The sequence below is a fragment of the Acinetobacter sp. I-MWF genome (assembly GCF_025433935.1).
Taxonomy (GTDB): domain Bacteria; phylum Pseudomonadota; class Gammaproteobacteria; order Pseudomonadales; family Moraxellaceae; genus Acinetobacter; species Acinetobacter guillouiae.
On the sequence record NZ_JAMBAR010000001.1, the window covers coordinates 3,485,761 to 3,543,431 of the forward strand.

Consider the following 57,671-nt stretch of genomic DNA (forward strand, 5'->3'; position numbering starts at 1 on the left):
TCGAGAGTTTCTACGGTGTTTCCAAAGTGCTGTTGGGTCTTCTACAGTCAAACGATAGATGGTAAGAGAACCATCAGATGCGCCAATATCGGCTTGGGTCACAATCCCTGAAATACGGGTTAACTCAGATTTATCTGTGACAATATCGATTGCAGCTTGAGTTCCAATAAAGCTTTTTAAAGGGATAGTTGCTGACGTTGCAAGACAGATGAGTTGAAGTCGAACACCCTCATTGATTTGATGTGTTCCATCAATGCGTTGTAGGAACACTTGCTGGCTCAACGCCGAATTAGAAAATTGTACGTGAATCGCACGTTTTTGTGCTGATAAGCCAAGCTGCTCCAAAGCAGCGTAAATATTGTTAGACATGCATTATTATTTAATTTTAAATTGTGATGTATTCTACTAAAAAGTTAGGCGGACTGTCTATACAGACCTGTCTATTTATTACTGGTTATTTACACAACACTGACTAGGTTTTGAATATGCCCGTTTTAATTCAATATCATTATTGATAATGATCATTTGCGCTGATTAAAAACTTGAAAGTGTGCTTAGAGTTTTTCATCAAACATAAGTGATCAACAGCTCAAGATAAAAAGCTAAAATATCAAACGTATATAATATTAATATTGGATTCTTATTCACGCTCTAAAATACGGGGACCAGATCCTTCGTATCTCAATACATCTTCTGGATTACGTAAAGGACATTGTTTTAGAGATAAACAACCACAACCGATACACCAATCCATTTCATCTCTTAAACGTGTTAGTTTTTGAATACGCTCATCTAAATCCTTACGCCAATGCGATGATAACACTGACCATTGTTCTGCGGTTAATTTGCTTCCCATAGGATAAACACTTAATGCATTTTTAATTTCCTCCAGAGAAATTCCTACTTTTTGTGCAACCTTAATAATTCCAATATAACGTAAGACAATTGATGGAAAACGACGCTGATTTCCATTTGTTCTAATACTTTTAATTAGCCCTTTCGACTCATAAAAATGCAAGGTTGAAACGGCTACACCACTCCGTTTAGCCACCTCTCCTACCGTCATCATTCGATTAAAATCAATTTTTTCTTCTGCCTGCATTTTGATATTTCTCAACATTACTTGAGGTTTTATAATTCAGCAAAGCACATTTGTCAATTGATCTTAGCTGCCATGGCTTTTCATCATTACAACTCAAAATACAAAAAAAGCTATCGCCAATTTAAGCCATTGTAAAAATCTTATCTCTCCACAAATTTTCTGATCAAAGCCCATTGACCTAAATATAACTTGAGGTTTTAGACTGCTTGCCACAGCTGTTATGAATAACAACAAGCTATTCATTTTAAAGGTTTTAATTATCCAGTCTTATTTCTTCAGGAAATATTCTCATGCCATATTTCATTAAATTAAGTTTAGAAAGCCAATGGCTGTGGGCCATCAGCAGATGTTGTCTTGCGCTTCTATTTCTAAGTTCAGGACTTAGTAAAATTCTTGCTGTTGAAACAGGATTTTTGGAAATGCAGGCTGCTGGTCTAGAGCCTGCCTGGTTATTTAATTATGCTTCTGCGTTGATTCTGCTTGTGGGTGCCTATTGTATTTTATTTGAGCGGCATATGTGGTTCGGCACACTGATTCTTTCCGTATTTTTAGCACTGACAATTGCGATTGTGCATCACTTTTGGAACATGACTGGTATTCAAGCCAATATCGCCTTTTACTTTGCACTTGAACATATTTCAGTGATTGGTGGTCTTTTAACGCTGACCATTGCCAGTCATTTGCGACAACAACTCCGCAACCTTGGAGTTGTCGCATGAAAAACAACAAATGGCTTTTTCTAATCGCGATCACTTTAATTCTCGTGGGTGTCGCAATCTATTTTTATTTAAATTCTCGTTCAAGTGAAACGCATCAATCTGGCGCTTACCCTCCAGTCAAAGTGGCCTTGAGTACAGTGGTCGAACAAAATATTCCACAAGTGCTTTCCAGTATTGGTGAGTTGGAAGCAATCCGACAAGTCAAAGTGTCAACAGAAACAACAGGTATGATCAAACAGATTTATTTCCAATCTGGACAAGCGGTTCAACAAGGTCAAATACTGGTTCAACTCAATACCGATGTTGAACAAGCTCAATTAGGTCGCTTGCAAGCCAAATTGAAACAAGCCGAAATGGCCTATCACCGCAGCAAACTTCTGATTGATAGTCATGCAATTTCACGGGCAGAAATGGATACCGCATTGGCTGATCGAGATATGACGCGTGCAGAAATCCAACAGCTACAAGCCAGCATAAAACAGAAAGCGATTCGTGCCCCCTTTTCTGGTGTCATGGGAATACGCCAAGTACATCAAGGGCAATATTTAGAGGCAGGCACTGGTATTGCTAATCTGGTCGACTTTCGACAAATTCTTGCTAATTTCACATTGGATGAACAATTGGCATCAAGATTAAAAATCGGACAATCTGTACAACTCAAAATTGATGCATTTCCTGAAAAGTCCTTTACAGCTGTGGTAAGTGCAATCGAACCGCTGATCACAACATCGCGAACTGTGCAGGGGCAAGCAATTTTAAATAACCATGATCAACAGTTAAAACCGGGCATGTATGCCAAATTAGACATCCAAGAATCTGAACGCCCAAGCTTGGTCGTTCCTGAAACTGCAATTACCTATACGGCTTATGGCAATACTGTCTTCCTTGCAAAACAAGACCATAACAAGCTGATTGTGCAACGTGTGGCGGTAGTGCTCGGTGAGCGCTATCAAGCCAAAGTTGTAGTCAAATCTGGGCTCAAAGCAGGTGATCAAGTTGTTGTATCAGGACAACTTAAATTAAGTGATGGTATGCAAGTTGAGCCGACCGTAAATACACTTGAGCATCCCCAATCTTCCTCGATCAAGCCCAAAGTCTAGGGAGATAAGCGAATGAAATTTACTGACCTTTTTGTAAAACGCCCAGTATTGGCCTTGGTCGTCAGCACCTTGATCTTGCTGGCGGGCTTGTTTTCCCTGAATAAACTGCCTATCCGACAGTATCCTTTACTTGAAACCTCAACGATAAGTATCAATACAGAATATCCCGGTGCATCTGCTGAACTTATGCAAGGTTTTGTCACCCAACCCATTGCTCAAGCAGTGTCTTCGGTAGAAGGCATCGACTATCTCAGTTCTTCTACTGTACAAGGTCGCAGTGCTGTAACGTTACGCATGCAATTAAATCGAGACTCAACCCAAGCGTTAACAGAGGTGATGGCAAAGGTTAATCAAGTCCGTTACAAACTACCAGAACAGGCATTTGATCCAGTCATTGAACGTTCTTCAGGTGAATCTACCGATGTTGCCTATATTGGATTTTCCAGCGAACAACTGTCCTTGGCTGAATTAACCGATTATTTGTCTAGGGTGGTAGAGCCCATGCTGTCTACAATTGATGGGGTTGCCAAGGTACAGACCTATGGTAGTCAGCGTTTGGCTATGCGGATTTGGTTGGATGCCGATCGTTTGGCCAGTCGTGGGGTAACTGCCGCCGATGTCGCCAATGCGATCCGTCAAAATAACTACCAAGCCGCACCGGGGCAGGTCAAAGGCGAATTGGTGGTTTCAAATGTCAATGTTTCCACAGATCTCACCAGTATTCAGGACTTTAAAAATCTGGTGATACGCAATGATGCTCAAAATCTAATTCGTCTACAAGATGTGGCAACAGTTGAACTTGGCGCTGCTTCGACAGAAACAAGTGCCTCTATGGATGGTAAACCTGCAATTTTTGTCGGTCTACAAGCGACGCCTACAGGCAACCCCTTGGTGATCGTACAGGGAATTAAAGATAAATTGCCTGAGATCCAAAAAACCTTACCGCCGGGGGTTACAGTCAATCTTGCCTATGAAACAGCCCGTTTTATTGATGCCTCTATTGATGAAGTTTTACATACTTTTATCGAAGCGCTGATTATTGTTATTGCGGTGATCTATTTGTGTTTAGGTTCTTTACGTAGTGTCTTGATTCCTGTAGTGACAATTCCATTGTCAATGTTAGGTGCCTTGGGTTTAATGCTGTTATGTGGCTTTAGCATCAATTTACTCACGCTTTTAGCCATGGTACTCGCCATCGGCTTGGTTGTAGATGATGCAATCGTGGTGGTTGAAAATGTCCATCGGCATATTGAAGAAGGAGCATCCCCAGTTGCAGCAGCTCTGATCGGGGCACGAGAAGTCGCAGGCCCTGTAATTGCAATGACCATTACACTGGCCGCAGTGTATGCTCCGATTGGTTTAATGGGTGGATTAACTGGTTCCTTATTCAAAGAATTTGCTTTTACTTTAGCCGGCGCAGTTTTGGTTTCAGGGATTATTGCCTTAACCCTGTCTCCTGTTATGAGTTCATTTCTACTTCAATCCAAACAGCAAGAAGGTAAAATGGCAAAAGCAGCCGAATGGTTCTTTGAACATTTGACCCAGCTTTACAGTAAATTGCTCAATTTTTCCCTGCATCATCGTTGGATCACAGTGGTTTTTGCGATCGCTATTTTTATTAGCCTTCCATTGCTTTACCAACTCCCTCAAAAAGAATTGGCGCCCAATGAAGATCAAGCCAGTGTATTGGCAGCCATCAAAGCACCACAACATGCCAATCTCAATTATGCTGAGCACTTTAATCAAAAACTCGATGAAATCTTCTGGACTTTCCCCGAAACCAGTACCACGTGGATTATTAATGGTACAGATGGGCCTGCATCAAGTTTTGGTGGAACAACCCTTTCGACATGGTCTGAGCGAGTGCATTCTGCGGATGAAATTCAACAGCAACTTCAAGCCAAAGTTGGTGATGTAGAAGGCAGCAGTATTTTTGTATTCCAAAATCCTGCGCTTCCCGGTTCAACAGGTGGATTACCCGTACAAATGGTGTTGCGTAGTGCACAAGACTATTCAACCATTTATCAGGCGATGCAGAACATCAAACAAAAAGCCCGTGAAAGTGGACTTTTTGTGGTGGTCGACAGTGATCTTGACTTTAATAACCCCGTGATTCGAGTCGAGGTTGATCAGGCCAAAGCCAATAGTCTGGGTATTCGTATGCAAGATATCGGTGAAGCCTTAGCGACATTGGTTGGTGAGAATTATATCAATCGTTTTAGTATGCAAGGTCGTGCCTATGATGTGATTCCTCAAAGCATCAATACACAACGTTTGACAGCTCAAGCACTGACACGACAGTTTATTCGTACCGACCAAGACACACTAATTCCCTTATCGACTGTGGTCAGTCTAAGTGAACAGGTAGAACCCAATAAACTCACTCAATTTAATCAACAAAATGCTGCAACTTTTCAAGCAATCCCTGCCGCTGGGGTTTCCTTAGGTCAAGCTTTAAGTTTTCTGAAACAGGCTGCATCTGAATTACCGGCTGGATTTAGTTATGACTGGCAAGCCGATGCACGTCAGTATGTACAGGAAGGTAACGCTTTGATGTTTGCATTTTTAGCCGCGCTGATTGTGATTTATCTGGTTTTAGCCGCTCAATATGAAAGCCTAATGGATCCATTTATTATTTTAATTACGGTTCCACTGTCGATCTGTGGCGCATTAATCCCCTTGGCTTTTGGACTTGCCACAGTCAATATCTATACTCAGATTGGTTTAGTCACACTGATTGGACTGATTAGTAAGCATGGTATTTTAATGGTTGAGTTTGCCAATGAATTGCAAGTTCATGAAGGTTTAGATCGGCGAGCGGCCATTCTAAAAGCTGCTCAAATTCGTTTACGTCCAATTCTGATGACCACAGCGGCAATGGTGTTTGGGCTGATTCCACTCCTTTTTGCCACAGGCGCTGGTGCACATAGTCGCTTTGGTCTAGGGCTTGTGATTGTCTGCGGTATGTTGATCGGGACCTTCTTTACGCTTTTTGTCTTACCTACCATTTATAGTCTGTTGGCTCGTCAACACAATCAAGACCTTCACTCTAGCCGTTTACGAGAGCTACAACAGATTGACCAACAGGCGCAAAAATCATGACGTTGAGTGGGCTGAACAACCAGCATGCTGCTGTCTAAGCTTCTGTGTATGATCAGATCGCTTGAATATATTTTTTTGATGATAAAGTTCTATATCTATAGAACTTTATCAATTTTTTAATGCGTGATTCTAACCACTAATTTAGAGCGACTGATTTAGAGCGACTGATTTTTCACTACTTTGTTCACTCATATTTTTACAGTTGGGTTTTGCCAATTTGATTGTTTTATGATTCTAGAATCTCATTTCGAACCCAGCTTTGATGGTACGGCCGGGAATCGGCATACCGATCACTGTACCAGGATCAAAGTTATAACGATTGGTTAAGTTATCAACATTAAACGAGAGATTTAGATTTGGATTCAGTTTATAGCTCGCAAAAATATCAACTAAGGTTTCCGAAGAAATTTCAGTCACCGCACGCCCACTCACCCCTGTACCCTGTAACCAACCTTTAGGATTTTTCTTTTCAGAATGATATCTGGCACGTACCCCCACATTGAGTTTATTTTCAAACAAACTCTTGCCTAAGCTAATATTAAAAAGTTTACGTGGTGGCAAGCGTGTTGAAATCAGACTCCAAGAATCTCCGACCTCATTACAATCATCTTTCGTTGCTGGGCATACTTTCGGTGCTTGATATAAAGTTCCGTTCATGTTTACAAAGAAACTTGGATGCTGGTAAGCAAGATTAAACTCTAAACCTTTCAATACAACTTGCTCATAATTTAGAAAAGTATATGAGGTGGTATAAGGCAAAATAAAATCAGGCGTAATCTCATTAACAATCTCTTTACGTTGTACTCCTTGGGTAAGGAAATTTTGGGTTTGATTACGGAAATAATTGATATTGAATTTTAACTGATCTGCTTCAGTGAATACGTTATCGTTGTGCCCAATAAAGCCAAACTCTACAAGACGAGAATTCTCTGATTTAATCGGCAAATCTGGATCATAACTAAAGGTTTGTTTGGAAACTGTCGATTCAAACAAACTTGGACTGCGGTACATATTGGAAAGTTTTGCATAGACATCAATACCATTCAGCAACTGATAATTCAGCTGCGCCATCCAGTCGATCTTTCCATCATAATCTCGAAGCGCATAGCCTTTGTCATTTAAATCGGAATTGGCGACCGGTCTCATTGCGACATACTGGTCTCCATAATCCTTAACTTTTGCCTTATGCCATTTACTGCCTAAACTCAGGCTAAAATCTTTAAAGATATAATCGCCATTGAGAAATAGAGAGGACTCTTGACGTAATCCATCACGTGCGATTTCAGTATCAATAAGATTTTGTGGCTTCATCCGTTGCTCGTCATATGTCAGACCATAATTCAAAGTTAAAGCATCAATTTTACTGGTGTTTTCTAAATTAATCCCACTACGATAGTCCTGAAAACTTCCCCAGTATTGGTCGCCATAATGAGAATTGGCGATGCCAAGCATGCCATTGTGCTGGCGATATTTGGCATTGGTATGCCAAACCCCTAACTCTAAATCAAACCACTGATTATTCTTGGGCTTATAGGTATAGTTAGCACTGAATGCATTAATCGCTGCGGTTCCAAGGGACCATTGTGGCATGGTATATGCGCCCTCTATATATTTGGGTAGAACATAATCACCATCGATGTATCCCCAAGGTGGAGAGTTGGGATCAATCACTTGCGATCTATTCCAATAAAAAGCCATGACCTCACCCGCTTTTTGCATATGGCGGCGCATATTCACTTCAACACGATGTTCATCTGTGATATTCATGCCTGCTTTGATGATGCCTGAATCACTTTTATAACTGGTATTTACCACCTCTTGACCAGGTCCAACATCAACAATATCTCGCGCTTCATAATAATCAATGCCATGTTTTCCAGCATAGTAATTACCGACTTCACGTTTACTATAAGCAGCGACCAGATCGAATACATCATTCCGATAAGCAGCAGCGATTGTGCCAGCGCCATTTTGAAAATTATTCGAGGACAGTTTATTACGAAGCAGATAAGACATCTGTTCACGCTCATTATCTGAGGTCTGTGGTGCTTTGTTATTATTATAAAAACTGCCTTTTAGCATGACACCTGATTGACGATTAGGCAGCAAAATATCGTTTGCACTGAGTGTACGCATTTTCACGATTCCGCCAATACCGCCCACACTAAATTTCGCTCGCGATGCGCCTTTTTCGACTTCAATCTGACTAATCAAATCCATATCGATATAAGTTCGGTCACTCTCTCCTTGATAGCCTCGAAAGGTATGGCTGGATTGTAGGCTACCATCAATAATTACAGGAACACGGCCCTCACCTTGTACTCCACGGATACCAATATCAATTGCACCCGCTTCGTTACGCAGGCTATTGACTTGTACACCAGCGATATCAGAAAACACATCACCATTCCCCGTGCCTCTAAATCGGCTAATGTGTTCACGATTCAGCTGTGTTGTATTGACCTTTTGTTTTTGTTGTACAGCATTGACTTTAATCTGAGGAAGCGTAACAACATCACTGTCCGTATTATTGAAAAGCGAAGGGTTATTTAACGGAGTGCTTTTATTTCCAATCGCAGTGTTTTTCTCTGTATTCGGTTTAGCTGAGCCAGATTTAGCAATTAAGACATAAGTTGAACCTTGCTGCTCTACCCGAAAAGGGTGATCTGTAAGCAAATAATCGAAGCCTTGCTTTACACTATAATGCCCGGTAATTCCTTTACTTTTCAGCCCTTTTAAAATATTTGCATCATAACTTAAGGCAATACCCGACTGTGCTGCAAAACTTGATAACACATAGCCCAATTGGTTCTCTGAAATTTGATAATATTTTTCTGGCGCTTTTTTCGCTGCCATTGAAACATTGGGAGTAATTTGTGCATAAACACCACTGATACAAAAGCACTGTATTAACATGGCCAGAGTTTGTTTTTTAAACTTCATAGGAACGCCCACACTTGTGAATGATTTTCATTTTCAATAATCATTACCCAGTGAATTGTTAAAACATGACATGAAAATTTATATTTTTTCTGGTCTGGTCCAAATCCAGATCAACCCAATCAGCAAAATGACCAACAGGCTAAGTTTTAAGTGCAGATGCAGTGAAGACATGATTAATACTGTCGTACCGAATAAAATACTCAATGTCATCATCCATTTACGTGAACGCGAAATCTGTTTAAAACCGCCACGATATTGTGCGAGCAACATTGCAATATAACGATTTTGATGTAACCAACGATGCAAGCGTGCTGAACCTTTTGAGGCAAAAATCGTTGCTAAAAAGAGGAAATCAAAAGTTGGGATCCCCGGCAATACAATGCCCACCACCGCGAGAACAAGACACAAAATTGCCAAGATGATGCAGATCACACGCACCACTGAGGATGAATGTAAATTTGCGGATGGCGATACCGGCAAAGACGCTAACAGCGTTAAGTCTTTGCCTTGTGTGTGATTGCTGACAGAAGACGCTTTTTTCATGTTGAATGAATGTCTTTTAATAATGCGCCAAAATAATCAAAGGCTTGTTGAGCAGCGTAAATGACACGATCTTGCTCATCTTGAGTAAAGTCAGCCTGATCAAGTTCCTCAATAAAGTGTTTCCAGACTTTGGCCCGCCCTTCTGGATAAGCAGCCAAATTTCTCGCAGCAAAATCTGCGGAAAACCCCAAACTTTGCTGGGCTTGTTTAAATAAGAATGCTGCACCCAGCGTAGAACCTTCTGATACATAGATCCAACCCAGCGCTTCAGGAAAGCCGATCTTTTCAGTAACCAAGGCCAACGATTCTGGTTCGATCTGAAGGTCTTGTAGGTCTAAGTAAGCTGCTTGCGAACGTCCACGAATATCTAAATCAGAAATCAAGGCTGCAACCTTGGGATGTTGAAATAAATATTCGACATTTTTTTGAAAATAATACTGTGACAAAGTAAATTTTGCATAATGTGCGACATCTTTAAATACTTGGGCTTTTTCCATTAATTGATGCATATATTCATGTTGACCGGCTGTCTCTGTTTTTAAACGAGATGCAAGGCGGTTGAGTGTGAATGAGGTGCTCATCAATTTTCTCCAGTTTGTTTGGTTTAACTGTATTACCCGCCTTGTCTGTAAAAACTGACATCATTTCTTAATTATTTTTACTTTTCTGATTTCCAGCTTTCGGCTGAATGCTCAACACACGATCCCCAAAATAACGTTCTACTTTGATTGGATAGCTGAATTGCAATGCTGTTTGTAAGGTGCCAAAGTCATTGACTGGATATGAACCTGAAACTTTTAACGACTTCAATTGAGGGTCAATGTCGATATATTGGTGTTGATAGCGCCCAATTTCTTGAAGCAATTTTTCCAACGGCATTTCAAAAGCCATGACCATGTGGTTTTTCCATGCCAATACATTCGGATCTAAACTTTGTAATGCTTTAAAATTGCGATCATCAAAGCAGAGCTGCTCACCAGCATGGACAATTTTAGTGTGTTTGGACTGGTTCAAGCTGACTTTCACTGCGCTTTCTATGACGCCTAGACAGGTTTGATTTTCACTGTTATTTAAATACTGAACATTAAATACAGTGCCAAGCGCTTGAAGATTTGCCGATTCAGTTTCGACCAAGAATGGGCGATAAGCATGATTTTTTTCTTTGGCCGTGCGTATTTGTATTTCACCATAATGTAATTTTACAATACGTTGTTGCGCTGTATAACGCACGTTCAAAGCCGTATGGGTATTTAATTGAAGTTGTGTCCCATCTTCCAGTTCAAGCTGTTTCTGCTGCCCCACCGCAGTACGATAATCCGATAACCATCTATAGCGATAATCCGAGTTCCATAGCATGACACTGCCAAAACACAGTAAACAGGCAAGCAACAATTGTTTGTTTAAATTAAATTGGGCATTTTTCTTGCCTTGCTGAATCAGCTGCTGCCCATCTTCGGGAAATTCCTCAAGGCTATACAATAAGCGTTCGGCTTTAGACCATGCAGCTTGGTGTTGGGAACTTTGCTGTTTCCATTGTTCAAATTCAAGCTGTTCAGTTTCATTCAATGGTGCGTGTTGGATTTTAATGATCCATTGCGCTGTTTCTTGATAAATTTGATCATGCAACATGCAGGCATTAATCCATAACAGCTAAACATTGACTCAACACTGAGACCAGATCACGCATCACGGTTCGGGTAGAAATATTTAAGCGTGTTGCAATTTCCTGTTGGGTCAACCCTTCTAATTGTGACCAAATAAAGACCTGTTGCTGGCGCTCAGGCAATTGATTGAGTAATTGATTAATCAAACATAAAGATTCAATTGCTGATATTTTTTGCTCAGGTGTAATTTCATCATATTCAGGTCTGCTTGAAAGCGCCTCTAAATAGGCTTTTTCAATCGATTTACGTTGATACCAATTAATCAAAATTCCCTTGGCAACTGTGGTCAAAATTGCACGCGGCTGATCAAAATACAATTCATCTTTACGCTTTAAGATACGCAGAAAAGTATCATGGGCTAAATCAGCGGCATCTTCACTATGATTGAGGCGACGTTTTAACCATTGATATAACCAAGAATGGTGATGACGATATAGTGTGCTAATAGGATCAGACATACTTAAAGAGAATGAGAATTATTAACAATATCTTAGCAAAAAAATAAAGAAAATGAGAGCTCAGTTTGCCCTTTTAATTGAATTTTTTAATGTATCCAACTCATTTATAAGACTACACAACATACCCAAATGGGATATATGGTAAATCTTAAACAAAATTTAATTAAAAATTATTATAATTTTATCAAAAGCTTATCGCTTTTAAATAAAAAATTTCTCGATCATCCTCAAGATGACCGAGAAACTGCTTATCACGTATTGGCGATAATTTATTGACTGATCGCTTGATCCATATTTTTAGCAAATTGTTGAATATCACTGGCTTGAATTGTTGTTTTACCTTTGCCAATCACTTGAAATTGTTGTGCTGCCGTTTCCTGCATTTTGACTTTACCTGTTGCGATATTGGCATCAAAACGTTGCATAAACTCATCCACATATTCCTTCTCAGTGACAATATGATCACCATTCGCATCGGTTGCAAAATATTGTTTGTCACGCGCTGTGAGGTAATCTCCAAGCGTTACATAGTTTTTCCCTTGACCATATTGGCTAATAAATTCGTTGATGTTACTTGGCATGGGCATTGAAATTGGTAGTTTCACGCGGAATCCATCATGCGTTGCATTACTATTGCCCGCTAATTTGGCATCTTCTGCATTTACTAAACCATCCAAGTTTTTATCAAACTCATTAAAGGTTTTTAAACCTGTCTCCTGAAATTCCTTTAGGGTCAGTTTCTGGTCTTTATTATTATCGAGAATGCCATAACGTACATGCGCCTGTTTTTCTGACATTTCACGGCGCTGTTTAAGTAATGGCTCTAAACGTGCTTGCTCGTATTGAACAAACTGCGCTTGATTAACTTTTTTATTCGCCTTAAACAATTCGGCATAGTCCTGAGTATATTGCTTAATTAAAGTGCTACTGTTCTGCTCTTTATTATTAGGATGATAAAGCACATATAATGCATATGCCTGTTGATAAGCATTGGATTGATCGACTGTAGCAGCAATCGCTGATCCAGCAGTTGCCATTGCAGTTAAACTGGTCATCCATAGCGCCAATTTTTTCATGTTCGTTTCCTTGGAGGTGAATATTTGTTGAATTAAAAAATTCTTTCCATTTTGCTGTTTAAAAAATCAATATTTAAATGCGATACTTGTTATATCGATTACCCTCATCATACCCCTATTCATATAGCTCAACAGGGTTTAAATTGATGAGGGAGAAACCTTATTCAATGATATTAATCATCATTAAATGTGTATATTTCAGGTCATCCAGTATCTTCAAATTAGAAGCAAAAATATGGATTACAAATATACACACACAATCAACAAATGAGAATAATAATCAATTACAATTTTATTTACAATAACAATGTGGCTAGATCTGCTTTTCAACCTTCAATAAAATCCACCAAAGTATTGAAAAATAATAAATATTTATAATTAAACTTCACTTTTGTATAAAAATTTGAACATGACTTTTGAGGGAGAATCTGTATTTTTGGATGATCTTACTGACTTAAAATTCGTATATTTTGTTGTTGTTTATATTTTACAATGTCATTTTCAGTTTAGCTTTTCCATCTCAATCATCCTATTGTTAATATAAAAACTTATTACATCTTTCTTTTTATTTCTATTTAATTTCTCATTATATTTAGGTTTGTTTATTTTTTATTTTGATTGGCGTTATTAAAATATAAACACTCAAATATTAATCATAATAATCAAGTATTATAAAAGCTCTAAAAGCAAAAAATATTAATTTTTACGTTTTAGCATAAAATTGATTTCGTGATTTTTTATTCAAGGCTTGCTCGGCTTTTTCTAGGGTTGAGGATTTTTCATTGATGCCCTATTTCTGAGTTTGCTCGTGCTTTTATCCAGTCACTAAATGCTTTAACTTTAGGTAATTCGTTATTTTTCAATGATGTAATATAGTAATGCTGATCACATTTTAAATACATGTTTTTAAATGGCATTACTAGCTCACCACTTTCTAAGTCTTTTTCTACTAGTTTTTTACGTCCCATGGTAATACCCAAGTGATTTTTAGCAGCAATCAAAGCCAGATCAGATCGGTCAAAACTCATCTCTGAAGAATGATCCATATTTACATTAAAATGCTGCGTCCAACTGTTCCATTCATCTGCGCCTGTGCCGTTACTCCATGCTTGGCAGTCATGCAGCAATGTGCAGTTTTTTAAGTTGTCTAGATGATCGTAGAGGTTAAATTTTTCTGCATATGTAGGACTACATACAGGGATAATATATTCGTCCATTAAATGCTGATAATTCAATTGAAAAGACGGTTGATTGTCAAAATAAAGCGCAATATCAATTCCGCTACGTTGAAAATTTACATCCTCATTACCCGTTAAAACTGAGAGTTGGATCAATGGATAGCGTTGAATGAAATCAGGTAATTGAGGCACTAACCAACACTGAGCAATCGATGGTCTTGCATAAATCGTGAGTGAGCCGACAAGTTGCTGATTTTGCAATGCCTTAATTTCAACGTTTAACGAGTCTAATGAAAATTGTAAAGCAGCTAAAATCCGCTGTCCCTCAGTGGTTAACTTTACTTTACGATGCAAACGTAAAAACAGTTTGATATTAAGTTCTTTTTCTAACAAATTAATTTGGTGACTTACCGCACTTGGGGTTAAAGACAGTTCTTCAGCGGCGAGTGCAAAAGACTCATGTCTAGCCGCAACTTCAAATGTATACAGTTTTGAGAGCTGAAAACCGGTTAGATTTTTATGTGCGTTGGTCATGCCTTTTTCCTTTTTGCTGAAACAAAATGATTGATCACATGCTTCTTGCTGTCCTATGCCCATATAAATAACGTATAAATCATTTAAAAATCAAAATTTATTTAGGATTTATTTTTCAAGTGAATTATTTTAACCCGTAGATCAAATATGATCGTTTGACGGATTTCTCTGGTTTAACTTCAATAGACAAAGAACAACTTTTGTCACAGAGATATATGGTATGGAAACCAATTTCGTGGATGTCGGTATATTATTAACCAGTATCGGGTTAATAATTTTCACTATTTTAAAATTTAAACTGCATCCCTTTTTAGCTTTGCTTCTGGCAAGCTCCTTTGTCGGTGTAGCAATGAAAATGCCATTACTGGATATGGTCAATGCAATTGAAAATGGGATTGGAAGCACCTTGGGTTTCCTTGCCACAGTCATTGCACTAGGTACCATTCTCGGCAAAATGATGGAAATCTCTGGCGCTGCTGAACGTATAGCCCTGTCTTTACAGCGATGTCACTGGATATCCAGTGATGTGGTCATGGTGCTGATTGGGCTATTTTGTGGCATCACTTTATTTGTAGAAGTTGGCGTGGTGTTATTAATTCCCTTGGCTTTTTCTATAGCACAGCATACCAAAACCTCTTTGTTTAAATTGGCGATTCCATTATGCACCGCATTAATGGCTGTACACTGTGTAGTACCGCCTCACCCAGCGGCGCTTTATGTCACCAATAAACTAGGGGCTGATGTCGGTATCGTGATTATTTTCGGCTTAATGGTGGGTTTAGCCGCCGCACTGGTTGGTGGCCCACTGTTTTTAAAATTGGTTGGTCAACGTTTACCGTTTAAAGCAGTACCTGTCGAATTTTCAAAGCTTACCTTAAAAGAAGAACACAACTTACCTTCTTTAAAAATCACCTTATTTACGGTATTTCTTCCAATCGGATTAATGTTAATCAAAACTTTGGCTGAATTAAATAGTCATACATCCACTCAGCTTTCACACATTTTAGGCTTTATCGGCAATCCGATCACCGCCATGTTTATTGCGGTATTTGTTGCCTACTACACCCTTGGTCTACGTCGTAATATGCGGATGGGAAGCTTATTAAAAGCCACAGAAGACTCATTTTCTTCAATTGCCAACATCTTATTTATTATTGGGGCTGGCGGTGCATTTAACAGTATTTTAAAAGCCAGTGGTTTAGCTGACTCAATGGCTGTCACGCTTTCCCACTTGCATATGCATCCAATTTTACTCGCTTGGTTGGTTGCGCTGATTTTACATGCAGCTGTAGGCTCTGCCACTGTTGCAATGATGGGCGCAACTGCAATCGTAGCGCCAATGTTACCGCTCTATCCAGATATTAGTCCTGAAATCATGGCGATTGCGATTGGTTCAGGTGCCATCGGTTTTACCATTGTGACAGACTCTCTATTTTGGTTAGTCAAACAATACTGTGGTGCTACATTAAACGAAACCTTTAAATATTATACCTCTGCAACTTTTCTTGCCTCGCTCACAGCATTGGGCTGCACCTTCCTGCTTTCTCATTTTATTTAAGCCTTTAGGAGTATTTTATGAACGCTCAACAGATTGATCAGCTGATTGCCCAATATCCGATTGTTAAAGACCTTATCGCACTCAAAGAAGTGGCGTGGTTTAATCCCAATTTTACCTCACTGGTAGAAGGGCTGCCCTATGTCGGGTTGGACCAAAAAGATATTGATGATGCCAGTGCACGTTTGACACGCTTTGCACCCTATTTGATGAAAGCCTTTCCAGAAACAGCGGCATCTCAAGGTATTATAGAATCCGAACTGGCAGCGATTCCTCAAATGCAGCAACAGTTGGAACAGTATTTTGGACAATCGATCCATGGTCAATTATGGCTTAAAAAAGACAGTCATCTTCCTATATCGGGTTCAATTAAAGCCCGTGGTGGCATCTATGAAGTGCTTTGTCATGCTGAAAAGCTTGCGATTCAAGCACAACGCCTAAACATTGAAGATGATTATGCAAAACTGGATAGTCCAGAGTTTAAACAGTTTTTTAGTCAATACAGTATTGCGGTCGGTTCTACCGGAAATTTAGGCCTTTCTATTGGCATTATGAGTGCAAAATTAGGCTTTGATGTGACTGTGCATATGTCAGCAGATGCACGTCAATGGAAAAAAGATAAGTTACGTGCGCACAATGTCACAGTAGTTGAATATGCTGAAGATTATGGTGTTGCCGTAGAACAAGGCAGAAAGGCAGCATTAGAAAATCCAAACTGCTTTTTTATCGATGATGAAAACTCACAAACCTTATTCTTAGGTTATGCAGTTGCTGGGCAACGTTTAAAACAGCAATTAGAACAAAAAAATATTTTGGTTGATCAACAACATCCTTTATTTGTTTATTTACCTTGTGGTGTTGGCGGAGGCCCCGGTGGCGTTGCATTTGGCTTAAAAATGGCCTTTGGTGACCATGTACATTGTATTTTTGCCGAGCCAACCCATTCACCGTGTATGTTACTCGGTGTTGCAACGGGTTTACATGATGAAATTTCAGTTCAAGATCTGGGTATAGACAATATTACCGCTGCTGATGGCCTCGCTGTTGGGCGAGCATCTGGCTTTGTGGGTCGAGCAATGCAAAGATTATTAGACGGTTTTTATACATTAACGGATGAAACCATGTATGTACTCTTGGGCATGCTCAATGATACAGAACAGCTTAAATTAGAACCTTCTGCGCTCGCGGGTATGCTTGGACCAATTTTGACCAATCAACATCAAAACTATGCCGCGCTACATCACTTTAGCCAACAGCAATTGGAAAATGCCAATCACATTGTCTGGGGGACTGGAGGAGGAATGGTTCCAGATGAAGAAATGGAAAAATACTTAACTCAAGCGAAAACCTATAAAAAATAATCTGTATAGCCTTGATTCGCACAGGTCTTGATCTCATCAGAATCTGGGGCGGTAGCAGATAAATAAAGTGATTATCCTCTATCGCCCCAATTAAAGACTTGGGTCAGGATTTTCCCTATGCAATTAAACGATCCCACCATTGACCCGAAGGACTTGGGCATTGACCCAATTACTCGCCTCATTTACTGCGAAATCCAACACTGCGGCAATATCTTCTACAGTGCCTAAACGCTCTAAAGGTGCAGCTTTGCTCAACTGAGCAATCAATTCATCACTTTTGCCTTCAAGAAAAAGTTCAGTTGCCGTAGGCCCAGGTGCAATTGCATTTACCGTAATATTTTTTCCTCTTAACTCTTTGGCTAAAATTGCCGTTAAGGATTCTATGGCAGCTTTTGATGCAGTATAAACACCATAAGTTTCGAGTTTCATCCCCACCACACTACTGGATAAATTAATAATTTTACCGCCCTTTTGCAGTCGCTTAGCAGCTTCACGCATGGTATATAAAGGGCCTTTAATATTAATTGCTAAAACTTGATCAATACTTTCATCGTCTAATTGTTCAATCTTACTTAATTTCAAAATCCCTGCATTGTTGATCAGCACGTCCAATCGACCATAGGTTTGAATTGCATAATCAAATAATGCAGTCACTTCATTGGAATGGCTGATGTTGGCTTTAAAGAGACTCGCTGTTCCGCCTAACGCTTGAATACTGCTCAAGACATGCTCCGCCTCTTTATCGTTACTGGCATAATTGATAATGATTTTATGGCCTTGCTGTGCCAATAAGCTGGCAGTAATTGCACCAATCCCGCGAGAAGCGCCTGTAATTAAAATCACTTTTTCTTGCTGTGTTTGACCTGTTGTATGCATCGTGATGACCTCATGGAATAAAATATACCTCTAATCGCTTCTATGATACTGTTCAGATAAAACCAGATAATCTAGTTAAACCTGACATCTTTATCCGAATAAATCGAACAATTGGAATGGCGTATGGATAAACTCAATGCAATGTCTGCTTTCGTCAATGTGGTTGAACAACAAAGTTTTACCAAAGCTGCGCAGATCTTAAATCTGCCACGCTCAACGCTGACTGATGCAATTAAACAATTAGAATTCCAACTCAATACGCGCTTATTGTTGCGTACCACTCGTCAGGTAAAAGCAACCGATGAAGGCCATATTTATTATGAGCGCTGCAAATATATCTTGGCTTATATCAATGAGTCTGATCATGATTTTCTTGATGCAAAACCTCAAGGGCCTTTAAAAATCGCAGTTCATGGTATTTTTGCTGCGCATTTTATTCTGCCAAAATTAAATGATTTTTTAACTGAGTTTCCACAGATACAGTTGCAACTCACCGAAAGCGACCGTTATGTAGATCTGATAAAAGAAGGCATTGATTGTGTCATTCGTATAGGTCAGCTCAATAGTAGTGAATTAATTGTCAGGCATCTGGGCGATATTCAACAAGTGACATTAGCCAGTCCAAAATACTTAGAAAAATATGGCACACCACAACGCTTAGACGATCTGCAATCACATTTTATGGTCGGATTTTATTCTTCTGCTCGACAAAAGCCACTGCCGCTTGAGTTTCTGACAGGCAAGAAAACACAGTTTTTTGAGTTGCCGTTAAAGATTCAAGTCAATGGTGCAAATACCTATGCAGCAGCAGCCAAACAGCATTTGGGGATCATCCAAGCACCGCGTTATGGTTATTTATCTGAGCTAGAGCAAGGCACACTTTGTCAAATTTTAACTGACTATCCTGTTCCATCCCTGCCTATTTCTTTACTTTACCCATCAAAAACACTGGTTTCACCACGACAAAAAGTTTTTATCGAATGGATTGTACGATTGTTTCAGGATAATCCATTGCTTTGAAGTTTCAATCACGCTACTTGATGGATATGATTAACTAGCGCTCTCTCGCATTGATCCCCATAGCATTTATACGCCAACACTCAATTCCTGACTCCAAGTTGAATCAGGTTGTTGATAAAGATGCCAACACATATTTTTAACCGAATCCATCAAGACAACATTCTGACTATCCCAACTTTCCAACATACAATAAGTGATATGAATGCCTTTAGGATGAAACTCTCTTGCCAAAGATTGTGCCAATGCCCGAATACTGGCAAACATACTCTGAGTTAAGCCATTATTTTCAGCGATCAGGTTGGGCTGTGTTCCTAGAAAGATCAAAGTTCCTTGTGGCTTTATCAACATCTGTCGAATAATCGCTTGGGCAATATTTACCGCAGCCAAACCAGTATTTTGCCAAAGCTGTTCGACCTGTTGGGCTGAAGCATCAGAATTCGACAATGATTTTGAAAAATCAGCTTGGAAAATACACAGTTCAATTGAATGCCCTGTTCGTTGAATATAGCCAACTAAATTTTTTAAAGCAGTCGGATTGATCAGATTCAAACGAACCCGCTTTAGACCTGAATCTTGTTGCTCAATCTTTAGATTGGTTTGCATAGGATCATGCTGAACTTGATATACAGGCATTGCCCTGTTATGTGCTTGATCCACAAAAAGCTGGCTGAGCGAGTGGGTTTCATTGCCAATAACAACAATACAGCCCTGTAGTTTGGATTTTTTTCTCAGCAATGGAGGAATTAAATTGTACATATTAGAATTTCTCCTGATAAGGACGTAAATCCAGCTCATGGGTCCATAAATCACGATTTTGTTGATAAAGCACCCAATAATTCTCAGCAATTGCTTCGATATTTAATCCACCTGTGCCTCGTGTAAGTCTCAGTAAGCGTCCTAAACCAAATACCGCCTTATTGACACGATCACCATCGACCATGCCATCAACAATAATATGTGCAACATGGATATTTTGAGGCTTATATGTCTGGGCGAGATGCAGTGCGTAATTACGTAATGCAGATTTGCCCATGGTAAATGCTGCAAAAAAAGGTTTACCACGAAGAGATGCACTTGCCCCGGTAAAAATCAGTGTGCCATATTGCTGTTGTTCAAATATTTTTAAGGCTTGTTGTGACACTAAAAAAGCCGATAAAAAAGTAGAACGCCACATTTGAGTAAAAAACTGAAGTGAGGTCTTTAAAAAAATTGAGGGAATATTGCCCCCCACATTATGAATAACAGCGACGAGATGCTCCTTTTGCGCATTCCTCTCCGCAAAAAAAGTCTGCACTTGTTGTTCATTTTCAGCATCCAAAGCATGTGCTACGGCGTGTCCACCTTGCGCATTGATTGAATCAGCCACGGCTTGCACTTTCGCTAAAGTACGCCCCACAACATGTACTTTTAATTTTTCTTGAGCAAAACGACGACAAACTGCTGCTCCAATTCCTTGTTCAGCACCTACGCCCATAACAACCACACATGGAAGTGTTGCTATATTTTGAGATGTTGCATTCTGCGTATTCATAGCAAGTCGATCCATTGAGCAATAGAAGGATAAGCTTTAATTTTAGCGCCCCAAATTTTACTGGTGCGGACAATCTCTAAAAGCTGCGAACCAACCGCAATATCAGCAAGTGTTTTACCCTCGCCAACCAACCACCCTGTTTGCGCCAACACCAATTCGATACGCTCTAAATGACGAATAAATTCCGCCTCAATATCCTGCGTGGCCATACGACCTGTCCCCTGCATTTTAAGTTGCAGGTTTAATGTTGCTTTGAGCAAGGGTTTTAACAGATATATTTCATGTTTGGGGCGACCTTTTGCACTCATTTCAACCGCATGATCTAAGGCATCAGCATCACTGACACGAAAGTGCACCTCATAAAAATATAACAACTCGTCTGACCAATCTTCCCAAAGTTCAACATAGGCCTTTTGCAATGGATCAGCAGGATATAATCGTGGTAAGTCTGGATAAGCATCATCAAGATAACGTGCAATACGGGTACTGTCCTGAATACGTTGACCATCAATATCTAGAACAGGAACCTTGCCTGCTTTACTGAGCATTGGCACTTTTGCACCCAGTACACCGTTATAATCCACAGTCTGATAAGCAATCCCTTTAAATTGCAACATCCTGGCAACTTTTTGGCAAAAAGGTGAGATTTCCCATTGATGTAATACAACTGAATTCATTTTATATTCTCAGCTTAACGTTGGGTCGATTGATATTCGATAAACTACATCACAGGATCAGCACTTAATACTTCAAAGGCCTGCTTTTAAAGCCCTGATCCAAAAATTCTGGTTCAAAACCATGATGCATAAATAGAATCTTTCAACGACGGATGATCATATTGGTTGCTGTTGCATGTGCATACAATTTTCCTTCTTCATCTCGAAGATAGCCTTCTGAAATGACTAAGTTTTTCCCTACGTTGATGACTTTACCTTCAGCAATTAACTTTTTATTAAACGGCATTGGACGACACATTTTTATCGCAAGATCAGTGGTTCCATATCCCTCACCTGCAGCCAAGACGGTATGTGTAGCACACCCTGTCACTGAATCCAATATCGTTGCGGCAAAACCACCATGTACTCCACCCAATGGGTTGCTATGACGTTCATCCGCAATGGCCATAAATACAATGCGACCATATTCAACGTCTTCTACTTCCTCCATCCCCATGGTTTTTGCAATACCAGGCGCTGGCACCAGTCCTTTTTGGAATGCTTGCATAATTTCCAGACCAGTCATATTGAGTGGATTCATCACTATTTCCTATTTTGATAAATAAAATGCTTATTGGAGAAGGATTGATTGTTCAGGGGATAAGCCAATTTTTACTTTAGTTTGTGCGACAATTTCGGATTCATCGGTATCATTCGGATGAAAATCAAACTGATAATAAGAGAAAAATTGCGGTACCAGCTTACGATAGGCTTGCACTGTAAACCCAGCAAACTTAGTCCAAGACTTAAGGTTTAATAATTGTTTATCTCTCGACATTAACACCACTTGATATACATTAGAAAATAGCGTGATCAGCACAAGACTAAATGTAAAAATCGCCACACGAGGAATGTAGGCATCTAAGCCCTTACCATATAAATATTCATACATGTCATAAGCCACAGCCTTGTGCTCGGTTTCTTCAACACTGTGCCATAACCATAAATTGCGAATAGTGGTATCGGTCATTAACTCATTGACATTTTTCATCATCTCCACCACCAACACTGCGGTGTAATGCTCCAGACCGACTGTGACCAAGAGATTCCATTTTTTAGGAAAGGCACGTTCTACCGCTTTTAATATGATCCCCGTGGCTTTTTCTAAGGATTCAGGATCTAAACCATATTGTTGTGCACTGACATGAAAAGCATGATGTTCTTTAGAGTGCATGGCTTCTTGTCCAATAAAGGCTCCAATATCACGGTCTAATTGTGGGTTGTTTTTAATTTTTCCACGTAAAGCGCGCACTGAACGGACAAAGTAGGATTCACCTTCAGGAAAAAGCGTCGATAAACCTGTGAAGTAATGGGTAAAGGTTGGTTCGTCATTACACCAATACTTGGGCATATCCTGAAATTCATAATCCATACGACGTACTGGAAATGATGCAGGTGTTTTTTGCTTTGATTTTTCTTTCACCGCTGATATAGACATGGTTCACCTCAAGAATTTATCTTAAAATAACAAGTTCCAAAAAAGAACCTATGAAATTAAAATAATGATCCATGTTGATCTTGTCAATGATGTGAATACGTTGAAGCTTCAGGTTGTCCTTAAATGACAGTATCATTCCTATAAAGACAATCGATCTAAGCCAAAAACTTAAAAGCTGTTTTCATCCATCGCATTTTGACCTGATGCATGATTATTCATCCCATAAAAATATAACCAATAAAATTAATAACTTAAAATAAAAAGTACTGAATAAATATCTTAGAGTTCAACAACAGTTCAAATTAAAATTAAACATCTCCCTCTCATCTCTCCATCAAAACTGATTAAGCTTTTCCAGTTTTATTTTCTATTTTTATCTGGATTTCTGTTTCGATTTCTAGCGCTATTGCCATGTCAATGATTTGTCATAAAGGTGACACCTTGCTGTCACAAACGCTGTCTAATGTGTGGGCATCTTTATAATGGATGAAACACATGTTAAGAAAATCGAAACAATGGCTATCCTACATTTATATTTTCCCCATTTTACTGGCACTCACCGCTTGTAATGATTCAAATGATGATAAGACCACCACACAGCCTGATGGATCTAAAAAACCATTAATGCGTTGCGCACCATAAACATAAAAATACCAAAGGGAAATATTGTGATTAATCGTCGTCAATTTTTAGCAAATACAATTAAAACAAGTTTTGGTGCTGCTGCCTTATCTACATTTCCAGCCAGCATTCAAAAAGCATTGGCTATTCCTGCAAATAATAAAACAGGAACCATTCAGGATGTCGAACATGTGGTCATCCTGATGCAAGAAAACCGTTCATTTGACCATTATTTTGGTACATTAAAAGGCGTTCGTGGTTTTGCCGACCGCTTAACCATTCCTTTGCAAAATGATCGTACTGTATGGCAACAACAACGAAGTAACGGTGCCTTATTAACGCCTTTTCATTTAGATGGATCGAGTAATAATGCACAACGTGCACCCGGTACAAATCATACTTGGGTAGATAGCCAAAAAGCTTGGGACAACGGCCGTATGTCAAACTGGCCTACCCATAAAACTGATTATGCAATGGGTTATTTTAAAGAGCAGGAAATCCCTTATCAGTTTGCTTTAGCCAATGCTTTTACCATTTGCGATGCATATCACTGTTCAATGCACACAGGTACAGATGCCAACCGTTCATTTCATTTAACCGGCACCAATGGCGCAGTACCGACCAGTACTGCGTTTGTGAATAATGAATGGGACTGGATTGATGGTGATCCCCAAAACGTTGATATCGGCTACACATGGAAAACCTATGCTGAACGTTTAGAAGAGGCAGGTGTTAACTGGATTTGCTATCAAAACATGCCGGATGAATGGGGCGATAACATGCTCGGTGCATTCCGTACCTTCAAAAAAGCCAATATTGCTTCAGGCTATCCAGTTTCAAGTGGTGGTGCGCCAAATAGTCCATACAATAATGCAGCGCAACCGTTACCTTATAAAGCTTATGATGCCACAACCGATAATGCTAAAAATCCACTATATAAAGGTATCGCAAACACCCTGCCCGGCAATAAACCCGAAGAGTTTTTAGATGCTTTTAAAAATGATATCAAAACAGGCAAACTTCCCCAAGTGTCTTGGATCAATGCACCATCCATCTATTGTGAACATCCAGGTCCATCAAGCCCAGTACAAGGTTCTTGGTTTATTCAAGAAATCTTAGATGCTTTAACAGCAGTGCCAGAGGTTTGGAGTAAAACAGTTTTCTTGATCAATTTTGATGAAAATGATGGTTATTTTGACCATGTTCCGTCCCCATCTGCACCAACCTTACAAGCAGACAATACTTATGCTGGTAAATCCACACTCAGCCAAGCTGATATGCAGCATGAATATTATCTACATGACGCGCCACTAGGCAGCAGCAGCCAGCCTAAAAAAGACAATGGTGTTTATGGACCGGGCCCACGTGTACCACTCTTTGTAATTTCACCGTGGAGTCGTGGGGGTGTGGTTAACTCTCAAGTGTTTGATCATACGTCAGTATTAATGTTTCTAGAACAACGATTTGGGGTAAAAGAAACAAATATCAGCCCTTATCGTCGTGCGATTTGTGGTGATTTAACCTCAGCATTTAATTTTAAAACCCCAAATGAAGATGTACTGCCAGAATTAAATGGTAAACAAACCCGTGAGCAAGCAGATCAACTTCGTTCAGCTCAGCAAAAGTTGCCCAATGTTCCAATTCCAACCAATTTACAACTTCCAATTCAAGCCAGTGGTATTCGCCCATCTAAAGCATTGCCTTATGAATTACATACCAGTGCACGTTGTCAAAATGATGGAACAGTTAAACTCTTGTTCTCGAATACAGGGACTCAAGGTGCAGTTTTTCATGTCTATGATAAATTAAATCTCAGCCGTGTCCCACGTCGTTACATAGTAGAAGCGGGTAAAACACTGGATGATGTTTGGAATGTGAAAAAGGATAATCAAGGCTTATACGATCTTTGGGTGATGGGACCAAATGGTTTTCATCGCCATTTCAAAGGTGATTTAAATCGTAATCAAACCCTGCAAATCAATCCTGAAATTCGAGTGTGTTATGATATTGCCAATGGTAATGTTTATTTAGACCTGACCAATACAGGCACGAAAGATGTTGAACTGGTCATTAGCCCAGTCGTGTATCGTAGCGACGCAGCGTTAAAAATCAATGTAAAAGCAGGTCAAACATCAACACGACATTGGGAACTGAAAGATACATGGCAATGGTATGATTTTGCCGTAACTTGTACTCAGGACACTAAGTTTTATCGACGCTTTGCAGGACGTGTTGAAACAGGTGCAGATTCTGTCAGTGATCCAGCGATGGTTTAATATTTAAAGGATTTTGAATATTCATTTTTTTAGATTGTTAACACTGAATCAAAATTAACAGCACCCCAGCTTTATTTAAAACTGGGGTGCTTTTTTATAGTACCTACTTAGGAACAAGTCACCCCTTCCATCACCACAGCTTTATTGGCTTCTGTCGCAACAACAGAAGCGGTAATCGCTTCGACAACCTTACTCAATGACTGTCGTGAAACACTGACTATATCAACAATTTTATTGCCATCTGCACCAACTGCATCGGTAAATGCCATTCGACAACTAAGTTGTCGGTTCGGCAACACTGCATTCTGTGTAGCTGTTGGCTGATTTAAGGGTCTGGCTGGGTCATCACGTTTAATAATCCAAGCAACCGCCACCTCAATATCCCGATTCATCGCACCCATTAACGAACGTGTGTTGGAGTGTTCGATAATATCAAAGCGAGAAAAATCGGTTGCAATACGGTAAGAGACTTTACCACCCGTCATACCACTGCTGTAACGATCCACAGCACCTAATTTCTGTTGTAAACCCGCAGACAAACCATCACGTAACTCTGCCCCCAACGTGGACGTCCAGCGTTCGTTATCCAATACATTAGATTTACCACTGCTGTCCTGTAAGACTAAGGGGGCCCTGTTTAAACGATCTGGTAATCCCACTGGCAATACTTCAATCACCCGTACATTTGAACTCACCAACGGTTTAACCGTTGGCGTCAAGCTATAGTAGTTTGGTGTAGGCGAACTGGAACAGCCCGTTAAACCCACAATGGCTAGTAGCAAGCTGCAACCTACTCGACTAGACGGCGGCAAATAGGACAAAAAATGTGAGCTATTTTTTTTATTTAGCATTCTTAACCTCAGGCGTTTTCCCACGAATGAGTGATTCAGGGTGTTGTTCAATATAGTCAGCCATTAACTGTAAAGATGCGGCAGCACGTGTCATTTGCTGTAAAGCACGGCGTACATCCTGTTGCATTGGCGCATCACTGGATAGAATGGTTTCAGTAGAGCGCATGGTTTTACGTACATCATCCAAAGTCGCCTGTAGTCCTGGCGCAACTTCCCCATCCAACTGCTTCACCAATTTATCTGTAGAGCTAATCGCTGAATTCATATTATTGAGGGTTTTACGTACATCCTGCCCAATTTCCACCAATGGGAATTTATTCAGTTTATCCGCAATTTGCGATACTTGTGCTTGTAATCCCTTCAACTCGGTTGGTGTGGTTGGAACCTCAATCACACCATTTGATCTGATGATTAAGTTTGCTGGTTTTGCTTTAGGGAATAGATCAAAAGCGATATAGTTCTGCCCTGTCAGTAGATTTCCAGTGCGCATCTGAGCACGCCAGCCTCTTTCGATAAAGCGTTTAAAAATCACACCATCAGGATCAAGTTCTTTGCCATTGGCTAAACGAGATGGATAAATGACCCCCTCAGCCCGCATCCGAATCTGAGTATAATTTGCATCAAACTCCGCATTAATCGACTGAATATTACCAATTTCAATCCCCATAAAGTCAATCGGTGCACCTGCCGACAAGCCACGTAAAGACTGATCAAAATACATAATGATACGATGTGGATTTCCATCTGGCTCTTTCAAAGCTTCAGTACGAGAATCCCATAAATTAAAACGACTTTGATCCGAAGCAACAGCAGCATGTGAATTCTCAGGATAACCGAAAGCAATCCCGCCAGCGATAATACTCACCAGAGACTGGGTATCTAGTTTAAATCCTGATGCACTTAAGCTGACATCGACACCACTGGCCTGCCAGAAACGCGCATCTGTGGTCACAAACTTATCATAAGGTGCTTGAATAAAGGTCTGTAACTCAACACTCTTACCATCTTTGGCCAACTGATAAGCCGTGATTTGACCCACATTGATCTGACGATAATAAATAGGAGAACCAATATCCAGTGAGCCTAAGTTATTGGCTTTGAGGAAAAAGATTTTACCCGGTACATCTGATGAGATGACTGGAGGAACTTCTAAGCCAGTGAACTCATCCTGTTTTTGTTCTGCCTTACCGCCATCAACCTCAATATAAGCACCCGACAATAAGGTATCAATTCCGGAGACGCCACTGGCACCAATGCGTGGGCGAACCACCCAGAAGCGTGAGTCTTTTGCAGCAAAATTACTGGCATCCTTACGCAGTTCAATTTTGGCAATGACATGTGAATGATCATCAGCAAGATCAATTTGGCGAACAAGACCGATATCCACTTGTTTAAAACGAACAGTCGTCTTACCTGCAACCAGCCCTTCAGCCGTTCTAAAAGCAACATTAATGGTCGGACCAGTATCTAATACCGCTTTGACTGCCAACGACAGACCTATCAACAAGGCAATAAACGGAATCAGCCAGATCAACGATGGTCGCCAGCGTCCTTTATTTTTCTCAGGTTCAGGCAAAATCTGCTGCGTTTCATCTACAGCATGAGGATCCTGATGATCTGAGCTTTCGTTATTGGTTTTATTTTCAGACATACACACCCATCATTGTTTTATTGACTGGAATTAGATAAATCATGATTCAAGGGAGCATGATCCACGTGAATCACATCTGCGCCTTGCAGGAAAAGCCCGTTCTTGTTGCGCGTATTCTGGGCAGCAGAATAATTATCCCAAATAATACGCGGGTCAAAACTCAGTGAAGCAAACATGGTTAAAACCACCACTGCACCAAAAGCAACCGCGCCCGGCCCAGCGAGAATAGTTGCCAGTGATTGAATCTGAATCAAGGCGGTCAATAAAGCCACCACAAAAACATCAATCATCGACCATCGACCGATAAACTCAACAATCCGATAAAGCATTGAGCAATGCTCAGGTGAAAAATGCAAACGTTTAGAAGACTGCATTTTTACTGCAATCAACAGAAAACACAGAATCAAAAGTTTTAACATGGGAATAAAGATACTGGCCATAAAAATAACAGCAGATACCAAATAATCCCCATTCTGCCAAAAATAGATCACACCACTCATGATCGTATCTTGCTGACTGCCTAACAAAGAATCTGTCACGGTCATCGGGAGTACATTGGCTGGAATATATAAAATACTCGCCGCGATCACCAAAGCAAGGGTTCTGTCTAAGCTCTTTGGTTTACGTTGATGCAGCACACTATGACATTTCAAGCAATGTGAAGCGTGTTTTGTTTCAGCCTCTGGAAGCTGTTTATTGAGCGTTCCACAGCAATGACAAAGCACCAAAGACAAATCTTTGGCTCTTGGGTATTGCAACGAATTTTTATTGTCTGTATTCGCTGAGTATTTTGAAAAATTAGCCTGAGACTGTTCAGTTTTCATGAGAGTCTCCTGTCGATCTCATCCCAAAGATCTTTGACTTTTACTGAGGCAATATAAACCAGCAACACACTCAGTATGGAGAATCCCCATAATGCAACGCCCGGAATCACCACAACCATCCCCACCAGTTTAACCAAGGTGACCAATACCCCGATCAAAAATACTTCAACCATTCCCCATGTTCTAAATAAAAACAGGGTACGAAATGCTGCAACTAAATAGCGAGGCCGAACTTTAAAAAAATGAACTGATGAAAGGACATAGAACAGCAGCAATAAATCCAATAGAGGCACCACGAAAGTCGTGATAAGAATCAACACACCTACGGGCCCTTGCCCTGCATGAAACATTGCCCATGCCGCACCCAGTAATGTTGTCTGGGAATCATTCCCCTGCAATTCCACCTTAACAATCGGAAAACTATTGGCAATCACAAATACGATTAGCGCTGTTGTTACCATTGCCAGTAAGACACTAAATGGTTTGCTTTGCCGATAAAGCTCAGCCCCACAACAGAGACAATAAGCACGCTCGCCTTGGTTCAGCTGAATTCGATGATAGAGCGTGTCACATTCCTCACAGGCAACCAGCGTTTGCGGTGCAATATCACCATTTTGAATCAATGCTTGCTGATTCATAGGGGTAGAAATTGGCGGACAGGAGGACGGTTCACGCATAGAACATCAACACCATTTTATAAATTCTTTTTAGACCGAAGCTCATCTTGCTATATTTTACTGAGCTGTATACAGATGAGTTGTGATATTTTTTGATGATATCCTGTTGGTTTTATATAAACAATTGATCTGGCGAAATCTAGTCTAACAATTGACCATGCATTTTATCTATTTGCAATAGCAAGCGCCTATTTTGACATGATTAAAGACACAGTCGTTGCACCAAAAAATCGATAAAGACACGGGTTTTTGCTGGCAAGGTTCCCGTATTCGGATAGAGCAATTGGACATTTTGTACAGGTAAATCAAAATCAGCTAACACCCGAGTTAAACGATTTTGCTGAATATCTTCATCGACCAACCAAGCTGGCGATATCGCAACGCCCAATGAAGCAAGTGTCATCTGATGTATCGCTTCTGCCGAATTAGATTCATACTGACTTCTAACAAAAGGCAATGTATGTTTTTCACCTTGATCATTTTGTAAAACATATTGCGCATCCTGCCAATTCAATAAGCGATGACCAATCCAAGGAACATGTGCTAAATCAGCAATGCTATTGATTGGATAACGTTGTAAAAATTCAGGGCTGGCAACCAAATAAATCGGATATTCAGCAATTTTTCGTGTCCGCATCGATGAGTCTTTTAAGTTTCCCAACCGAATGACCAAATCTAATTTTTCAGTGACTAAATCATCTAAGGAAGAATTAAATGAATATTGTAGTTGTAATTGAGGATATTGGCGGCAAAACTCACCCAGCAAAGGTAAGATGAATTTCCGTCCAAATTCATTGGTCGATGAAAAACGCAATATCCCTGTGACACTTGTGGCTAAATTTTGACTGCGCTCAAAAGCTTCTTCGATTTGCAATTGAATGTGTTTGAAATCCTCATAAAAGCTTTTGCCTATTTCAGTCAGTGCGATATTACGCGTATTACGAATCAACAAACTGACATTTAAATGCTGTTCTAAATGCTTGATATCAATACTCACCATCGATCGACTTAAACCCAAAATCTCTGCTGCCTTGGTAAATGATCCTGAATCAACCACTTGCAGAAAACTTATAATCTGTTTTAGGTTTTTTTGCATAATCACACTGATTGTTTGAAATTATTAAACAATGATTTTACTTCGCATGCATCGACAATAAAAGGCCTGAATCGTACCCTCCTGCATCTTGGAGGTCGCTATGTCATATCGCTATAAAATAGCAACAGTGTTTTTGCTTGGGTTCTTTATTGATTGCATCAATATTTTCATGTCTGCAATTGCCTTACCCGATATAGCAACAGCTTTCTCAGTCAGCCCATCGATGGTTGCATGGGTAAGCAATGCTTATATTTTAGGTTTGGTTTTAATCATGCCCATGAGCTTATGGTTAGCAAGCGTATTGGGTGATCGGAAATTGCTGTGTTATTCAATGCTGCTCTTTTCCGTCAGCGTTTGGTTGATTGGCATGAGTGAATCAATCCATAGTTTAATTTTTTGGAGATTTGTTCAGGGTGTGGCTGGCGGATTATTAATCCCTGTCGGTCAAGCATTGGTATTTGCATTGTTTCCAAATCATGAACGGCAACGTATCTCCACAATGATCATGGCAATCGCACTAATTGCACCAGCCTTTTCACCAACGATTGGCGGCATGATTATTGATGCTTTATCTTGGCGTTGGGTGTTTTTCGCCAATATCCCCTTTACCGTGATCACTGCTTTTTTAGCATGGCGATGGATCAAAGAAAATAAAGCTAAAACGTCCGGGAAACCTGACTTTTTAGGACTGTTTATGGTCAATGTCAGCCTGTTGTGTTTGTTACTCTCTTTCTCATTATTTAACGATTACCATAGTGTTGTACTCGCGATCAGTAGCTTTTTGCTTTCCGTCACAATGCTTCTGATTTATCTCAAATACGCGAAAGGATCTGCTCATCCGATTCTTAATTTGCAATTGTTAAAAAATTATAATTTACGCAATGCATTTATCGTTTATTACGCAGTCCCCGGTATTTTTACTGGTGTGAATTTACTGAATATCTTTAATTTACAACGTAACCTTGGGTTTAATGCAAAACAGACTGGCTTATTTATGCTGCTCTATGCAGTAGGCGCATTGGTATCGATGACCAGTGGTGGACTTCTCTATCGCCATCTCGGTAAAAAGCAGCTCTTTATAATTGGTATTATGCTACATAGTTTAGGAATTTCACTGCTGTTCTGGGTTTCAAATGCCAATGATTTAAGTACCTTGATAGTTGCTTATCTACTGATGGGAATGGGTGGTGGTCTAAGTGCCAATACTGCCCAAATCAGTGCCCTCATCGATTTTAACGGCCAAGACTTATTACAAGGCAGTGTGCTGTGGAACATTAATCGACAAGTCGCTTTTAGTTTAGGTACAGTTGTCCTTATTTCAATCTTTAGTCTGTTGCCTGCTGCAAATGATTTAATACGTTATCAGCAAACTTTTATGATTGCAGCATTGCTGTGCCTCTTATCATTAATTTCCATTTTTAAGGAGAAAACCCATGTCTAATCCTATGGACAATGCATTACAACATGTCATCGATTTACATATTTTGATTGAAAACGTATTTACAGGTCAAAATGCAAAAGAAAGCCTAAATCAACTCTTAGCCAGTTTTGACCCAAATTTTAAAATGATTACAACACAAGGCAATGTCATTGGTTTTCCCGAAATAAATGCCTTGTTTAGTCAAAACGTAGGTAACAAACCCGCGTTAAAAATTAAAATCTTAAATACGTGTGCTTTATTTGAAGCAAACAATCACTGCTGGATTCAATACCAAGAACATCAACAAAGCCATGAACCTGATACATTACGCATATCGACGGCTTGTATCAAAGTTGAATCAGGTCAATGTTATTGGGTTTATCTACATGAAACATTGGTCAATTTGGCCTCATCGAGTTAAATTGTGTGAAGAGTTTATTGATGTAAACAGTCTAATTGAATGTACGGTTACTTGCTTAAACTGGATCTGACAGTTCCCCATTTTTTGGCTGAGCCTGTCAGATTAAATTTCAATGAATATCAATAAATCAACTTAGCGATTTTCTTGTTCATATTCTAAAATTGCCTCTTTTGCAATACGAAAACTATCGACTGCAGCAGGTACACCACAGTAAATGGCAACTTGTAAAAGCACTTCACGAATTTGAGTTTTAGATAAACCATTTCTCAATGCACCTTTAACATGTAGTTTCAACTCATGTGGGCGATTAAGTGCAGAAATCATCGCAAGATTAATTAAACTGCGTTCAGGCTTACTCAGTTCGTCACGTCCCCAAACAGCACCCCAGCAATATTCCGTAACCAGCTCTTGTAAAGGTAAATTAAAATCATCGGCATTGTTCATAGAGTGATTTACATAGGCCTCACCCAACACTTGTTTACGAATTGCGAGGCCTTTTTCAAATTTGTCATTGCTCATGTGCTTAATCCTCCAAATAAGGTGTATTTGATTTCAAGATAATCCTCAATTCCATATTTAGATCCCTCACGGCCTAAACCTGACTGCTTCATTCCGCCAAAAGGAGCAACTTCATTTGAGATGAGCCCCTTATTGATTCCAACCATGCCATATTCAAGCTGTTCACTCATGCGCCAAGCCCGTCCTAAATCTTTGGTATAGCAATATGCAGCTAAACCAAATTCCGTGGCATTTGCCATATCTACGGCTTGTTGTTCGGTTTCAAATTTAAATACGGCGGCAAGAGGACCAAATGTTTCTTGTGTGGCAACATCCATGTCTGCATTTGCATCAGCAATAATGGTGGGTTGATAAAACAATTCGCCTGCATGATGTCGTTTACCGCCTGTAACCAAACGTGCCGATTTGGCTAATGCATCTGCAACATGCGCTTCGACTTTTTTAACAGCATTGCTATTAATTAAGGGGCCAATTTCAATCCCTTGATCTAAACCATTGCCAATTTTTAAAGCGTTCACCTTTTCACTTAATCCAGCAATAAATTTGTCGTAAATCCCAGCTTGTACCAGAAAACGATTGACACAAACACAGGTTTGACCTGCATTGCGATACTTTGCAATCAGTGCACCTTCAACCGCTGCATCTAAATCGGCATCATCAAAAACAATAAACGGCGCATTTCCCCCTAATTCAAGAGATACTTTCTTTAAGGTCTGTGCTGAACGTTGATAAAGCAGCTTTCCCACAGGGGTAGAACCGGTAAAAGTAAACTTACGCACCTCATGACTTTCAAAAATTGCACCTCCAATACTTACTGCATCACCAGTAATCACACTGAAAATATCAGCAGGCACTCCCGCCTGAACGGCCAAATCCACCAAAGCTAAAGCTGTAAATGGCGTTTCAGGTGCGGGCTTCACGATACACGGACAACCCGCTGCCAATGCTGGAGCAACTTTACGGGTAATCATTGCAGCTGGGAAATTCCAAGGCGTAATTGCTGCGACAACACCAATTGCTTGTTTCTGTACAACAATACGTGCATCGGTATAAGGACTTGGAATAACATCGCCATACACACGCTTCGCTTCTTCAGCAAACCACTCGACAAAACTGGCGGCATATAAAATTTCTCCTCTCGCCTCCGCTAAAGGTTTGCCTTGTTCACTGGTTAAAATAAATGCCAGCTCATCCGCCTTTTCAATCATCAATTCAAACCATTTTTTTAAAATGATTGAACGATCTTTTGCGGTCTTGTTTTTCCACGCTGCCCAACCTGTAACAGCAGCTTTAATCGCCCGTTCAGCTTCTGCCTTGCCCATATTTGGCACGCTTCCAATTATTTCTTGTGTTGCTGGGTTATAAATATCAGCGCTTTGATGACTATCGGCATCACACCATTGACCAGCAACGAAAGCCTGTTGATGGAAAAGTGGCATTGCATTAAGTTGCATACAAATTATCCTTGTTAGACTCTGGTATAGAGAAATAGATCATCAAATCAGTTGATCAATGATCTATTTATCATCATCTTGTATGATGGCATACCAAAAGAATCGTGAAAAAAATTTTCGGTTGCCCGAATGTGATTTGCTTTGTTTTAGAAATAATAGAATAAAGTCAAATTCAACAACTTATTCCATTTGTTATCATCACCCTGCGCCAATGATGAAAAATTACCACCAATAAATGGATCATTTTTACTCACGATATATTCAGCAAGCAAAGAAAGCTGTTTATGATCAATCGAGACACCTAAAATATTACGCGTAGAATCTTGTGATCCTGACAGATCTTTGTTGTAACGGCTGTGCATAAAATAAGGGGTAATATTGCCAATCTGTTGAACATCTTTAAAGGTATATCCAAGGTCAGCGGTATAATAAGTTGCTTTATTGGCAACAGCATATTCACTGTCATACGATCCCATCAACGAGGTATCAGGGTGAATCAGATCTTTATTGCTGATGTCATTTTCACCTCCTGTTAATGTTAGTCCTAAAGCACCATAATTGAGTTTGCTAAATACTGACCACGCTTTACGACGACCTGTTTGATTGGTCTTTTTATTGTCAATTTCTGAGATCCAGTATGATACACCGATTTGTGTATTCAGCCCCTCAACAGCCAAAGGTATATCCTGCGTAATACGCCCAACCCACATATTTTTTTCCTGTAAATTGGTTTGTGACTCATCATCTGAACGCACATAATTCGCAGTATAACGCCCTGAATTAGGTGTATATGTTCCTGAATAATGACCACCATCTATAGCAAAATAACCTAAATCAAACTTGGTTGCTGTCGGCAATTCAGCATGATAGTTCACACCAACATTATGCACATCTTCCAACCCAGCAGTGGTATTGATACTACCAAATAGACTATTGCCCCAGAAACGTCCTGGACCAAATGGAATCGGTTGCATCCCAACTACAAACTGATCAGTTTTATTGAGACGGTATCCCACATAAGCATCAATCATGGTCGAAAAGTCACACAGCCGTTCATATTGATAACATCTATACTCAGCATGCCCAAACAGATCACCACGCGCATAATCTAGTTTGAGTTGTGCTGCATCAAAACGAATTTTTTGATCATCGGCATTTTCACCATACTGCTTAAGTTGGTAATTACCTCGCACATAACCAGATACCGTGAGCTGACCAGTTTCATTATTACGATCACCAAAACTGATTCCTGCATAGCTTGGCGAAATAAAAGCAACGAGAATTGAAGCAACGATCAGTTGTAAATTATTTTTTTTCATTTTGCAGATTCCTTTCTAATCCCCCTTTAATCTTTCCAAGATTAAATAGGTAATACACAACAAAACTAACCACCAAACCTATCACCCATGACACATCAACATCTGGAATAACGTTGGCGAAAGGTCCTGTAAAAAATGCATTGGTCAAGAATGGGATTTGAATTGCAATCCCAATAAAATAGGCGGTTAAAGCTTTTGCATTAAACTTGCCGTAAATGCCACCATCTTGAGCAAAAATAGAGTGAATATCATAGGATTTCTTATTCACCACATAGAAATCCAACAAGTTAATCGATACCCACGGCACCAAGATAAATAGCAAGGCAAAAACCACATTGAGGAAGAAACTAATAAAGTTACTAGATGCCCAAAGCGCAGTAAATGTAGCGAGAACAAGTACCGCAATAGATAAAGCCACACGAATATTTTTACTTGGTATCCATTGACCGGCAAAGGTTTGAATCGATGTAATACAAGATAAGACCGCACCATATAAATTCATGGCATTGTGACCAATAATATTACAGAGGAATAAAATCATCAGTGCATAGCCAAACAATCCTGTCCCCGATTTGACCGCTTCCATTGCATCTGTAGTAGAACCGATACTGACTGCCACTGTGCCAAATACCATCGCAAAAATCGTTCCTAGAGATGCGCCCCAATAGGTAAAAATAAAAGGCTTAAAAATTCCTATGCTTTTAGGTAAATATCTTGAATAATCTGAGGTATAGGGTGAAAAACTAATTTGCCAAACAGCGCATAAACCAAACATGGCAAACCAGCCTTTCATATTAAAAGCACCTTTTGCCAAGACATCTGCATTGATATGTGGAAGCATAATCATCAGACCAATTAATAATGCGCCTCCCATAAACCACGTGCCAATCTTATTGAACTTATGAATAAGGTGATAACCCACTATACCAATCGTGGTTGCAGCAATTGCCCCAATCACCGTGGCTATCGGTACAGGTATTGCAGGTACAACGGTATGTAAAGTTTTGCCAGATAAAATAATATTTGAAATAAAGAACCCCAAATAAATCAGGGTGGTAAATAATACAACCAACAATGCACCATAACGCCCAAACTGTGCGCGGCTCTGGATCATTTGCGGAATACCCACTTGTGGTCCTTGAGCTGAAGTCAATGCCAAAATTGCGGCCCCAAAGAAATGCCCAGCACAAATTGCAATTAAAGCGCTGACCAAATTCAGATTAAACGTCAACATTGACATTGCGCCAGTAATCACTGCCAAAGGCGCAATATTGGTACAAAACCATAGGGTAAAAAGATCCCGAACTTTTCCATGACGTTCTGATGGATCTACATAGTCAATTGAATGGCTTTCTATCGCAAAAGCATTTTTTTCATTTTGATTCATATCCTTAATCTCTCTTTGAGGAATTCATTTTCCTCAATATCAATTTATTTGTGAGCGTAAACCTAGGTTTCACAACCTGCCTTGTCAGCGCCATAGCGAGATGACCTGACCTTTATTGCTCTTATTCTGTACACTGATTTTCAACAGTTTTAATCAATCATTAAAAAAAGATAAAAATGCTCCAGTTGAGGCTTTTTAAAAGCTCAACAAAAGGTATTTTTAAACCGCAGTAAAATTTATGGGATTTCAGTGTTGTGCATATATTTTCATCCTTGAATTTAAAATTTCTAAATCAGACCTTTTAAGATTTATCGCATCACAAAAGGATCATCAATAGGTTCATCTGAAGTACGTAACCAAACGGTTTTTGTCGTGGTGTAATCGAATACCGCCTCAAAACCACCTTCACGACCATGACCAGATAAACCATGACCACCAAAGGGTGCGAGTGGTGAAACTGCCCGATAGGTATTCAACCAAACAATGCCTGACCGAATCGCTTTGGTCATCCGATGAGCACGACTTAAGTTATGGGTAAATATCCCAGCGGCAAGTCCATACGCAGTATGATTGGCTGTTTGAATTGCTTCCGCTTCAGTGCGAAAACCAACCACCGACAATACAGGGCCAAACAATTCAGTCATGACACAATCGGCCTGCGGAGCATCACTACAATCTAGAATCGTAGGTGGATAGTAATAACCTGCACGATCAATGGCTTGTCCACCTGTGAGTAGTTGTGCACCCTGCTGAATTGAACTTGCCACCACTTGCTCAATCTTCTGGCGTTGAGCTAAAGTACACAGTGGACCAAATTCCGTTGCCATATCATCCGGCAAACCAATTTTGATCCGTTGAACCCGCTCAACCAAACGTTGAAGAAACTCATCTTTAATACTTTCTTCGATGAGCAAGCGTGAACCTGCAACACAACTTTGCCCCGTTGCGGCAAAAATCGCAGCGACTTGGGCATTTACAGCACTTTGTAAATCAGCATCTGCAAAAACAATAAATGGCGATTTTCCACCCAGTTCAAGTGATACTTTGGCAAGGTTTTCGGCGGAATTACGTACGATATGTTGTGCTGTTTCAGGACCACCAGTAAATGCCACATGCGCAACCTCAGGATGACGCGTTAAAACCGCTCCACATTCAGTTGCAAAACCCGTAATCACATTCACAACACCTGCTGGAAAACCAGCGTCATGAACCAAGCGAGCAAATGCCAGTAATGGTGCAGGCCCTTGCTCTGAGGCTTTTAACACAACCGTACAGCCTGCTGCTAAAGCAGGACCGACTTTGACAGCGGATAAAAATAATTGACTGTTCCATGGCACAATCGCAGCGACTACACCCACAGGTTCACGAATAGTCCAAGCTTGCATGTCTTGCTTATCAATCGGTAAATAGCGACCTTCTAGCTTGTCTGCAATACCTGCGTAATAACGATAATACTCAGCCACATAAGCAATTTGGCTTGAGGTTTCACGAATGATTTTACCAGTGTCATACGTTTCATACTGTGCCAGTTGCGGTGCAGCTTTTTCGATCAAATCCGCAAGTTTATAAAGCAATTTTCCGCGTTGCGAAGCGGTTAAACCTGACCATGCCACATTTTGCAAAGCCTGAGATGCAGCAGAAACCGCACGATTAACCTCAGCTGTTCGAGCTTCAGGCATTTTTGCCCAAACTTGTCCAGTTGCTGGATTGATACTGTCAAATTGCGCAGCACCATCCTCAAATTGACCATTAATATATAACTGAAATGGAGAAGCCATACTCTTCTCTCCTATGCAAATGCTGGCATCACTTCATTAATCATACGTTCTAATGAGGCCTTTTTACGTTCAAAGCTCATTCCTGTATCGATCCAGAAGGAATACTCGTTATACCCCATCGCCTCATAGACTTTCAGACGATCAATGACTTCCTGCGCCTGACCAATGACATTATTTTTACGCATGGCTTCAGCTGTATAAAATGGATGTTGTGCGATTTCTTCTTGACTCAGTGGTGCAATAAGCCCTTGGGTAATTTCCCGCTCATTTTTAAACCACGCCCCAAAATAATTATAGAATGTATTCATTTCATCTGCTGCAAGCTGTGCATCTTGCTCACTGTCAGCAACGTAGGTATGCCGTAGTAACATAATTTCAGGACGAGCTACATCAGCAAACTTTTCACAAGCCGTATTGAAATGCCCCATCAACTTTTCGACTTCCTCATCACCTAAGTGCAAAGGTGTAACCTGTACATTACAGCCATTTTGTACTGCAAACTCATGGCTATTGGGATCACGAGCAGCAACCCAAATCGATGGATGTGGCTGTTGTAAAGGTTGTGGTGAAGCAGTGGTTTTCGGGAACTGCCAAAACTCACCCTTATGCTCATAATCGCCTTTCCATAGGTTTTTAATTGCAGGAATCATTTCGCGTAACCGCTGACCTGCACTCCATGCATCCATCCCCGGTACCATACGCTCATATTCAAATGAATATGCGCCTCGCGCTATGCCAATATCTAAACGACCATTGCAAATGATGTCTGCCATGGCAGCTTCACCAGCCAACTTTATCGGATGCCAAAACGGCGCAACTACGGTACCTGTGCCTAAGCGAACATTTTGAGTCTTGTTGGCAAGATCAACCAAATTAATAAATGGATTGGGTGCAATGGTAAAATTCATTGCATGATGTTCACCCATCCAAATCCCATGCATTCCGCCCCGATCAGCAATTTGGCAAAGCTCTATCATTTCATCATAAAGTTGCTTATGTGTTTCTTGATCAGAAACACGTTCCATGTGTACAAATAATGAAAAACGCATAGTTAAACTTCCTCTTTAACAATTTGACGAACCGTTCCAGTGGTTTGATTCCCGTAATAAACACCATAAGTTTTAAGATGATTTTCTTTGCGATAGCGCATTAACATACTTTCCAAAGCACTATCGACAAAAGTGAGTTGCTCAAGGTCATTTAAATCCACAAATTGACCTTTGTGGGCTTCAGGAATGGGGGTATTACATAAAAAAGCAATATATTGTTGTTGTGTGGTGATATCGTCGTAGACAGAATAAATAAAGCTTGGCGAAGCTTCAGGCTGGTAAACCGCAAAGATTTTCTCCAGCGTTTTTTCTGCACCGTCTTTATCTACAAGCAAATGTGGCAATGTCCATTTTTGCTCCGAGGTTTGCTCAAGCAAGATTTGGTTTTCATGACCGATTAATGCCATCATCATAACCTTCATGCCAGAGATCACATCCGTTGAAGATTTAGCGGGGGTAAAATAAGCACCACGGTAATACCCCAGTCCGGCAAAACCTGTTGAAGTAAAACCTTCTACCTTACCGATCAATACAGCATGATCTCCTGCATCAACAACTTGGTAAGTGGTACAGTCAAACCATGCACTCACTTGGTCAATAATCGGATTTTGGCAATCACTTTTGCGCCAGTCCAAATTTGCAAAACGATCATCACTTGGACGAGCAAAGGTATTGGAAATATCCTTTTGCTCTTCTGCCAAAATATTGATGGCAAAATGTGTTGCCTGTGCAAAGTAATCGTAATTGCTTGATGTCTTTGCAATGCTAACCAAAAGCAAAGCTGGGTCCAAAGACACCGAAGCAAAAGAGTTCGCTGTAAAACCTAATGGTGTTCCATCGTCCTTACAGGTGGTCACTATGGTCACGCCTGTCATAAATGACCCAAAAGCATCACGTAGTTCCCGTATTTTATTTATTGTATCCATTTCACTCATTGCTATATTCCTTTATCAAGCAATTTAGACGCTGGTTTCCAACCATGCTTGCATTGCATTATTCACTTTATCTGGTGCAGTTAAATTCACCATATGTCTTTCATTTTCAATCACAATAGCCTTGGCATTTTGAGCTTGGCTGGCCATCTGTATTGCCATTTCTGCTGTAGAGTTAGGATCACCAGTCCCCGTGAGAATCAAAGCTGGACAGGTGATTTTTGACCAGTCATTGGCATAAATTGAATCACCTCGAGCAAAGGCGGAATAAGCAGTTGCATAGCCTGACAGATCTACTTGCTGTAACCACGATTTCACTTTTAATGCAGCTTGGCGCTCTGCCTCACTGTCACCAAACCAACGTTGTAGTGGTGTTTCTATATCAAGCTGACCTGCTTTTATCGCTTGAGCGCGGTAAAGCACTGCATTCTTGGCTTTTTCTGAACGTTTATAAACACCATTCAATACCGCCATACGTTTCACCAGATTTGGACAAGTTGCACTTACACCTGTTGTAATCAGTGAACCCATTGAATGCCCAGCCAAATTGACAGCTCCAATATTCAGTTTTGTCAGAAACTCAATCATCCAATCCACAAAGGCCTGTAACGATGCATCATGGGCTAACTTTGTACTTTTCCCATGCCCGGGCATATCCACTGAGATCACGCGATAAGCTTTTGAGAAGAACTCAATTTGCGGATACCATGCCTCGGCTTGCATTCCAACACCATGAATCAGAACTAAAGGTTCTCCTTGACCCTGCTCAAAATAGTGAGCAAGGCGATTATTTGACAGCTGCAGGGTTTTTGAGATCATGACCTAACTCTTCCAAATCTTGATAACGATCCCCAATACGATGATGTGGACGACCACCTGTTGCAGCACCAATCACAATGACTAACTCATCAGCAGCTGGCGCATCTGGAATAGCAAACTGTAAGGTTAAATAATGAGAACGGCGCCCTTCATCATTTTTATCCATCATTGGAATTAAAATCGATGCATTTGCAGGGCCACGGGTGTTGTTAAATGCAAGATATGATTTTGCCCCGACCGCACTACGGTAAGTATTTCCAAAATGTAGGGTATGAATTAGGGCTGATGCATGTTCAAGCTCACCGTTTAAACCCACCACTGCACTCTTACCAAATGCTTGTACTGCTTCACCAGAACCGACTTCATCCAAAATAAGCTTGGTTAAATGCTCACTCAGTACTGGTGCAATACGGCGAATTTCTGGGGAAAGATTTTCAACATAACCTTGCCCTGCCCACGGGTTTTGAATCACAGCTGCTGCTGCAACCATTTTTAAGGGTATAGGTGCATCCTTAGCACCATCGATATATGTGGTTTCGACATGAAGCACCGTTTTACGTATCAGATTCATTGTTCTTCCTTGCTGGTTAATTAATTTTGCAGTCCGTATTATGGTATACCATAATACATAATGCAAAAAATGCAATAGTTTGCTATGCTATTTTTAAGCAAGGAACTTGTAACAAAATTGTGTATTCGCAAAATCAGGAATGATTAAACCTCTATGAATCTTAAAATTGAAAATCCACCCGTGACCTTGCGTGAGCTATGTTTAGACAAAGTTCGCAATGCCATTATTACTGGCTATTTTCCTTCTGGAAAAAGACTGGTTGAAAGAAGCTTATGTGAAGAACTGGGCGTAAGTCGCTCTGTTGTACGGGAGGTCATTCGTTATTTAGAAGCTGAAGGCTTGGTTGAGATTTTGCCAAATAAAGGGCCAATTGTTTCTTTGCTGAACTGGGAAATTGCATCACAGATTTATGAAATTCGACTATTGCTTGAACAAAGTGCGGTTGCTGATTGCACTCGGAATCTCACCCCTCAAACCACCGAAACTTTAAAAGCTTTAGTGATAGAACTTGAACACGCTTTTGCTATAGACGACATTAATTTGATTATTTCAGTCTCATCAAAACTCTATGAAACGATTTTTACCACAGCAAAACATCATATCGCCTTAGAAGTAGTACAACGCTTAAATGGTCGTATTAGCCGACTTCGCGCAATGACAATGAATTCAACTAAACGTGAAGTTTCAGGTTTTCAACGGATCAAAAACATATGTGAAGCGATCTATTTAGATCAAGATGCTGAAAAAGCCAAACAAGCTGTTGCTGCACATATTGCTGAAGCTGCTTCAATTGCAAAAAATATTTTAAATACATAAAGGTTTAAGAAATTAAAGGATTAAAGCCATGGCTGCATACTGGATTGCGCACGTTACCATTCATAATTTAGAACAATATAAACAATACATGGCTTTAGCCCCCTTAGCGTTTGAAAAATATAATGCAAAATTTCTTGCGAGAGGTGGAAATTCTATTTGCATGGAAGGAAAATCTTATGAACGCCATGTCATTATTGAATTTGCTGATTTAGAAACAGCACAAGCTTGTTATCATTCAGAAGAATACGCTAAAGCAAGGCTTGCTCGTCAAGATTGTGCCGATGTCATGATTAGTATTGTGGAAAGCTTAAAATCGCTGGATTTATAAAGCCCAAAAATGAATGTATTAGAACTAATAAAATACTTTTCATCACAATTTACTTAAACACACACTCTTCACCATTAGACTAAATTTTAAAAACGGTTCTTTAAATCAAAGAACCGTTTCGTAATACAGAGCCCTTAGAACTTAAAGCTATAATCTATATTTAAACGAGTTTCATTGGCTGAGTGAAAGACCATATTGGTTGGCATATCGTTTCGGTAATGAGAAAAACGTGCTCGCATGCCTAAGCCTTTTAACTTCCCTTCTGGGATTTTATAAGCTAAATCCAGCTCCATTGATTCTTCTTTAAATCGTTTATCGCCATAACTAAGTAAATCAATATCTTGCCCTTTGGCATAGCGGGTCATAAAACGCAGTCCATTGAGAGAGATATCAGCAAATTTTACATTTTTAAAATCATATTCATAACGCAGTGAATAGACTTTCTCGTCTTTATTGGAATAATCCGAGCTCATAAAATCAAGCACCACTGGACTTTCTGTTCCCGATAAAAATGGTAACCCTGTCGAACCAAAGGCCTGCATATAACCCAAAGACAGGGTATGGTTTTGATAATTTAAACCAAATAATCCACTTAAATGCTGGTTATCTACATCACCGATTTTTTGTCTACCTGCCTCCTGACTATTGAAAAATCGTACATCGCTTAAAAAAGTTAACTGTTCATTTAAAGGCTGTTTACCATTAAAACCTAAAAATTGCTGTTGGTAGATATCGTGCAGTTCAGCCTGATAAGCACGGATTCGATATGCATCATTGAGTTGATAAGCGCCACCAAAACTATAGAAGTAATCTGTTGTTGCTGATTGATCAAAACGGCGATTGATATTGTCCGTACCAACATCACTATAATGAATTGAATCACGCTGTCGCACTTGGTCTACGTAAAAACCTTCCAATTGCAACTTTGGAATTTCATTGGAAACAAACCGAGCACCTCGATAAGTTTGAGGGAACAAACGCGCAGGTGAAGAAAAAATCGTGGGCAATCGTGGAACCAAATCTCCCACAAAAAGCTCATTTTTCTTAAATTTTGCTTTGGCAGTCAGCCCTATTTTCCCATAATAATCATCTCGTGAATTATCTGCATTTACAGGTAATAAGTTACTCCGTGCATAGTCATCGGCTCGATCTCCAATTAAGTTAAATCCAGCCATTGCCAATACATCAACACCAAAACCAACTGTTCCATCGGTATAGCCCGATTGACCATTAAAGATGATACCTTGTGCCCAATCGCGCGCAGCAGTATAAGGATATGGATCTTGTTTATAGTCTCGGTCAAAGTAAAAATTTCTAAGCGTTAGCTCTGCACTACTGTCCGTCACTAAATCGGCATGCGCCAGAGTACTAAATAATGGGCAAAAGTATACCCACACCCACAAGGATGTTTTTTTCATTTTTTATCTCAACTATTTAATTTTTAGAGGATTAAGTTGTTGTTTTAAGCGTATAGGCTGCTTCATTTTTATGTCGATAAAATGCATTACCTAACATTAAAATAAGTACAATTGCCAAAATAAATACCACCCCGTAATATGCATAAAGTGTGGCTGGCGCTAAACCTTTATCTAAAAAAACGCCTGCAATTGTTGGTGATAAAATAGCACCAATACGTCCAAAACCGATGGCATAGCCTACGCCACGGCTACGAATATCGGCGTCGTAAATTGTAGGTGAAATAGAATATAAACCTGCAATACAACCATTAATCAGCGTTCCAAGTAATAGGCCAACAATCAATGCCACGCTCACTTGGGCCGAGACAGCCACGAATAAAAACACACATGCGGCAGTTAGTCCTAGAAATAGACTTAAGGCATAGAAGATTTTGATACGGGATGCCAGCAAACCAATAATTGCTGCACCAAAGATCCCACCAATACTAATTAAAATACCTGTGGTAACCCCTTGTTCAGGCGACATTCCCATTGAAATTAAAATTTTCGGTGTCCAACTCATCACAAAATAAAAGCCAAACATTACGAGAAAGAAAGCACCCCATAGACACAATGTTTGAAAGCCCTGTTGCCCACCAAATAATTTAGCAAAATCTCCGCCACCCTTTGCATCACTTTTTGCATAATCAGGTAAGGCATCTAGATGAGTTAAGCCCATACGCTGTAACACTGAGTTCATTCGCGCTAGCGCTTGTTGCGGTCTTTTTGCCAACAAATAATCTAAGGACTCAGGCAATAACCATATACTCACCAACAGCATTGCAATGGTTGTGATCCCACCTGCAAGAAAAATCGAGCGCCAGCCTAAATGTTCAATCAGTGTCAGTGACAATATCCCACCAAGTGTGGCACCAATCCCATATCCTGTAGACATCAAACTTACCGCAAAACTTCTCCAGCGTGTATTGGCATATTCACTGGCCAAAACATTACTACTGGCAAGAATACCGCCAACCCCAATCCCTGTGACAAAACGAAGCATGGCCAACATACTATGACTATTGACAAAAGCACATGCCAGCATGCTGATTCCAGCAATCACCAAACAAATTAAGATCAGTAAACGGCGACCAATTTTATCGGCAAGTGGTGCCAGAAAAATCGAACCAGCAGCCATGCCAAATAGACCAGCACTTAATAACAAACCGATTTGAGCACCAGAAAGCGACCAATCCGCTGAAACCGAAGGTGCAGTAAATGCCATAACCATGACATCAAAACCATCAATAATATTGAGGAAAACACAAATCAAAATCACAAACCATTGATAGCGGCTCATCTTATTTTGACTTATCTCTCCAAGCACATCTCTTTCCATTTGTGTATCTCCCAATCTGGATAGGATATACACACGACATTATTGAGCTGCGTCGTTGGGTGGTTATGCATATCCGTATCCATAATTACCTAGAGGAATAATTTAATTTTTAAACTCATCTTTGAACAAGAATATTTTTTTGGAGCGTCCTGCTCTATTTCATCTTGATTAATTGGATCCAAAAAATCAATAGTATTATTAAAAAATATTTACAAAATAAAAATAAAAAGCAAAATCAATTGATTTATTTAAATATTTATAAAAAAATAAATAAAGAACAGATGTATAAATTTAAAAATTACATGAAAATGGATCCATTAAATTCAATTAGCCTCTACTAAGTAAGTGACCTTATTGAGATATTAAAAAAGCCCCCTTATTCTTAAATATTTTAGTTTTCGCAATGCGAGAGGTATTCAACAAAAACACCAATTGGATCCAAAAATAAATAAAAGCACAATCAACCACATAAATATCGCAGAGATATTTTTTTAAATAAAAACAGCAAAATATTGATAAAAACAAAATAAAAAAGCCTAAATAAAAGGATTTAATGATCATTTTATGGATTGACTGTTTATTTTTGTTGATATAAATTGGATCCAATAAGTGATAAGGAGTCATCACAAATGTTTATAAAAAATGCATGGTATGTTGCTTGCTATCCTGAAGATATCCAAGACAAGCCGCTTGGTCGCACCATCTGTGGTGAAAAAATTGTTTTCTATCGCGGCAAAGAAAATCAAGTTGCTGCTGTTGAAGATTTTTGTCCACATCGTGGCGCCCCATTATCATTAGGCTATGTTGAAGATGGCAATTTAGTTTGTGGTTATCATGGTTTAGTCATGGGATGCGAAGGAAAAACCATTTCTATGCCAGCTCAACGTGTAAACGGTTTCCCCTGTAATAAAGCCTATGCAGCCATAGAAAAGTTTGGTTTTATTTGGGTTTGGCCTGGTGATCAAGCTTTGGCTGATGAGTCCAAACTCCCTACACTAGAATGGGCAGATCATCCTGAGTGGAGCTATGGCGGTGGTTTATTCCATATTGATTGTGATTATCGTTTGATGGTCGACAACCTTATGGATTTGACCCATGAAACCTATGTCCATTCGAGCAGTATTGGGCAAAAAGAAATTGATGAAGCACTTCCTGTCACCAAGGTCGATGGTGATCATGTCATTACTGAACGTTATATGGAAAATGTCATCGCTCCTCCATTTTGGCAAATGGCACTTCGTTGTAATAACTTAGCAGATGATGTTGCTGTAGATCGTTGGCAACGCTGTCACTTCGTTGCTCCAAGTAATGTACATATTGAAGTGGGTGTCGCTCATGCTGGTCATGGCGGATATCATGCCCCTAAAGATAAAAAAGTGTCATCGATCGTGGTTGATTTTATTAGCCCTGAAACAGAAACCTCGCATTGGTATTTTTGGGGAATGGCACGTAATTTCCAACAAGATAACCCGACCCTCACTGATCTCATTCGCGAAGGTCAAGGCAAAATCTTTACCGAAGATTTAGAAATGCTGGAACAACAGCAACAAAATATTTTACGAAATCCCCATCGCCAGTTACTGATGCTGAATATCGATGCTGGTGGCGTACAGTCACGTAAAGTGATTGATAGATTACTGGCACAAGAAAGTACGCTCACACCTGAAACAACAAAACATAAGTTTCCAAATATTCGGGTGATTTAAAGGAGAATAAACATGGACGTTGTTATTAATAAAATTCATCAACTTACTCCATCAATTCGAGCCTTTGAATTGATTTCAAGCAATGGTTCTGCCCTTCCAAGCTTTGAGGCAGGCGCGCATATTGATGTACATCTCAAAAATGGCTTAACGCGCCAATACTCACTTTCAAACTGTTGTAGTGAAAAACACCGTTATGTGATTGGTGTTTTGCATGATGAGCATTCTAGAGGTGGTTCTCGTTGCATGCATACCGAGTACCGTGAAGGTGATCAATTACGTATTGGCGTACCACGTAACTTATTTGAAATTCATCCTCATACCCAAAAGGCAATCTTATTTGCTGGTGGTATCGGTATTACCCCGATTCTTTCAATGGCATATCGACTTAAATCCCAGCGGATCCCATTTGAGCTGCATTATTTTGTACGTAGTCATGAAATGATTGCTTTCTATGGAAATTTAACCGAACACTTTACAGGTCAGATTCATTTTCATATTCAAAATCAACCTGAAACTCAATGTGATATGTCGTCTGTCTTGGAGCAGACCACATCCGATAGACATTTATATGTTTGTGGACCAGCAGGTTTTATGGCATTTGTGATGGAGTCAGCTCAACACATGGGCTGGCAGACAGAGCAGCTACATCAAGAACACTTTGTCGCACAAAAGTCAGAGGTATCTAACAATGCTGCTTTTACCATCGAAATCAAAGGCAGTGACCGTCGAATCGAAGTACAGCCTCATCAAACAGCAACCCAAGCCTTAATTGAGAACGGTTTTGATGTCCCTGTTTCTTGTGAACAAGGTATTTGCGGAACCTGTATCACGCGTGTGCTTGCAGGAATTCCAGATCACCGTGATGTATTTATGACTGATGAAGAACATGCATTAAATAACCAGTTTACCCCCTGCTGTTCCCGAGCAAAATCTACAAGTTTGCTGATTGAATTCTAATGAAAAACAGCCCTTTGATTCGATTAAAAGAGCTGCTTAGGGTCTGTTGATATTTCTTTTCGGTTTTATTGAGACAACACGTTTCTTAAGGTCTCGCCCAAAACCACAACACTACTATGTTCCCGCATCAATGTTTCAGCACGTCCAGCTTGTCTATGCATTAAAGCATCGTAAATTGAACAGTGTTGTAGATGGGCATAATGTAAGCGACGATATTCTGAAAGTGCTTGAGTTTGGTCATAGGTAATGGCTTGGGCCGAGGCCATGGGCAATTGATTGTTTTTGGCTAAGGCTTGGATCAATGCAACATTTTGCGCGCCTTGAATAATGGTATCGTGAAAAATCACATTAAAGTGATGGTAACGTTCCAGTTCATGATCACCAAACTCAGTTTTTCCATCAAAAAGTTTTTCAGTTTCGACAATGCAATTTTGTAGTGTTTTTTTCTGTTCTTCCGTCAAACCTTGTTCTGCAATGGTTTTAGCAGCCAGTCCTTCAAGGATGCCACGCACTTCAAGTGCATCATTGATCAGTTTTTCTGAAATTTCTCGAACTGTATAACCTCGAGTCGGATTTTTAATCAATAAACCTTCTTGCTCAAGTAAACGAAATGCCATACGCACAGGCTGTCTGGACACCCCAAGCAACTCAGCCGTTGGGATCTCTGCCACTCTGGCACCGCCCTCTAGCTCCCCAGCAATAATCATTTTTCTAAGTTTAATTAAAACTTGTTGACCTGAAGACATTCACTGTCACACGCTATCAAAAATACCCTTTGATGCTAACAAGTTCATCTATAAAATGAAAACAAATTTTCGATTTGAATCTATTTGGTTTCAAGTTTCAAAAAAAGCCTGAACAGCTTTGTTGTATAAAAAAGAAAAAGAAAGCCACCTATATTTAATTAAGATTTAAAATCTTGCTCAAAATAGGTAACTTTCTATTTTTCAAAAATTAATGACTAAGCAAGTCAGAACGACTCCCCTGAACCTCATTAAATGTTTTAATTTCATAAGGTAAACCCACATAGTTTTCAGCCAATGTGGTTAAACCCGCATGTGAATCTAAAATATAACTCAATTCAGCCTGCTTAATTTTATGATCAAACTCACTTTCCGTTTCAAAACGATGTAGTAAATGCGTCATCCACCATGAAAAACGTTCTGCTTTCCACACACGTTTTAAGCATTTTTCAGAATATTCCTCGATGCCTTGTTCTGAACCATTGAGATAAAATTCAATTAAGGCATTTGACAAATAAGCGATATCAGATGCAGCTAAATTTAAACCTTTTGCCCCAGTCGGTGGAACGATATGTGCGGCATCTCCTGCTAAAAATAGTTTCCCAAATCGCATTGGCTCTGTCACAAAACTGCGTAAAGGTGCAATACTTTTTTCAATAGAAGTGCCTGTAACCAAATTTTTACGACTTTCGTCATCAAGGCGATTTTTTAACTCATCCCAAAATCGTTCGTCAGACCACTCATCGACATGATCCGTCACAGGAACTTGTAAATAATATCGGCTACGGGTTTTTGAACGCATACTACATAAAGCAAAACCACGTTCTGACTGCACATAGATTAATTCATCTGAAACAGGTGGAACATCTGCAAGTACACCTAACCAACCGAATGGATAAATCTTTTCAAAAGTTTTGATTTTATCTTGTGGCACGCTTGCACGACAGACCCCATGATAACCATCACAGCCTGCAATAAAATCACATCTAAGCTGATACGATTGACCATTTTGCTGAAAGCTAACATACGGGTTTTGCTCAAAATCATGAATTTGCACATTCTCAGCTTCATAGTAAGTACATAGACCTGCCGCTTCACGTGCATGCATTAAATCTTTTGTGACTTCCGTTTGTCCATAAACCGTAACTTGCTTCCCCTGAGTTAACTCAGATAAATCCACACGATGCTTTAAGCCATTGGTTAAAATTTCAATACCATTATGTGCTAAGCCAAACTTGTTTAGATTTTCATCCACACCCGCTTGCTTCAATAAATCAACCGATACTTGTTCAAGTATCCCTGCTCGAATACGTGCAGCTACATATTCAGCACTGCGTTGCTCAATGATCACGTGGGAGATACCTGCTTTAAACAACAGTTGTCCAAGCAATAGCCCAGCTGGGCCTGAACCAATAATCGCCACTTGTGTGGTTAAATTTTCCATAACATTTTCTCCATATCCTGACCATTAAATTAATTTTTTTGATCTCTTTTTGATATGGTGAAAACTGGATAATCGCCGTATAGTGGCAACAATGACCGTATATCGGCCATAAAATTATAATCGGAAATGGATGAACGATGAGATACGATTTAATTGAGAACGAGGTTTCAGGTGAAACCATTAAGCAAGACGATTACATTGCTGGACTCGCCAAAGGGCTAAGTTTGCTTGAAGCCTTTGGGGTTGATCGTCAAAAACTCAATTCGACTCAAATTGCAGAGCGCACAGGATTGAGTCGTACAGCGGCACGAAGATATTTACGAACTTTAAAATATTTAGGTTATTTAGAAACTGATGATCACTACTTTTGGTTAACTCACAAAGTATTACGCTTATCGAGCTCCTATTTAAGCTCTGCTCATCTGCCTAAAGTTGTGCAACCTATTCTCAATCTGTTAAGCGCTCAAACCAGTCTGACTTTTTCACTGGTGGTTTTAGATGAACATGAAGTCGTTCCAATTGCCCGAAGCTACTTACCTCAACACGATAATTTACGCCTTAGCCCTTATGGGATGCATTTGGGCAATCGTCTGCCTGCACATGCAACCTCAACAGGCAAGGTTTTATTGGCAGCATTGAATTTAGAAGAACAAAAACACTGGGTAAATAAATATAGTTTGAAACGCCTCACCGCTTATACCATTCAAGATGAAGTCCAGTTTTATCAAGTATTGGCAGAAATTCAAAAACAAGATTATTGTCTATCAAAAGAACAACATGAATTAGGGGTTATTGCGATTGCAGTTCCAGTATTAAATGCACAAGGCAAAGCCGTCGCTGCATTAAACTGTATTGCACAAACACATCGTGTCACTGAAGAACAACTGATTCAGCAAGTTTTGCCTTTACTGAGAAATACAGCCTATGAGTTAAGGAGTATGGTTTAAAAATACGTTGAAGAAATTTTAATGGGAACCATAATGCTTAAAGGCTAATTTTTTAAACGCATAGCTTTTAACTTGTTCATGACAGCGCAAAACAATATAAATTTATAAAACATATAGATCCATATTGATTTTTACCACCAACTTAAAAGATAATAATTATTATTCGCATATTTATAAAAATCAATTTTATGATCCAATCTATTCTTATTCAGCCAATAGCAAATCGTGTACTCAGCTCTATGACTTTGATCAGTTAAAAAAATACAAACTGATGCTGCAAAACACCTGTTTCTGCTAAAAGCTTTGTCAGCCAGCAACGCAACCTGAATTGAATTTAATCTCTTTTTTTCTGTAAATCATCAGTACCCATACTTGAGCAATCAATAAGTTTACTCGACTGGGGGAATCACATCACTGTTATCGAATAGGTCATTTTTCATGTTGAAGAAAACTTCTCTCTACTTGGCGCTAGGCGTGTTGATCATGCAAATCTCAATACCTAGTTTTGCGGATAACAGCATCAAAATTGGAGAAACACACAACTTCGTGTCTTCAGTTTTAAATGAAAAAAGACCAATCCAGATCTATCTCCCTGCAACATATGGCAAATATCCTAAGCAAAAATATCCTGTGATTTATCTATTAGATAGCGAAAGTAACTTCCATTATTTGACAGGAATTGTGGAAAAATTATCGAAGTCACCTTACCCTTCGATTCCTGAAATCGTCGTTGTTGGGATCGTTAATACAGATCGTGCTCGAGACTTAACCCCAACCAAGCAAAAGCCTGAAATTAATGAAGGACGTGTAATTGAAGGTGAAACTGGCGGAAATGTCGCATTTTTTAAATTTTTAGAATCGGAGCTCATGCCTGATATTGAGAAAAAATATCGTACGAATGGGTTAAATATATTGATTGGTCATTCTTTCGGAGGTATTACCGCACTCAATCATATGCTCAATGGTCAACAAAATATCCAAGCCTATATTGTCCATGACCCTAGTATTTGGTGGGATGATGAGATCATGCTGAAACGTTTTAAGGAAGCGAACAATCAAGATTTTCAGCATAAAACTTTATTTTTAACCCAAGTTGGTGCCAGTGAAAATACAGACAGTTTAGACAACCATTACAAGGGTATCAAAAAGTTCAATCAATATTTAAGTCAACAGCCTTTTACTCAACTGAACTATAAATATGTCCAGTATGAGGGTGAAGATCACGGTACTGTGCCAATGAAAGGTAATCTTGATGGTTTGCGTTATATTTTTGAAGGTATGCGAGTCAATATTAAAGCGATCCCAGAAAATCCCAATCTTATAAAACAACATTATGCTCAATTAAGTCAAAATTTAGGCTTTGAGATACAACCCAGTGAGGCTTATTTAGATCGTGTTTTAGACTATTTAAAGCGCTCAAACAATCCAAAAGTGATACAACAATTTCAGGACTATATCCTTTCGATCTATCCTCAATGGCGTGTTAAAACATCATCTTAAAAACGTATATGATTTAAATGTGCCACAACGATATGACCGCTTATTTAAAGTGTTCACATCGTTGTGGGTTTTCTCTTTACACACTGTTGTTTGAGATTGAATTTTTCTACACGCAAAAAATTAAATGCCTAAAGTATACAATTTTAAAGCCTTCAACCATCTACTCGCTTATTTTTACTTTAATTCAAGAGAGGGAGGACATAGGCCATCTTTAGGCTGTATTGGATTCCAGTAAAAGCTTCTTGCGATCTTTTCCTGGTCAAATAAAATTTTAAACTGACAGGTTGTAATAGTGTCATTGGTACGGTCTGCAGTCGTGAAATGGAACAAATAATTCCATTCTCTAGCTCTCCAACCATCCTCATATTGAGGTCGACCAATCAGCGCGTAAAGTTGATCTTTGGTCATTCCTGCTCTGACTTGATTCAAGTTCTGTACATTTGGGAATGTTCCCGCTTTTTTATTTAAAATGACATCATCCACCTTGTGCCATTTCGCTTGATCGGTTTTACCCTCTTTAGAAATAATGGTTCCTGTGGCACAAGCACTCAATGTTAGGGCTATTAAACTCAATATTAATAAATTTTTCATATGTCGACTCTCACATAAATTATTGTTCTCGTTAATTTGAATCCAAAAAATGGTAAGCTAAGACACTGTTTACATGGCTAAAATGCCTTAGCTTCCCTAAACTACCATTGGATTCCAGTACCTACAGTTCCCCCAAAATCACCACGCGAGTTACCACTTCCACTCACCTTAAACACCCATCGACCATTATCTGAAATTGATGACATCCCGATCGCATACCCACTTTCGCCACGGTAAGTCCCCCCACTGATTGCCATCATACTTTTGCCTGGAATATAAGCTTGAGGTAAACCTGCTGTTGCAAGTGCTTGCGCATTGCCTGCACTGGCTCTTTTCTCTAAATCATCTATGCGACCATTGGTGTCATAAAATACTTGCTCTAAACGATCGCCTAGATTGGTAATTTTATTACCTAAATCAATATCAGCCTGATTAAGCGCACCTAAGGCATCACCTACATTATGATATGAGCCGTTATTTACATTGTAGGTTGGCGGAGTGAACTGACCATTTTCATATTTTGCGCCACCGCCTAATGATGTGGTGATGTATTGGTTTGACGTATTGAGTTGTGAACCATTAACTGCATCTTTTGAAGTGCTGGATACTTCACCTGCTGCAACATTGGTGATTTTTTTATTCCCAGCATTTATTCCATTTTGATCTATTGCAACATCACCCACTTTGACTGTGTTTGCTATGACATTATCTGCAGTAACCGTATTTGCAATAACCGTGTTAAATTTTACGTCATCCGCTGTTGCAACCTTATATTCCTTACCTCCTAGGCTATTGGTTGTTTCAGTGACGGTCATATTCTGCCCAGCAATAACTGTAGAATGTTGCCCAGCTTTTTGGTTGATTGAGCTAATCGCATCATTAATGTTGGTTGCACCTGTCCCACCGATGTTGGTAATGGTATTGCCATCTCCGCCTTGGAATGCACCATCCCCAATAATATTATGAATCTGGCTTCCATTCACCGCATCTTTACTGCCCTGAGCAATACTCCCCTCTGCAACATTGGTGACTTTATTACCCGCAGCATCAATACCATTTTTAGTCACACTTGGCCCGCCAGTAATGCTAAGACCATCATTATTGATTACGGTATTGCCTGCGGTCACACTGTCAACCTGAATATCTTTGGCTAATTCGACACTGACATTATTGGCATTATTACTGATATTAATATTGCCATCTTTGTTACTAAAATCGACCGTATCGCCTGATTTGACTGGATTACTATTGGTTCCATTGGTGGTCAAATTCCAACCTTGGTTTGCTGTTTGTATACGATCGCTCACCGCTTTAAGCTGATCCTCTGTCGCAGCTTGACCACTGACAAAGTTATTTGGATTAAATGTTTTATTGGTCAGCCCACCAATAGTCCCTGTTGCACCATTCACAGTTACAGGGTTCGCACCGCCCACAATAATTTGTGTTGGTCCCATTTGGGTTTGATAAATACCATTGCTTAGATTGATACTGCCTGCACCAATCCAACTACTATTATTACTTGCATCACTCACCAATGTACCATCAACAGTACTGATATTCGATTTGGCAGCATCTTTCAGTTCTACTTTGCCATCACTGATTTTGCTTTTACCAACCGTTAAGCTGCCTGCAGAAGTGAGATCAATATTTTTTGCTAACTCGACTTGTACTTTTCCAGCTGCAACCTTGGTACTGATATTACTGTCAGCACCAATTACATCAACGCTTTCACCTAATTTCTTGTTTACTGTATTGCCATCCTGAGCGGTTACAGCAAAACCGGCATCATTCAGTCCAGTTTGGATTTCTTTAAGCTGTTCCTCTGTGGCTGCACGACCTGTGGTAGCAAAATCTTTACCTGATGTAGTCTTATTGGTTAAACCTTCTAGTGTGCCTTTATTGGCATCAAGTACAACTTGATTGACTGTATTTTTGACGCTGATCACACCAGAACTGATCACACTTTGAGTGCTACCATCTTGTACGGTCATACCATCTTTATTCAGTACAGTGGAGTCCGTTGCGGTACCCGCAGTGACACTATCAATATTCAGGTCTTTATTTAAGCTGAAATCAATGGTTGTCGTTCCATTACTGTCATTTTTTGCACTGACATTTAAATTAGTTTCACCTGTTGCTAAACCGACATCGACCGTATCGCCTGGTTTGACTTGCGTTGTCCCCAAAATAGCATCCGTTTTGACGTTCCAGCCTTTATTGGCATTCTGAGCAACATCACTGACTTGTTTTAACTGCTCTTCAGTCGCAGCTTGTTTTTGATTGTAACTTGCATTTGGATCCCAAGTGGTATTGCTTAAACCACTCACCCGTCCTGTTGAACCATTCACCGTAACTGGATTTGCACCACCTACAAGAATTTGTGTTGGGCCGACTTGGGTTTGATAAGTGCCATTACTGACATTGATATTCCCTGCACCTAACGTACTGCTATTGCTACCATCACTGACAATTGTACTATTCACCGTACTAATATTCGATTTGCCCGCATCTTTTAATTCAACTTGACCATCTGTAATTTTACTGGTACCGACTGTTAAGCTGCCTGCACTACTCAGATCAATATTTTTGGCGAGCTCTATTTCAACTTTGCCACCAGTGACTTTGGTGGCAATATTGCTATCGGCACCAATAACCTCAATACTTTCGCCCAATTTTTTGTTGATGGTATTGCCGTCGCCAGCCGTTAAGCCAAAGCCCGCATCATTGAGCCCAGTTTGCATCTGTTTGAGCTGTTCTTCTGTGGCCGCGCGACCGACAGTAGCAAAGTCATTACTGGATGTGGTTGTATTGCTTAGGCCTGTAATTGTTCCTGTATTACCATTGACTGTTATTGGATTTCCACCTGTGGCAGGTCCAATCTTGACCACTGGCTCAAGCCCAAAGCTAATGCCATTATTGCCTGTGTTGGTAATTTTAATGTTGCCATCGATTGCACTAAAATCAACATTTTCACCGAGACCAATCGTATCTTTTGCTGCACTGTCAGCATTTGCACTAATGCTAAATCCTTTATCGATAATCTGTTTAATCTGGCTCCCATTTACAGCATCCATAGAGCTATCACTAATATCACCCAATGCAACATTGGTAATTTTATTGGTCCCCGCATTGATTCCTGTCACGGTCACACTTGGTGAATTCGGCACAGCACCGCCACTTGCGTTTACAAAAGTTAAGCCTTTGCTATCGATCACTGTGCCACTCGCATTTACACTATCGAGCTGAATATCTTTAGCGAGTT

General features: G+C 39.8%; 51 protein-coding genes (1 of these 51 running past the window's edge). 16 read left to right on the forward strand and 35 right to left on the reverse strand.

The window, feature by feature from the left end:
• Both M2R48_RS15985 and soxR read right to left on the reverse strand, forming a co-directional pair.
• Window positions 1-369, reverse strand: a 369-nt coding sequence (locus M2R48_RS15985; protein WP_262086713.1) for a contractile injection system protein, VgrG/Pvc8 family, incomplete at its 3' end; no start/stop codon positions are given.
• Window positions 370-640: 271 nt separating this feature from the next.
• Window positions 641-1,102 carry a redox-sensitive transcriptional activator SoxR gene (gene soxR / locus M2R48_RS15990; protein WP_262087519.1) on the reverse strand — a complete coding sequence of 154 codons (462 nt, stop codon included), beginning with the start codon at window positions 1,100-1,102 and terminating at the stop codon, window positions 641-643.
• Window positions 1,103-1,392: 290 nt separating this feature from the next.
• Here soxR and M2R48_RS15995 point away from each other — a divergent pair, with 290 nt between their 5' ends.
• The 3 genes from M2R48_RS15995 to M2R48_RS16005 are packed head-to-tail and all read left to right on the forward strand — an operon-like array spanning window position 1,393 to window position 6,023.
• Window positions 1,393-1,821 carry a DoxX family protein gene (locus M2R48_RS15995; RefSeq protein ID WP_262086714.1) on the forward strand — a complete coding sequence of 143 codons (429 nt, stop codon included), beginning with the start codon at window positions 1,393-1,395 and terminating at the stop codon, window positions 1,819-1,821.
• A complete protein-coding gene (locus M2R48_RS16000) occupies window positions 1,818-2,921 on the forward strand; it encodes an efflux RND transporter periplasmic adaptor subunit (protein ID WP_262086715.1) in 1,104 nt (367 codons plus the stop codon). Before M2R48_RS15995 ends, M2R48_RS16000 begins: the two co-directional genes overlap by 4 nt.
• Window positions 2,922-2,933: 12 nt before the next feature.
• Window positions 2,934-6,023, forward strand: coding sequence for a MexW/MexI family multidrug efflux RND transporter permease subunit (locus M2R48_RS16005; RefSeq protein ID WP_262086716.1), 3,090 nt, complete (start codon window positions 2,934-2,936; stop codon window positions 6,021-6,023).
• 234 nt (window positions 6,024-6,257) lie between these two features.
• On the opposite strand, the gene M2R48_RS16010 is transcribed toward M2R48_RS16005, so the two are convergent.
• The 7 genes from M2R48_RS16010 to dsdC all read right to left on the reverse strand — a co-directional run bounded on the left by M2R48_RS16010 (window position 6,258) and on the right by dsdC (window position 14,419).
• Window positions 6,258-8,966 carry a TonB-dependent receptor gene (locus tag M2R48_RS16010; protein ID WP_262086717.1) on the reverse strand — a complete coding sequence of 903 codons (2,709 nt, stop codon included), beginning with the start codon at window positions 8,964-8,966 and terminating at the stop codon, window positions 6,258-6,260.
• Between the two features lie 78 nt (window positions 8,967-9,044).
• Window positions 9,045-9,509, reverse strand: coding sequence for a YbaN family protein (locus M2R48_RS16015; RefSeq protein WP_262086718.1), 465 nt, complete (start codon window positions 9,507-9,509; stop codon window positions 9,045-9,047).
• The gene (locus M2R48_RS16020; RefSeq protein ID WP_262086719.1) at window positions 9,506-10,090 is read right to left on the reverse strand and encodes a biliverdin-producing heme oxygenase; all 585 of its coding nucleotides are present in this window, start codon (window positions 10,088-10,090) and stop codon (window positions 9,506-9,508) included. Before M2R48_RS16020 ends, M2R48_RS16015 begins: the two co-directional genes overlap by 4 nt.
• Window positions 10,091-10,157: 67 nt before the next feature.
• Window positions 10,158-11,138, reverse strand: coding sequence for a FecR domain-containing protein (locus M2R48_RS16025; RefSeq protein WP_262086720.1), 981 nt, complete (start codon window positions 11,136-11,138; stop codon window positions 10,158-10,160).
• A 7-nt stretch (window positions 11,139-11,145) separates the two neighbouring features.
• Complete coding sequence (locus M2R48_RS16030) at window positions 11,146-11,631, reverse strand: sigma-70 family RNA polymerase sigma factor (RefSeq protein ID WP_004717675.1); 486 nt, start codon at window positions 11,629-11,631, stop codon at window positions 11,146-11,148.
• A 269-nt stretch (window positions 11,632-11,900) separates the two neighbouring features.
• Complete coding sequence (locus tag M2R48_RS16035) at window positions 11,901-12,707, reverse strand: hypothetical protein (protein WP_262086721.1); 807 nt, start codon at window positions 12,705-12,707, stop codon at window positions 11,901-11,903.
• 779 nt (window positions 12,708-13,486) lie between these two features.
• Window positions 13,487-14,419: a DNA-binding transcriptional regulator DsdC gene (gene dsdC, locus M2R48_RS16040; RefSeq protein ID WP_262086722.1), complete on the reverse strand. Its 933-nt coding sequence runs from the start codon at window positions 14,417-14,419 to the stop codon at window positions 13,487-13,489.
• Window positions 14,420-14,639: 220 nt separating this feature from the next.
• Here dsdC and dsdX point away from each other — a divergent pair, with 220 nt between their 5' ends.
• Both dsdX and M2R48_RS16050 read left to right on the forward strand, forming a co-directional pair.
• Window positions 14,640-15,977 carry a D-serine transporter DsdX gene (gene dsdX, locus M2R48_RS16045; RefSeq protein WP_262086723.1) on the forward strand — a complete coding sequence of 446 codons (1,338 nt, stop codon included), beginning with the start codon at window positions 14,640-14,642 and terminating at the stop codon, window positions 15,975-15,977.
• Window positions 15,978-15,994: 17 nt separating this feature from the next.
• Window positions 15,995-17,335 (forward strand): D-serine ammonia-lyase, encoded by a 1,341-nt coding sequence (locus M2R48_RS16050; RefSeq protein WP_262086724.1) that lies wholly within the window; start codon window positions 15,995-15,997, stop codon window positions 17,333-17,335.
• A gap of 123 nt (window positions 17,336-17,458) precedes the next feature.
• On the opposite strand, the gene M2R48_RS16055 is transcribed toward M2R48_RS16050, so the two are convergent.
• Window positions 17,459-18,211, reverse strand: a complete 753-nt coding sequence (locus tag M2R48_RS16055; RefSeq protein ID WP_262086725.1) for an SDR family oxidoreductase — start codon at window positions 18,209-18,211, stop codon at window positions 17,459-17,461.
• A gap of 123 nt (window positions 18,212-18,334) precedes the next feature.
• Between M2R48_RS16055 and M2R48_RS16060 the strand changes: the two genes are divergently transcribed.
• Window positions 18,335-19,231, forward strand: coding sequence for a LysR family transcriptional regulator (locus M2R48_RS16060; protein WP_262086726.1), 897 nt, complete (start codon window positions 18,335-18,337; stop codon window positions 19,229-19,231).
• A gap of 66 nt (window positions 19,232-19,297) precedes the next feature.
• On the opposite strand, the gene M2R48_RS16065 is transcribed toward M2R48_RS16060, so the two are convergent.
• From M2R48_RS16065 to M2R48_RS16085, 5 genes are all read right to left on the reverse strand, one after another.
• Entirely contained in the window at window positions 19,298-19,987 is a 690-nt protein-coding gene (locus tag M2R48_RS16065) for an oxidoreductase (protein ID WP_262086727.1), read from the reverse strand.
• A gap of 1 nt (window position 19,988) precedes the next feature.
• Window positions 19,989-20,762 carry an SDR family NAD(P)-dependent oxidoreductase gene (locus M2R48_RS16070; protein WP_262086728.1) on the reverse strand — a complete coding sequence of 258 codons (774 nt, stop codon included), beginning with the start codon at window positions 20,760-20,762 and terminating at the stop codon, window positions 19,989-19,991.
• Window positions 20,759-21,439 carry a glutathione S-transferase family protein gene (locus tag M2R48_RS16075; protein ID WP_262086729.1) on the reverse strand — a complete coding sequence of 227 codons (681 nt, stop codon included), beginning with the start codon at window positions 21,437-21,439 and terminating at the stop codon, window positions 20,759-20,761. Before M2R48_RS16075 ends, M2R48_RS16070 begins: the two co-directional genes overlap by 4 nt.
• 142 nt (window positions 21,440-21,581) lie before the next feature.
• Entirely contained in the window at window positions 21,582-22,019 is a 438-nt protein-coding gene (locus M2R48_RS16080) for a PaaI family thioesterase (protein ID WP_262086730.1), read from the reverse strand.
• Window positions 22,020-22,049: 30 nt separating this feature from the next.
• Window positions 22,050-22,916, reverse strand: coding sequence for a metal-dependent hydrolase (locus M2R48_RS16085; protein WP_262086731.1), 867 nt, complete (start codon window positions 22,914-22,916; stop codon window positions 22,050-22,052).
• Between the two features lie 495 nt (window positions 22,917-23,411).
• Here M2R48_RS16085 and M2R48_RS16090 point away from each other — a divergent pair, with 495 nt between their 5' ends.
• The gene (locus M2R48_RS16090; RefSeq protein ID WP_262086732.1) at window positions 23,412-23,558 is read left to right on the forward strand and encodes a hypothetical protein; all 147 of its coding nucleotides are present in this window, start codon (window positions 23,412-23,414) and stop codon (window positions 23,556-23,558) included.
• Between the two features lie 26 nt (window positions 23,559-23,584).
• Window positions 23,585-25,813 carry a phosphocholine-specific phospholipase C gene (locus M2R48_RS16095; RefSeq protein ID WP_262086733.1) on the forward strand — a complete coding sequence of 743 codons (2,229 nt, stop codon included), beginning with the start codon at window positions 23,585-23,587 and terminating at the stop codon, window positions 25,811-25,813.
• A gap of 107 nt (window positions 25,814-25,920) precedes the next feature.
• On the opposite strand, the gene M2R48_RS16100 is transcribed toward M2R48_RS16095, so the two are convergent.
• From M2R48_RS16100 to M2R48_RS16120, 5 genes are all read right to left on the reverse strand, one after another.
• Entirely contained in the window at window positions 25,921-26,664 is a 744-nt protein-coding gene (locus tag M2R48_RS16100; RefSeq protein ID WP_262086734.1) for a membrane integrity-associated transporter subunit PqiC, read from the reverse strand.
• The gene (locus M2R48_RS16105; RefSeq protein WP_262086735.1) at window positions 26,654-28,321 is read right to left on the reverse strand and encodes an intermembrane transport protein PqiB; all 1,668 of its coding nucleotides are present in this window, start codon (window positions 28,319-28,321) and stop codon (window positions 26,654-26,656) included. The genes M2R48_RS16100 and M2R48_RS16105 overlap by 11 nt, the downstream gene beginning before the upstream one ends.
• Before the next feature lie 11 nt (window positions 28,322-28,332).
• Window positions 28,333-29,139, reverse strand: a complete 807-nt coding sequence (locus M2R48_RS16110; protein ID WP_262086736.1) for a paraquat-inducible protein A — start codon at window positions 29,137-29,139, stop codon at window positions 28,333-28,335.
• Complete coding sequence (locus M2R48_RS16115; RefSeq protein ID WP_410004181.1) at window positions 29,136-29,777, reverse strand: paraquat-inducible protein A; 642 nt, start codon at window positions 29,775-29,777, stop codon at window positions 29,136-29,138. The genes M2R48_RS16110 and M2R48_RS16115 overlap by 4 nt, the downstream gene beginning before the upstream one ends.
• Before the next feature lie 241 nt (window positions 29,778-30,018).
• Entirely contained in the window at window positions 30,019-30,912 is an 894-nt protein-coding gene (locus tag M2R48_RS16120; protein WP_239045078.1) for a LysR family transcriptional regulator, read from the reverse strand.
• 100 nt (window positions 30,913-31,012) lie between these two features.
• Here M2R48_RS16120 and M2R48_RS16125 point away from each other — a divergent pair, with 100 nt between their 5' ends.
• Window positions 31,013-32,353 carry an MFS transporter gene (locus tag M2R48_RS16125; RefSeq protein WP_262086738.1) on the forward strand — a complete coding sequence of 447 codons (1,341 nt, stop codon included), beginning with the start codon at window positions 31,013-31,015 and terminating at the stop codon, window positions 32,351-32,353.
• Window positions 32,346-32,753 (forward strand): hypothetical protein, encoded by a 408-nt coding sequence (locus M2R48_RS16130; protein ID WP_262086739.1) that lies wholly within the window; start codon window positions 32,346-32,348, stop codon window positions 32,751-32,753. The genes M2R48_RS16125 and M2R48_RS16130 overlap by 8 nt, the downstream gene beginning before the upstream one ends.
• A 132-nt stretch (window positions 32,754-32,885) precedes the next feature.
• Here M2R48_RS16130 and M2R48_RS16135 read toward each other — a convergent pair whose 3' ends face one another.
• The 9 genes from M2R48_RS16135 to M2R48_RS16175 all read right to left on the reverse strand — a co-directional run bounded on the left by M2R48_RS16135 (window position 32,886) and on the right by M2R48_RS16175 (window position 42,581).
• Window positions 32,886-33,272: a carboxymuconolactone decarboxylase family protein gene (locus M2R48_RS16135; protein ID WP_262086740.1), complete on the reverse strand. Its 387-nt coding sequence runs from the start codon at window positions 33,270-33,272 to the stop codon at window positions 32,886-32,888.
• Window positions 33,269-34,726, reverse strand: a complete 1,458-nt coding sequence (locus M2R48_RS16140; RefSeq protein WP_262086741.1) for an NAD-dependent succinate-semialdehyde dehydrogenase — start codon at window positions 34,724-34,726, stop codon at window positions 33,269-33,271. The genes M2R48_RS16135 and M2R48_RS16140 overlap by 4 nt, the downstream gene beginning before the upstream one ends.
• 146 nt (window positions 34,727-34,872) lie before the next feature.
• Window positions 34,873-36,045: a hypothetical protein gene (locus M2R48_RS16145; RefSeq protein WP_262086742.1), complete on the reverse strand. Its 1,173-nt coding sequence runs from the start codon at window positions 36,043-36,045 to the stop codon at window positions 34,873-34,875.
• Window positions 36,032-37,432 (reverse strand): purine-cytosine permease family protein, encoded by a 1,401-nt coding sequence (locus M2R48_RS16150; RefSeq protein ID WP_262086743.1) that lies wholly within the window; start codon window positions 37,430-37,432, stop codon window positions 36,032-36,034. The genes M2R48_RS16145 and M2R48_RS16150 overlap by 14 nt, the downstream gene beginning before the upstream one ends.
• Window positions 37,433-37,740: 308 nt before the next feature.
• A complete protein-coding gene (gene tgnC, locus M2R48_RS16155; protein ID WP_262086744.1) occupies window positions 37,741-39,210 on the reverse strand; it encodes a (Z)-2-((N-methylformamido)methylene)-5-hydroxybutyrolactone dehydrogenase in 1,470 nt (489 codons plus the stop codon).
• Window positions 39,211-39,221: 11 nt separating this feature from the next.
• Window positions 39,222-40,259, reverse strand: a complete 1,038-nt coding sequence (gene tgnB / locus M2R48_RS16160) for a flavin-dependent trigonelline monooxygenase oxygenase component (protein WP_262086745.1) — start codon at window positions 40,257-40,259, stop codon at window positions 39,222-39,224.
• Between the two features lie 2 nt (window positions 40,260-40,261).
• Window positions 40,262-41,194: a flavin-dependent trigonelline monooxygenase reductase component gene (tgnA, locus tag M2R48_RS16165; RefSeq protein WP_262086746.1), complete on the reverse strand. Its 933-nt coding sequence runs from the start codon at window positions 41,192-41,194 to the stop codon at window positions 40,262-40,264.
• Window positions 41,195-41,218: 24 nt separating this feature from the next.
• Window positions 41,219-42,010, reverse strand: a complete 792-nt coding sequence (locus M2R48_RS16170) for an alpha/beta fold hydrolase (RefSeq protein ID WP_262086747.1) — start codon at window positions 42,008-42,010, stop codon at window positions 41,219-41,221.
• Window positions 41,979-42,581 carry an amino acid synthesis family protein gene (locus M2R48_RS16175; RefSeq protein WP_262086748.1) on the reverse strand — a complete coding sequence of 201 codons (603 nt, stop codon included), beginning with the start codon at window positions 42,579-42,581 and terminating at the stop codon, window positions 41,979-41,981. The genes M2R48_RS16170 and M2R48_RS16175 overlap by 32 nt, the downstream gene beginning before the upstream one ends.
• 153 nt (window positions 42,582-42,734) lie before the next feature.
• Here M2R48_RS16175 and M2R48_RS16180 point away from each other — a divergent pair, with 153 nt between their 5' ends.
• Together M2R48_RS16180 and M2R48_RS16185 are read left to right on the forward strand one after the other, a co-directional pair.
• A complete protein-coding gene (locus M2R48_RS16180; RefSeq protein ID WP_004817253.1) occupies window positions 42,735-43,397 on the forward strand; it encodes a GntR family transcriptional regulator in 663 nt (220 codons plus the stop codon).
• Between the two features lie 28 nt (window positions 43,398-43,425).
• Entirely contained in the window at window positions 43,426-43,725 is a 300-nt protein-coding gene (locus M2R48_RS16185) for a DUF1330 domain-containing protein (protein WP_262086749.1), read from the forward strand.
• Between the two features lie 134 nt (window positions 43,726-43,859).
• Here M2R48_RS16185 and M2R48_RS16190 read toward each other — a convergent pair whose 3' ends face one another.
• Together M2R48_RS16190 and M2R48_RS16195 are read right to left on the reverse strand one after the other, a co-directional pair.
• On the reverse strand, window positions 43,860-45,143 hold the full coding sequence (locus tag M2R48_RS16190) for an OprD family porin (RefSeq protein WP_262086750.1): 1,284 nt from the start codon (window positions 45,141-45,143) through the stop codon (window positions 43,860-43,862).
• A 31-nt stretch (window positions 45,144-45,174) separates the two neighbouring features.
• Entirely contained in the window at window positions 45,175-46,521 is a 1,347-nt protein-coding gene (locus tag M2R48_RS16195) for an MFS transporter (protein WP_262086751.1), read from the reverse strand.
• A gap of 629 nt (window positions 46,522-47,150) precedes the next feature.
• Here M2R48_RS16195 and M2R48_RS16200 point away from each other — a divergent pair.
• On the forward strand, window positions 47,151-48,227 hold the full coding sequence (locus tag M2R48_RS16200; protein ID WP_262086752.1) for an aromatic ring-hydroxylating oxygenase subunit alpha: 1,077 nt from the start codon (window positions 47,151-47,153) through the stop codon (window positions 48,225-48,227).
• 12 nt (window positions 48,228-48,239) lie between these two features.
• Window positions 48,240-49,184 (forward strand): PDR/VanB family oxidoreductase, encoded by a 945-nt coding sequence (locus tag M2R48_RS16205; protein WP_262086753.1) that lies wholly within the window; start codon window positions 48,240-48,242, stop codon window positions 49,182-49,184.
• Between the two features lie 65 nt (window positions 49,185-49,249).
• On the opposite strand, the gene M2R48_RS16210 is transcribed toward M2R48_RS16205, so the two are convergent.
• Both M2R48_RS16210 and pobA read right to left on the reverse strand, forming a co-directional pair.
• Complete coding sequence (locus M2R48_RS16210) at window positions 49,250-49,930, reverse strand: GntR family transcriptional regulator (protein ID WP_004717728.1); 681 nt, start codon at window positions 49,928-49,930, stop codon at window positions 49,250-49,252.
• A 208-nt stretch (window positions 49,931-50,138) separates the two neighbouring features.
• Window positions 50,139-51,371, reverse strand: coding sequence for a 4-hydroxybenzoate 3-monooxygenase (gene pobA / locus M2R48_RS16215; protein ID WP_262086754.1), 1,233 nt, complete (start codon window positions 51,369-51,371; stop codon window positions 50,139-50,141).
• A gap of 137 nt (window positions 51,372-51,508) precedes the next feature.
• Between pobA and M2R48_RS16220 the strand changes: the two genes are divergently transcribed.
• Together M2R48_RS16220 and M2R48_RS16225 are read left to right on the forward strand one after the other, a co-directional pair.
• Window positions 51,509-52,318: an IclR family transcriptional regulator C-terminal domain-containing protein gene (locus M2R48_RS16220; RefSeq protein ID WP_056513343.1), complete on the forward strand. Its 810-nt coding sequence runs from the start codon at window positions 51,509-51,511 to the stop codon at window positions 52,316-52,318.
• A 438-nt stretch (window positions 52,319-52,756) separates the two neighbouring features.
• Window positions 52,757-53,818, forward strand: coding sequence for an alpha/beta hydrolase (locus tag M2R48_RS16225; protein WP_262086755.1), 1,062 nt, complete (start codon window positions 52,757-52,759; stop codon window positions 53,816-53,818).
• A 174-nt stretch (window positions 53,819-53,992) separates the two neighbouring features.
• Here the strand turns inward: M2R48_RS16225 and M2R48_RS16230 are convergent, their stop codons facing one another.
• Both M2R48_RS16230 and M2R48_RS16235 read right to left on the reverse strand, forming a co-directional pair.
• Complete coding sequence (locus tag M2R48_RS16230) at window positions 53,993-54,409, reverse strand: outer membrane protein assembly factor BamE (RefSeq protein ID WP_262086756.1); 417 nt, start codon at window positions 54,407-54,409, stop codon at window positions 53,993-53,995.
• 101 nt (window positions 54,410-54,510) lie between these two features.
• Window positions 54,511-57,671, reverse strand: partial view of a YadA-like family protein gene (locus M2R48_RS16235; RefSeq protein WP_262086757.1) — the 3' portion only. It continues 874 nt past the right edge of the window; 3,161 of the gene's 4,035 nt are visible here — the last part of the coding sequence; its start codon lies off the right edge, out of view; its stop codon occupies window positions 54,511-54,513.

Coding starts and splice junctions, on each gene's coding strand:
- M2R48_RS16195 (WP_262086751.1), bottom strand. CDS start 46,521: ATGGAAAGAGATGTGCTTGGAGAGATAAGTCAAAATAAGATGAGCCGC.
- M2R48_RS16185 (WP_262086749.1), top strand. CDS start 43,426: ATGGCTGCATACTGGATTGCGCACGTTACCATTCATAATTTAGAACAA.
- soxR (WP_262087519.1), bottom strand. CDS start 1,102: ATGCAGGCAGAAGAAAAAATTGATTTTAATCGAATGATGACGGTAGGA.
- M2R48_RS15995 (WP_262086714.1), top strand. CDS start 1,393: ATGCCATATTTCATTAAATTAAGTTTAGAAAGCCAATGGCTGTGGGCC.
- M2R48_RS16080 (WP_262086730.1), bottom strand. CDS start 22,019: ATGAATCCACTCAATATGACTGGTCTGGAAATTATGCAAGCATTCCAA.
- M2R48_RS16075 (WP_262086729.1), bottom strand. CDS start 21,439: ATGAATTCAGTTGTATTACATCAATGGGAAATCTCACCTTTTTGCCAA.
- M2R48_RS16030 (WP_004717675.1), bottom strand. CDS start 11,631: ATGTCTGATCCTATTAGCACACTATATCGTCATCACCATTCTTGGTTA.
- M2R48_RS16000 (WP_262086715.1), top strand. CDS start 1,818: ATGAAAAACAACAAATGGCTTTTTCTAATCGCGATCACTTTAATTCTC.
- M2R48_RS16100 (WP_262086734.1), bottom strand. CDS start 26,664: ATGCTAAATAAAAAAAATAGCTCACATTTTTTGTCCTATTTGCCGCCG.
- M2R48_RS16010 (WP_262086717.1), bottom strand. CDS start 8,966: ATGAAGTTTAAAAAACAAACTCTGGCCATGTTAATACAGTGCTTTTGT.
- M2R48_RS16020 (WP_262086719.1), bottom strand. CDS start 10,090: ATGAGCACCTCATTCACACTCAACCGCCTTGCATCTCGTTTAAAAACA.
- M2R48_RS16150 (WP_262086743.1), bottom strand. CDS start 37,432: ATGAATCAAAATGAAAAAAATGCTTTTGCGATAGAAAGCCATTCAATT.
- M2R48_RS16125 (WP_262086738.1), top strand. CDS start 31,013: ATGTCATATCGCTATAAAATAGCAACAGTGTTTTTGCTTGGGTTCTTT.
- M2R48_RS16050 (WP_262086724.1), top strand. CDS start 15,995: ATGAACGCTCAACAGATTGATCAGCTGATTGCCCAATATCCGATTGTT.
- M2R48_RS16005 (WP_262086716.1), top strand. CDS start 2,934: ATGAAATTTACTGACCTTTTTGTAAAACGCCCAGTATTGGCCTTGGTC.
- dsdX (WP_262086723.1), top strand. CDS start 14,640: ATGGAAACCAATTTCGTGGATGTCGGTATATTATTAACCAGTATCGGG.
- M2R48_RS16060 (WP_262086726.1), top strand. CDS start 18,335: ATGGATAAACTCAATGCAATGTCTGCTTTCGTCAATGTGGTTGAACAA.
- M2R48_RS16190 (WP_262086750.1), bottom strand. CDS start 45,143: ATGAAAAAAACATCCTTGTGGGTGTGGGTATACTTTTGCCCATTATTT.
- dsdC (WP_262086722.1), bottom strand. CDS start 14,419: ATGACCAACGCACATAAAAATCTAACCGGTTTTCAGCTCTCAAAACTG.
- M2R48_RS16145 (WP_262086742.1), bottom strand. CDS start 36,045: ATGAAAAAAAATAATTTACAACTGATCGTTGCTTCAATTCTCGTTGCT.
- M2R48_RS16035 (WP_262086721.1), bottom strand. CDS start 12,707: ATGAAAAAATTGGCGCTATGGATGACCAGTTTAACTGCAATGGCAACT.
- M2R48_RS16135 (WP_262086740.1), bottom strand. CDS start 33,272: ATGAGCAATGACAAATTTGAAAAAGGCCTCGCAATTCGTAAACAAGTG.
- M2R48_RS16090 (WP_262086732.1), top strand. CDS start 23,412: ATGTTAAGAAAATCGAAACAATGGCTATCCTACATTTATATTTTCCCC.
- M2R48_RS16140 (WP_262086741.1), bottom strand. CDS start 34,726: ATGCAACTTAATGCAATGCCACTTTTCCATCAACAGGCTTTCGTTGCT.
- M2R48_RS16120 (WP_239045078.1), bottom strand. CDS start 30,912: ATGCAAAAAAACCTAAAACAGATTATAAGTTTTCTGCAAGTGGTTGAT.
- M2R48_RS16220 (WP_056513343.1), top strand. CDS start 51,509: ATGAGATACGATTTAATTGAGAACGAGGTTTCAGGTGAAACCATTAAG.
- M2R48_RS16205 (WP_262086753.1), top strand. CDS start 48,240: ATGGACGTTGTTATTAATAAAATTCATCAACTTACTCCATCAATTCGA.
- tgnB (WP_262086745.1), bottom strand. CDS start 40,259: ATGCGTTTTTCATTATTTGTACACATGGAACGTGTTTCTGATCAAGAA.
- M2R48_RS16175 (WP_262086748.1), bottom strand. CDS start 42,581: ATGAATCTGATACGTAAAACGGTGCTTCATGTCGAAACCACATATATC.
- pobA (WP_262086754.1), bottom strand. CDS start 51,371: ATGGAAAATTTAACCACACAAGTGGCGATTATTGGTTCAGGCCCAGCT.
- tgnA (WP_262086746.1), bottom strand. CDS start 41,194: ATGAGTGAAATGGATACAATAAATAAAATACGGGAACTACGTGATGCT.
- M2R48_RS16210 (WP_004717728.1), bottom strand. CDS start 49,930: ATGTCTTCAGGTCAACAAGTTTTAATTAAACTTAGAAAAATGATTATT.
- M2R48_RS16130 (WP_262086739.1), top strand. CDS start 32,346: ATGTCTAATCCTATGGACAATGCATTACAACATGTCATCGATTTACAT.
- M2R48_RS16070 (WP_262086728.1), bottom strand. CDS start 20,762: ATGAATACGCAGAATGCAACATCTCAAAATATAGCAACACTTCCATGT.
- M2R48_RS16225 (WP_262086755.1), top strand. CDS start 52,757: ATGTTGAAGAAAACTTCTCTCTACTTGGCGCTAGGCGTGTTGATCATG.
- M2R48_RS16085 (WP_262086731.1), bottom strand. CDS start 22,916: ATGTCTATATCAGCGGTGAAAGAAAAATCAAAGCAAAAAACACCTGCA.
- M2R48_RS16015 (WP_262086718.1), bottom strand. CDS start 9,509: ATGAAAAAAGCGTCTTCTGTCAGCAATCACACACAAGGCAAAGACTTA.
- M2R48_RS16065 (WP_262086727.1), bottom strand. CDS start 19,987: ATGTACAATTTAATTCCTCCATTGCTGAGAAAAAAATCCAAACTACAG.
- M2R48_RS16115 (WP_410004181.1), bottom strand. CDS start 29,777: ATGAATCAGCAAGCATTGATTCAAAATGGTGATATTGCACCGCAAACG.
- tgnC (WP_262086744.1), bottom strand. CDS start 39,210: ATGGCTTCTCCATTTCAGTTATATATTAATGGTCAATTTGAGGATGGT.
- M2R48_RS16025 (WP_262086720.1), bottom strand. CDS start 11,138: ATGTTGCATGATCAAATTTATCAAGAAACAGCGCAATGGATCATTAAA.
- M2R48_RS16055 (WP_262086725.1), bottom strand. CDS start 18,211: ATGCATACAACAGGTCAAACACAGCAAGAAAAAGTGATTTTAATTACA.
- M2R48_RS16230 (WP_262086756.1), bottom strand. CDS start 54,409: ATGAAAAATTTATTAATATTGAGTTTAATAGCCCTAACATTGAGTGCT.
- M2R48_RS16170 (WP_262086747.1), bottom strand. CDS start 42,010: ATGATCTCAAAAACCCTGCAGCTGTCAAATAATCGCCTTGCTCACTAT.
- M2R48_RS16180 (WP_004817253.1), top strand. CDS start 42,735: ATGAATCTTAAAATTGAAAATCCACCCGTGACCTTGCGTGAGCTATGT.
- M2R48_RS16200 (WP_262086752.1), top strand. CDS start 47,151: ATGTTTATAAAAAATGCATGGTATGTTGCTTGCTATCCTGAAGATATC.
- M2R48_RS16110 (WP_262086736.1), bottom strand. CDS start 29,139: ATGAAAACTGAACAGTCTCAGGCTAATTTTTCAAAATACTCAGCGAAT.